Raw genomic sequence first — 56,194 nt, 5'->3', positions numbered from 1 at the left:
GCGCCAGCGCGGCAAGCCGCTCCGCCGCGGCACGAATGATGTTGAAAGCACGCTCGCTGGCAGCCTGGAGCGCCGGATTGGAATCCACCGGCACGCCCGATTCGAACATCGCGTTGTAGAACGCGGGCTCGTCGCGGGCGAAGGCCAGATAGGCCCTGCCGACACGCTCGAACGCCGTGACGGTGTCGGGCCGTCCGTCGTCCCAGGCCGCGGTCAGGCGCGCTTCGAACTGCTCGAAGCCACGCTGCGCGATCGAGGACAGCAGTTCTTCACGGTCGCGAAAATGCCGGTACGGTGCCGCCGCGCTGACGCCGGCCATGCGCGCGGCATCGGCAAAGGTGAAGCCGGCCGCGCCCTTCTCGGCGATCAGCCCGAGGGCGGCCTGCAACAGGGCTTCCTTCAGATTGCCGTGGTGATAGCCGCGCTCGGCGCGGCGCGTCTCCTTGCGCCAGCTCATGTGAACGACCTTTACATGAGCTGGCGGTGAACGTCACTAGCGGCGGCCAGGTTGATCGGCCGTATTCTTCCGGGTCCGGCGCGGCCGAAGTCCTAGCCACCCGGAATTGGCAGAACCGGCATGATCTCGACGCGTTCGCCGGGGAAAATCGCGAAGTGCGGGTGGTTCTCGAACATCTTCGCCGCGGCTTCATGGGATGCCGCGCGCACCACGGTGAAGGCGCCCATCTCGTTGGCGATGTCGGCGATGCCCTTGCCGTCGACCTTCTTGGTCTTGCCGAGCGGTCCGCCCATGGCCTGGATCGCGCCCTGGTGCTTTTCGACCCAGCCCTTCCAGGCCGCCATGCCCTCCCGCTCCTTCGCCTTGCGCTCGGCCTCGGGCATCGCATCCCATGCGGCCCATTTGGAGCTGGTCTTGCTGCCGAGGAAAACGGCGAGATAGGTGTCGGTGCTCATCGGTTCTCTCCCTTGATGATGGATGGACGAAGCTGCGGCTATTTCTTGAGGTCGCCGAAACCGGCGGCGGCCTCCTGCACGTCAGGCGGAAAGTCGCTCATCTCCTGCACCTGACGGATCTCGATGATTTCGTTCGGTGCGGCCGGACACCGCCTGGCCCAGGCGATTGCCTCGGCACGCGAGGCAACCTCGATCATCCAGTAGCCGCCCAGCACCTCCTTGGCCTCGGCGAACGGACCATCGGTCACGATGGGCTCGCCGGCCGCAAACGAGACGCGCGCGCCCATCGAGGGTGGGTGCAGGCCATCGAGCGTGATCAGCACGCCGGCGTCCTTCAGCGCCTCATTGTAGCGCATCATCGCAGCGACCCGCTCGGGATCGAGTTGAACGTCGGGCGCCGCGGTCTCGTAGCCGAGCGGGATCATTAGCATCATGAATCGCATGAGCATTCCTTGCGTGCTTTTGTCGTTCGGGTTGCGCGGCGAGGCGCCACTCCGGATGGACGGGAGCGACGGCCCGGGCCGCCCGCCCTCACCTCCAAGACGAAGGAACCTTGACGAAACCGACAGATGACGAAAATTATTCTGGAGATTATTGGCTGGCGCTAGCGCGCCTGCGGCAGGAACCGCCCGTCCTGCCGGGCAGCGCCGAAATAGACGTCGATGCGGACCTTGCCGCCGGCAAAGGTGAAGAACTCGGTATTGCGAAAGCTCCTGCCATCTGTCGCCAAGCAGAGATAGGTGACGAAGGCCTCGTCGCCTTGGACGAAAATCCGCTCGATGTCGTGCCGCGCAATCCAGCCGGTGTCCCTCCAGCAACGCTCGAAATAGGCCGCCTTGTCGAGGTCATCGTCGAACGGGCTGGTGAAGCGGAAATCGTCGGCCAACGCGTCGGCGACCCGCTGCCGGTCGTTGGCGAGATAGGCAGCGAAAAGGTCTCGAATCCGGCGCTCGTGATCGTTGGACATTCCGGGTCTCCCTGGCAATGATCCCCTGGAAGACGATCCATCGAGGACCGTCCCGACATCGTGCCTTCGAGTTAAGACCTTCCTCGTCGGAACGAAAGCGAAGTAAAAGAGGCTCGCGCTCGCGCGACCAATCTTTCATAAGGACGATCAGCCAATGCCCCCTACCCCGCACCGTGTTGCCCTCGTCACCGGAGCTGCGCGCGGCATCGGGCTTGCGACCGCGAAGAAGTTTTTGGCCGAGGGCTGGCGGGTGGCATTGCTCGACATCGAGGGCGAGCTGCTCGGTCGCGCGGTCGCCGAGATCGGCCGGGACGAGGCCACGCTGGCGTTGACCTGCGACGTCTCGGACGCAGCCGCAGTTGCCGCCGCGATGACGACGGTCGAACAGCGGTTTGGCCGACTCGACGCGCTCGTCAACAATGCCGGCATTGCCGTGTTCGCGCCGCTGATGGAGACGTCGGAGACTGATTGGCGGCGCGTGCTCGAGGTCAACCTCACCGGGCCGTTCCTCTGCACCAAGGCGGCGGTGCCGCTGATGCGCGACGGCAATGGCGGCGCCATCGTCAACATCACCTCGATCTCGGCGGTGCGCGCCTCGACGCTGCGCTCGGCCTACGGCACCAGCAAGGCCGGGCTCGCGCACCTCACCAAGCAGCTCGCGGTCGAGCTCGCGTCCCTCAACATCCGCGTCAACGCGGTCGCGCCGGGGCCGGTCGATACCGCGATGGCGAAGCAGGTGCACACCAGGGAGATCCGCGCCGACTATCACGACGCCATCCCGCTCAACCGCTACGGCCTGGAAGAGGAACTCGCCGAAGCCATCTACTTCCTGTGCTCGGAACGATCGAGCTACATCACCGGCCAAATTTTGGCCGTCGATGGCGGCTTCGATGCGGCGGGCATCGGCCTGCCGACGCTGCGCGGCGAACGGCGGAACGGATAGACACGGCATAGGTTGGATTTGCGAAGCGTCACCTACCTCTTCTCGTCGGCCTATCCTACGGACTCGAATTCGCGGAGGCTTCATGCGACGCGTCACCTTCCTCAGGGCCTTGATGCTCGCATCCGCGCTGCTCGCCGCCACGCCTGCCTCGGCCGAAATCCGCATCATCCAGTCGCCCGGTGGACAGGTCGGGCCGTTCCTCGATTTGTTCGAGAAGGTGCGCGAGAGCGGCGAGCGCGTGGTGATCGACGGTCCCTGCCTGTCCGCCTGCACGCTGGTGCTGAGCATCGTGCCGGGCGAGCGGATTTGTGTGACGAAGCGTGCCGTGCTCGGCTTTCATGCGGCGCGCTCGGTCGATCGGCGCGGACGCTTCTACGCCGAGCCGGAAGCATCCGATGCGGTGCTTGCGGCCTATCCCGGCCCGGTGCGCGACTGGATCAGCCGCCGCGGCGGTCTCTCGTCGCGGTTGCTTCTGCTGAAGGGACGCGACCTCGCCGCGATCTATCCGCGCTGCCGGTAATGATCAGCGGACGCAAGCGCCCGCCAAATCGCGCCGGTCACCTGCTTCGTGAGGCCTAATAAAAACTCTGGATCAGCTGGGTCAATTCCATGCTCGCGCAGATGAGCATACCCCAAAGTGCAAAGTTGATCTGCAGCGCCGCCGCCATCGGTCGCTCCCCTTCCAAGTACGCCCGCCCCAGTTTTTAAAGTTTTATGACGAAATAAATAACGATTCTGTCCCGGAGTTCACAGCCTAATATTGCGCCAGTTGTTGTGCGATGCGGTCCGCATCATTTCACGAAGCGGCCTCACTGCTCTCGCAATGTGGTGCGACAGCAACATCCATATTCGGCCGTGTCGGCCAGGCGTTTCCCTTAGGTTCCATTTGAGCGGTGCGACGCAAGCTTCGGCAAGCGGACTTGGCGCGTCGCATACAACACCCAAGGGTCCGGCATGATGCGACACGGCTTTGTCTTGCTCACTTTTTGCGCAACGCTCATGGGATGCGTGGTCGCGCCTGCGCAGGAACGCCGTCCGATCGCATGGGACGGCCTCGGTCAGGATCCGAACCGTCCCTCCGTCATCAAGCGTCGCGTGGCGACCCAAGCTCCCGCGGCGAGTGATCCGAATCAGGAGCGGGAGAGAGTCCTCGGCACCTTGCGCCCGTACTCCGCGGCGTGGTGGGCAATCCATGACGAAATCGAAGCGGAGAATGACAGGCAGCTCGGGACAAAGCTCGTGATCTGTCCGCGCTGCGTTCCCTCCTCCCAACCACCGAGCAATGACGTGACCGGATCGATCCGCTGAGAGCGGCGCACAGTTGATCGGCACATGACGCAACGTCTCATGCGCACCCCTCTCCGCATCGTCGGGGAGAGGGGATCGCCGCCTGGCGCGTCAAACGATCGCGCCTGTCACATTCCCTCGGCAGGGCAGTTCACCATCCAGGGAATGCCGAACTTGTCGACGCACATGCCAAAACCCTTGGCCCAGAACGTCTTGCTGAAGGGCATGGTGACGGCACCGCCATCGGCGAGCGCGTTGAACTTGCGCTCGCCCTCCGCGGGGTCCGCGACCGTCAGCGAGATCGAGAAGCCCTGCGGCCTCTGAAAATGTTCGCCCGGTACATCGGACCCCATCAGCACGGTGCCGTCGGGCAGCGACATCCGCGCATGCATGATCGTCTTCTCGCGGCCGGGCGCCGCGGCCATGTCCGGCGGTGCGTCCGACGAACGCATCATGGCGTCGATCTTGCCACCGAGCACCTTGGCGTAATAATTGAATGCCGCTTCGCAGGTGTCCTGATAGAACAGATAGGGATTGAGCATCGTTTCTCTCCGTTTGCTTTCGTTCGGGGTGACGGCGCTACTTCTCGGTGAGCTTCTTCAGGCCGGCCAAGCCGGCCTCGAAATCGTTGCCGATCATGGTGTCCATGTTGATGAACACCTGCATGATCTTGGACAGGAACGGGGCCGGACCGGACATCGCCCACGTGACCAGTGTGGCATCGCCTTGCGGCACAAAGGTGAACTCGGCGGTGTTGTGGCCTTCGAAAGGCCGCTCGAAATCGAGCTTGATGCGGAGTTTTGACGGCGCACTCGCCTCGAGGATCTCCATATTGCCGGCGCCGACATTGTTGTTGCCGTCCCAGGCATAGGTCGCGCCCCTTCCTTCCGTAGTTCCGCCGAAGCTGCGCTTCATGGCGGGATCGCGGCCCTCGTAGGGGGACCAGGCCGTCCAGCGATGGAAATCGGCGACGAAGGGATAGACCGCATTGGCCGGCGCTTTGACGGCGACGCTGCGTTCGACGCGGAATGTGTCGGGCTTCGTCAGGGCGAAGACGAGCACCCCCACGATTCCGACTGCGAACAGGAGGGCGATGACGGCAATGGCTCTCAGCATGAATGGCTCCCTGGATACGGTCCTAGGACGAAGGGAGGGGGTCAGGCCCGACAAGGCGAAGCGGAAATTTTTGCGACGCCCGAAGCAGGCGCACCCTACTTCACCTTGCTGCCTTCGACCTTCGCATCTTGCCTGGCGCCGCCATTGGCGCCCTTGGGCTGGCTGTCCCGAATCAGGCGATCGAGATGCATGCGGATGTGGGCGGCTTCTGCGGACGTGTTGGCGAGGGCGATGGCGCGGTCGAAGGCGATGCGGGCTTCGTCGTTGCGGCCGAGCTGCATCAGGAAAGCGCCGCGCACGCCGTAGAAATGGAAGTAGTTGGCAAGCTTTGGCGCCAGCGGCTCGATCAGGTCGAGCGCGGCTTGCGGTCCGCCCACCTTGGACACCGCAACCGCGCGGTTGAGCGTCACCACCGGCGAGGGCTGCACCACCTCCAGCGCGCCATAGAGCAGGTCGATCTGCGCCCAGTCGGTCTCCTCGGGCCTCGACGCGCGGGCATGCAGCGCGGCGATCGCGGCCTGGATCTGGTAGGGCCCGCTGCGGCGATGGCGTATCGCCTTGTCGATCAGCGCGAGGCCTTCCGCGATCATGGTGCCGTTCCACAGCGAACGATCCTGGTCGTCCAGCAGGATCAGCGAGCCATCCGCGGCAAAGCGCGATGCACTGCGCGCATGCTGCAACAAGATAAGCGCCGTGAGCCCCATGATCTCCGGCTCGCTCTGGAACAGCCGCAGCAGCAGCCGCGCCAGCCGGATTGCTTCCTCGCACAGCGGCTTTCTGATTGCGGCGGTGTCGCCGCTCGCCGAATAACCCTCATTGAAGATCAAATAGATCATCGCGGCGACAACGGCGAGCCGCTCCGAGCGCTCGACCGCGCCCGGCGTTTCGAACGGCGTTCCGGCTTCGGCCACCTTGGCCTTGGCACGCGTGATGCGCTGCTCCATCGCCGCATCCGACACCAGGAAGGCGCGCGCGATCTGCTTCACGGTCAGTCCGCAGACGATACGGAGCGCCAGCGCGATCTGCTGCGTCGCCGGCAGGCCTGGATGGCAGCAGATGAACATCAGCCGCAAAATGTCGTCGCGATAGTGCGAGCCGTCGAGCCGCTCGGCGAGCGCGCCCTCGGCGTCGTCGAGATCGGAGATCGCCTGATCGTCCTCCGGCAGCGGCTGCTGCTTGCGGGTGCGGCGCACCTCGTCGATCGCAACGTTGCGACCAACCATGATCAGCCAGGCCGCGGGATCGCGCGGCGGTCCGTTCTGCGGCCAGGTCTTCAGCGCGCGCAAGCAGGCGTTCTGAAAAGCCTCCTCGGCGGTGTCGAGATCGCGGAAATAGCGCAGCAGCGCGCCGACCGCCTGGGGGCGCGCCGAGGTCAGCGCGGTCTCGATCCAGGCGGTATCGGCCTCGCTCACGTCAGATTCCCTCCGGGCCTGAACACGCCCACGGGCCGCACTTCATAGGCGCCGCCGGGATTGGCCGATCCGAGGTCGCGCGCAACGTCGAGCGCCTCGTCGAGGTTCTTGCAATCGACGATATAGAAGCCGAGCAACTGCTCCTTGGTCTCCGCGTAAGGGCCGTCGAGCACCAGCGGCGGGTCCTCCTTGCGCAGCGTCGCTGCCGCAGTGGTCGGCAGCAGCCGCGCCACCGGGCCGAGCCTGCCCTGCTTCGCGAGACCTTCCTGCACCACGGCGAGCTTCTTCATCACGGCCTCGTCCTGGTCCTTGCTCCAGGAGCCGACGAAGTCCTCGTCGTGATAGCAAAGGATCGCATAAAGCATGGGCAGTACCTTCTCTGAGCGCTTGTTTTGAAGACGATCCAGTATGCCTTGCCCCGACATGGCTGCGGAAAAAAATTGCAAGAAAAATCCGGCAGATCGTGCCAAGGAGGGCCTTCAAAAGCGGAACCTCAAGAGGCACTTCGAATGACCGTGGGCACACTGGCCGTCCTGATCAACAGCACGCAGCAGAACTGGCTGCCGGAGCGCTGGAAGGCCCGGTTCGACGCGGTCGGCGGCGGCCGCCGCGTGGTGCTGCTGCCCGATGCCGGGCTCGATCCGGCCGAGGTGCACTATGCCGCGGTGTGGAAGCCGGTGCCGGGCGACCTCGGCTCTTTCCCCAATCTGCGTGCGATCTTCAATCTGGGCGCCGGCGTCGATGCGCTGATGGCGGACAAGAGCCTTCCGAACGTGCCGCTGGTGCGTGTCGCCGTGCCCGATCTGACCGGCCGCATGACCGAATACGTCGTGCAGCACGTGCTGATGCACCACCGCCAGGAGCTTTATCTGCGCCAGTCGCAGCGCGAAAAGCGCTGGGAGCCGACATATCAATGGCCGGCGAGCGCCGTCACGGTCGGTGTCATGGGACTGGGCACGCTCGGCGCTGATGCGGCCGATGTGCTGCGGCGGCTTGGTTTCCGCGTCGCCGGCTGGAGCCGCAGCCCGCGTACCATCGCAGGTGTCGAATGCTTCCACGGCGCCGCGCAGATCGACGCATTCCTGCGCACGACCGATATTCTCGTCAGCCTGTTGCCGCTGACGCCCGATACGCATGGCATCCTCAACCGCGACGTCTTCACCAAGCTCAACCGCAAAAGCCCACTCGGTGCGCCCGTGCTGATCAACGCCGGCCGCGGCGGCCTGCAGAACGAAGCCGACATCCTTTCTTGCCTCGACGACGGCACGCTGGGCGCCGCCTCGCTCGACGTCTTCGTGCAGGAACCGCAGCCGGCGGATAGCCGGTTCTGGACCCATCCCAAGGTGTTGCTGACGCCGCACAACGCCGCCGACACCGACGCCGATGCGATCTCGACCTATGTCGCCGAGCAGATCGCGCGGTTCGAGGCGGGTGGTGTGCTGGAGAACGTGGTGGACCGGACGCGGGGGTATTGAGACCTCACGGGGCACTCGGGCCCGTAAAATCACTGATCGACGGCCGGTATCCCGTTCACCCTCTCTTAGCGAGAAGTTGATAGGCGTTGTTAATCAACGCTCAACGAACGAGTCGGACATGCGCTTCACGCTCGGCCTCAGGATGCGGATCACGGTTGCGCTGGCGGTGACGGCAGCCGCGACCGCGCTGTTTGCGGTGCTCGGGGCGATGTGGATCATCGCGGGGATCATCGACCGCGCCGACCAGCGCGAGCTGCGCAGCCATTACGATGCCCTGCAATCGCGCATCGCCGAGGAGTCCCGCCGCGCCGCCGCCATGAGCGCCGTCGTCGCCGCAATACCAGCGACGCAGGACGCGATGGCCAAACAGGATCGCAACGCCTTGGTTGGCCTGTTCGGGCCGGTGTTTGCCGCGACCAAATCGGAGTACGGCGTCGAACAATTCCAGTTCCACGTGGCACCCGCGACCTCGTTCCTGCGCGTGCACCAGCCTGCTAAATTTGGCGACGACCTCTCGGGCTTCCGCAAAACCGTGATCATCGCCAACCAGGAGCACAAGGTCGTGGTTGGCCTCGAGGGTGGCCTGGCCGGGCTCGGCATCCGCGGCGTCGTGCCGATCGCGCAAGGCGACAAGCATCTCGGCTCAGTCGAGTTTGGCCTGACCTTCGGCCAGTCCTTTCTGGACGACTTCAAGAGCAACCGCCATGTCGACATCGCCTTCCATCTCGCGGACGGCGGCGGCTTCAAGCTGTTCGGCGGCACGCTGAAGGGCAAGAGCTTCTTCGACGCGGCCGATTACGGCCGCGCCGCCGGCGGCGACTTCACGATACGGCAGGCCAAGCTCGACACCACGCCGGTGGCCGCGCTGCTCGGACCGATCAGGGATTTTTCCGGCAAGTCGCTCGGCGCGGTCGAACTGGTGATGGACAATGCCGACTATGTGGCCTCTGCCGACCGTGCCTGGCTGCTGGCATTCGGCATCGCCGCGCTCGGGCTCGTGCTCGCCGCCATCGTCGGCTATCTCATCGCCCGCAGCATCTCGCGTCCGATCATTTCCATCACCACCGTGATGCGCGAGCTGGCCGACGGACACCTTGATGTCACCGTCCCCGTCAGCAAAGCGAACGACGAGGTCGGCGCGATGGTCAAGGCTGTCGCGGTGTTCCGCGACAACGCCCTCAACTTCAACCGGCTCCAGACCGAACAGGCCGACACCAAGGCGCAATCCGAAGCGGAGAAACGGCGCGCGTTCGCCGCGCTCGCCGACAATTTCGAAGCCAGCATCCGCGACGTCGTCACCACGGTCTCCTCGGCCGCGGTCGAGATGGAGAACACGGCGCGCTCGATGTCCGATATCGTCGAGCGATCACGGCAGCAGACCGGCACGGTGTCGTCGGCCTCGGCGCTCGCCTCCGAGAATGTGCAGACGGTTGCTGCCGCCGCGGAAGAGCTGTCGTCGTCGATGACCGAGATCAGCCGGCGCCTTGCGCACGCGACGGCGGTGGTCGGCAAAGCTGCGAGCGACGGACGACGGTCGAATGAGCGCGTGCAGAGTCTGGCCGACGCCGCGCAGAAAATCGGCGACGTCGTCTCCTTCATCAGCGGCATTGCCGAGCAAACCAATCTGCTGGCACTCAATGCGACGATCGAGGCGGCGCGCGCGGGGGAAGCCGGCCGCGGCTTTGCGGTGGTCGCCTCCGAGGTGAAGGCGCTGGCCACCCAGACCGCCAAAGCGACCGAGGAGATCGGCGCGCAGGTGACGGCGGTACAAGGCGAGACTACCGGCGCAGTGGACGGCATCCAGTCGATCTGCGCCACGATCCAGGAAGTCGACGAGATCTCCGCCGCGATTGCCGCCGCCGTCGGCCAGCAGGGCACCGCGACGCAGGAGATTGCGCAGAACGTCCAGCAGGCAGCCGCCCGCACCGGCGAGGTCTCGCAAAACATCGCGGGCGTCACCGCCGGCATCGCCGCGACGGGAACAGCGGCGGAGGAAGTCCTGGGCTCGGCGATCGAGCTGTCGAAACAATCGCAGCGGCTGCGCGACGAGGTGGACCGCTTCCTCGCGCATATTCGCGCGGCGTAGCGGGACTACAAACTCAGTGTCGTCCTGGCGAAAGCCAGGACGACGTTTGGGAGATAGCTCGCGCCACGCAACCGCCTAGCTCTTTCCTCCCACCATCAGGTCGATCGCCCCCTTCACGATCGCCTCGAGCTCCTTCCGCGACACACGCGCGCGGGAGCGGATGGCAATTGAATGCACGGTCGCTGAAGCGAGCTGCGCCAGCACGGCGGGATCGGCGCTCTCGGACAACTCGCCTTTCTCCTTGGCGCGGCGGAAGCAACTTGCAAATGCCTTGTCGAGCTCGTTGAGGCCATCGAGCACCATGGCCCGGATGTCGGGATCGCCGACCGCCTCGGAGGCCGCCGTGACCACGGTGAAGCAGCCGCGCGGGCCGGTCTCGCCGGAGAGATAGATGTTCAGCGCGGAGGCAAAGATGCGTTCCAGCCGCCGGCGCACGGGCATCTCCTGGCGAAAGATCTCCACCATCGATGCGCGCGCTTCCTCGCGGTAGCGCTGATAGCTCTTGATGTAGAGCTCGCGCTTGTCGCCGAAGGCGCCATAGAGGCTGGGGCGATTCATGCCGGTGGCTTCGCTGAGATCGTCGAGCGAGGTCGCCGCGAAACCCTGCGTGCGGAACAGGTCGAGCGCCTTGCCAAGCGCGACATCGGGTTCATAGGCGCGCGGACGGCCGCGGCGCTTGGGCTCACTGGCAGCAGTTGGCGGCTTCGATTTTTGTACCATTTCGCAATTTAATCCTTGACCGCCCCCATAATATGCAAGACAGTACAAAAATCAATCTGGCCGGGTTGAGCGACACTCCAAAAGTCACATCGAAGAATTGCCCAAGGAGGCTCAAGATGGATCTTTATTTCTCGCCCCTCGCCTGTTCGATGGCGAGCCGCGTCGCGCTGTATGAAGCGGGCGCCGAAGTGAATTATCTCGAAGTCGATCCGCCGACCAAGACAGTGCTGAGCGACGGCACTGATTTTCGAACCGTGAATCCGATCGGCCTGGTGCCGACGCTGCGCACCGACGAGGGCGTGGTGCTGACCGAGAACGCCGCGATCCTGCAATATATCGCCGACCGCTTCCCGCAATCGGGCCTCGGCGCCGCAGCGGGCATCGATCGCACGCGGCTGCATCAATGGCTCTGCTTCATCGGCACCGAACTGCACAAGGGCCTGTTCATTCCGGTGCTCGACCGCAAGGCGCCGCAGGAGACGAAAGCCTATGCGTTGGAGAAGAACCTGTCGCGGCTGGACTATCTCGACAATTACCTGAAGGGGCGCGACTTCCTGCTCGACCATTTCAGCGTCGCCGACGCCTATCTCGTCACGGTCATCAACTGGACCATGGCGACGCCGCCGATCGAGCTCGCGAAATGGCCGAGCGTGAAGGCCTATTACGAACGCCTGCGTCAACGGCCGTCGGTCGCACGCGCGATCGCGGAAGAGTTCGAGCTGTACAAGGCCGAGCAGGCGCGGAAGAAGGCCGCGGCGTAAGCGACATTCGAAATAACCCGTCGTTCCGGACAATTCGGCCGGGGCGACGGGTTAAACAGCGCGACCGACCGCGCCCGGAACAAATGGCTATTTCGGCGTCTGCACTACGACCCCGTAGCGGCCGTATATCCGATCGATCGTGCCGTCGTTTCGCAGCCGTTCAACCGCTCCATCGATGCTGTCGCGCAATGCATCATCCGGACGGACCATGCCGACCGCGACATTCCAGTTGAGATCGGCTACGGACTCGTCGCGATCCAGGATACGAAATGCCTTGTCCGGATGCGTCAGATTGAAATAACTCGCCGCAGTGGGTGTGACCGCAGCGGCATCGATCTCATGGTTTGACAAGGCATCGAGGCTGTCGCTCTCGAAGCCGAAAGTCGACGTCGGGACGTGCCGTTGACTGATGATCATGGCAGCGACGGATCCGACCTGCACGCCGACCTTGGTATGCTCGTTGAGGCTCTGGAACGAGGCGAGCGCGCTGGATGAGGGGACGGCGAGCGCGACGCCCGTGCGATAATACGGTTTTGAGATTCTCAAGCGGGTTTCACCCTGTGCTTCGCGGTCGGCGATGACATCCAGAACGATGTCGCATCCGGCGCTCCGCATCTGGTACTGGGTGATGATCCAGTCGAGCCGCAGCGACACCCCGAGCTCGTGTGCCAGCGCCTGGCCCAATTCAATCTGAAAGCCGGGAGGATCGGCGGCCTTGCTTGCGAACGGAAGCGAGTTCGGATGGGCGCATAATCCGAGCACACCGGACGCGCGGATCGCGTCCAGGGTCCGCCCCTGCGCAGGATTCAGCAATCCGATCACGGCGCCGACCACAAGCGGGAGAACTGTCTTCATTCCGCGTTCTCGTATCGACATCGGCTGGTCCATTCAGCCCTCGCGCGGCTTCAGGGCGCGGATGTATTTGACGATCTGGTCGATCTGCGCGTCGGTGAAGGCCCCGCCGAATGCCGGCATCGCACCAGACTTGCCGTTCTTGATACGGCTGTGCAGATAGTCGTCGTCGCGCGGCGAATTCATCAGCTGCGGTCCTTTGCCGGCAGCCCGGCCGCCAGCGGAGTGACAAAAGCCGCAAGTCCCTGCGAATAACTGCTCGACGTCGAACGTCCCGTTGTCGTGTACGGGAGCGGCAGACTGCGCCTGAACCGGTGCGGCATACAGCGACGAGGCGCCCAGCACCGCCGATAGCAGCGCGGTGATCTTCTTCAAATGCAAGTTCAAGGTATCCAGCTCCATATCCTGAAGCACGATGTCCTGAAGCACGCCCGGAAATCCCAATGCACGGGAAGCAAGCTTACGCCTGCTCCCCGGCAATCTGCGATGATCTATTTCAAGCTGAAGACGACGAGCGCCCCGTCATCGCGCGGCATGCTCTTGTAGACGCCGCCGAAGTTTGGCGCGTATTCGTCTGCCAGCATGCCGCCAAAGCCAGCGGCCACGGCAATGTACTGCTTGCCATTGACGGAATAGCTGACGATGCCACCCTGGTGGCCGGTGCCGTTGTTGTGACTCCACAGCTCGGCCCCGGTTTCGGCATCGTAGGCATGAAGGATCCCGCGGGAGTCGGGCACGAATACGAGATTGCCCGCGGTCGACAGCACACTTCCGAGCGGCGGCTCGGGATAGCGAACCTCCCACTTCTTGGCGCCGGTGATGGGGTCGCGCGCGTCGAGATGTCCATAAATCTCTCCGCCCGGAGGGGGTACCATCTTGAAATCGGCGCCGATGTTGAGCTGGACCTGGGGCGCTGTGACCGGCGTCGTCTTCTGGACGTCGAGCGTCATGCACCATTCCTGGCCGATCTTGTAGTACAGGCCGGTCTTCGGGTTGTAGGAACCGGCGTTCCAGCTGACGCCGCCGCCAATGAAGGGGCACAGCGGCGGTTCGGTGACCTTCCCGGCGCTGAAGTCGCGACGGCCGATCAAGGCACCGGTCTTGGGATCGATATCCTTGACGAAATTGATGTTCTCAACGAGCCGCCAGACATTCTTCACGGCGAGATTGCGGTCATAGACGAAGACGAAACCGCCCTTGTTCGGGTGAACCACGAACTTCTGACCGTCGCGTTCGAGCATCACAAATTCGCCGACCGCGCTGTCGAAATCCCAGGCATCGTGCGGCAATTCCTGATGATGGAATTTCAGCCTGCCGGTATCGACGTCGAGACCAATCACCGAACTCGTGTAGAGATTGTCGCCGGGACGCGCGCCTTGCGTCTTGTAATCGGCGCCCGACCAATCGTAGAGCGGCGCCGGGTTTGCGGTGCCCCACAGGATCGTGTTGGTCTCGGAATCGTAAGTGCCCGGCATCCAGCCACCGCCACCGCCCGTGCGCCAGGAATCGTTTCCCCACGTCTTCATGGCCTCGTCGGTGCCGGCGACGGTCAAGAACTCCCACTTCTTCTTCCCGGTGGTGGCATCCAGGCCGAAGATCGGGCCGCGGCCCGGCCATTCACCGCCTTGCGCTCCGATGATCACCGTACCCTTCGCGTAAAGCGGTGCACCGGTGAAACCGACCGTGAGCTTCTGGGAGTCGATCAGCCTGGTTTCCCAGAGGACCTTCCCCGACTTCATATCCAGGCCAAGAACCCTGCCGTCCATGGTGCCGACGAAAACCTTGCCCTCGCCGAGCGCTACGCCGCGATTGTAGGGGGAATGGGTCTGACGGGAGATCAGGGCTTCGTCCAGCTCCGGAAAATGGGACCAGATCACCTCGCCTGTCGCGCCGTTGAGCGCTAAAACCCGGCTGTAAGAACCCGAGTAATAGAGCACGCCATCCGCCGCGAGGGGCATCGATTGCAGGCCGCGGGTCGAGCGTCCTGGAATATGGGTCCAGGCAACGTTCAGATTGCCGATATTATTTGCATTGATCTGCGCCAGCGGGCTGTAGTGATAGGACTTGTATGAACCGTGATAGGTCAGCCAATCGTTCTGACCGCCGTTCTCGATCCGTGCAGTATCCACGGACTGGGCCAAGGCCGACGACACCATCAGCGTCGCGCCGGCAATAAGAGGTAGACCAGACTTACACCAACGCTTCTTCATCCGTTCCTCCCGCTTTATGTTTGTTTAACTTGCGTCTCACAGACGCCGCCGCGAGGGATGTTGCGGTCCACTATCTGTCGGTTCTTCTCCATCGCATACGAGCCGCCAACGGCTCTCGATTTCTCTCGGCGGACATCGCCAAAAGGTGCTACGTCTTTGGACTGGTTGCAGTTGTGCTTATCCTCGCTCCGGCAGCGTACGCCGGATGACGAGGAGCGCAAAGATGGAACACGCGCACGGCGCGAATTTGACGCCCGGCGCGGATCACAAACGTCAGTTGCGCTGTCCGGTTCGTTGGCCTCGCAGTCTCAGACTGCTGCGGGCGGACGCGATAGCGCCAAGGCCGGAGGAAGGATTTACCCGTACAGCACGCGCGGGAGGATCGTGACGATGCCGGGCCAGAGCGTCAGCAGCAGCACGAAGCCGACCATGATGAGGAGATAGGGCATCGTGACGCGCGCGATGTAGCCGAGGCCATCGTCGGTCAAGCCCTGGATCACGAACAGGTTGAAGCCGACCGGCGGCGTGATCTGGGCCATCTCGACCGCGAGCACGAGGAAGATACCGAACCAGATCTCGTCGAAGCCAGCACCCTTCACGATCGGCAGCACGATCGGCAGCGTCATCACGATCATCGAGAAGCCATCGAGGAAGCAGCCGAGGATCAGGTAGAAGATAATCAGCACCACGATCAGCATGAAGGGCGATAGCCCCAAGCCCTTCACGAACGCGGCGACGGCCTGCGGGATGCCCAGGAAGGCCGCGGCGTTGCCGAGGATCGAGGCGCCGAGCACGATCAGCGCGATCATCGAGCAGGTCACGACCGAGCCGATCAGCACGTCGCGCATCACCTGTTGCGACATCGAGCCCTGCGCCCAGGCGACCAGCGCCGCGCCGAACACGCCGACCGCGGCGGCTTCCGACGGCGTCGCCAGCCCGCCATACATCGAGCCGAGCACGCAGGCGATCAGGAACAGCGCCGGCGCGAGGTCCTTCAGCGCCGCAAAACGTTCGCGCCACGGCACCTGCGAGAGCTTTGCCTCGGACTCCGGCACCAGCGTGCGGTTGAACGTCGTGTGCAGCATCACCCATCCCATGAAGGTGGCCGCCAGCAGAAGGCCGGGCAGCACGCCGGCGGTAAAGAGCTTGAGAATAGAGACGTCGCCCAGCACGCCATAGATGATCATGATGTTGGACGGCGGGATCAAAAAGCCGAGCGTGCCTGCGCCGGCGAGCGAGCCGATCGCGATGTCGCGGGAATAGCCGCGGCGCGTGAGCTCGTTGAGCGACATGCGGCCGATCACCTGCGTCGTCGCCGCCGACGAGCCGGAGATCGCCGCGAAGATGGTGCAGCCGATCACGTTCACATGTAGAAGACGACCCGGCAGCAGCCCCGCCCAGGGCGCGAGCCCCTGGAACAGCGAACGTGACAAGCGGGTGCGAAACAGCAGCTCGCCCATCAGGATGAACAGCGGCAACGCCAGCAGCTCCTGCGTCGTCAAGATGTTCCAGGCGTATTGCGGCAGCAGCTTGTCGAGCGGAATCGAGCGGAACATCGCCAGCAGCAGCGTCGCAGTGAGCGCAAGCGTCAGGCCGATCCATACGCCGCACGCCAGAAGCGCAAACAGGATCGCGAAGAGAGCGACGACTTCAATGGTCATGGAATCCGGTGTCCGCTGGCGCGAGGGCGATCATTCGACGGGCGAGGCCTTCATGCGGTGATCCTCCAGCGGCAGGCCGAGCACGGCCTGGATCGCGCGCGCCAGGAACTGCAGCGTCAGCAGCAGCATGCCGAAGGTGACAACGGCCTGCGGAAACCACAGCGGGGTGTCGCTCGAGGTCGAAACCTGGCCGCGCACATAGGCGCCGAAGGCGAACTTCGCCATCGACGATGTCAGGAAGGCCATGAAGGCGAAGCCCGCGGCGGCCGACAGGATTTCGATCGCGCGCTGAAAGGGGGCCGGGACGTTCTTCAGCAGCAGCACGACACGGATATGGCCGCCGACGCGCAGCGTCATGGCAGCCCCGAAGGTGAAGGACGCCGCCATCAGATAAGAGGAATATTCCCACGCGATCGAGATCGTGGGCGGAAAGAACGGCAGGAAGTTCGAGAGGAAGCGCGTTGCGACCTCGCACAGCATCAGCAACGTCAGCATCAAGAGGCAGCCGCCGCCGATCCAACCGTCCAGCCGGCCAAGACGGTCGATGCCGTCGAGCAGGATGCGCAGCGGCGCTGGCGCCGCCGCGTTGAGACTATGCGGAGCTGCGGGCGAAACGCTGGCCACGGCCCGTCCTCAGCGCTTCATTTCGGCGAGATAGGCCCGCACCGGCTTGTCGGCCGCCGGCACGCGCTTGACGAAAGCGTCGAGCTGCGGCGCGGTCTTGGCGCGAATGTCCGTGATCATGGCCTCCGAGACCGGCACCACCTCCATGCCGCCTTCCTTGAGGCGGTTGAGGCTGTCGACGTCCGCCTTGAGCGAGTTCGCCCAGAAGCCCGGCTCCATCTTGGCGGCAATGCCCGCGACGAGCTGTTGCTGATCGGCGCTCAGTGCCTTCCAGGAATCGAGGTTGACGGTGAGCATCTGCGACGACCAGACGTGGTTGGTCGGGTAGATGTATTTCAGGAATTCCCAGAATTTACCGTCGACGCCCGACACCGCCGAGGTGGAGACGCCCGAGACCGCGCCGGAGGCCAGCGCCGGGATGGTCTCGCCCCAGGGAATCATCACCGGCGCCATGCCGACCACGGCCAGCATGTCGACGGCGTTCTTGTCAGGCACGCGGATCTTGATGTTCTTCAAGCCGTCGACATCGGCGACCTTGACCTTGAGGTGCAGATATTGCGTCGGCCAGGGCACGATGTAGAGGATCTTCTGGTTGTTGCGCGCGGCGACCTTCTCGTATTCGGGCCGCACATATTTGTGCAGCACCTTCAATTCGTCCATCGAGCCGCAGAGAAAGGGAATGCTCTCGACGCCCATGAAGGGCTCGTCGCCGACCTGCTGGATGTTGAGGACGTCGGCAAGCGGCACCAGGCCGTCGCGCACGGCGCGCAGATGCTCGGGGCCCTTGAAGCCGAGCTGGCCACCGGCCTTCACGGTGATCGCGACCGAGCCACCCGTCTGCTTCTTCACCTCTTCCGCGAAGGCAAACGCGTTCTGAGTGTGGAAATTGCCGTCGGGCCATACCGTCGACATGTCCCAGCTCACCGTCGCAGCGCGCGCGCGGGTCGAGATGTGGCCGGCTGCGAGCAGTGTCGCTGCGCCCGCTGTAAAATTCCGTCGCGTGATCATTGAGCCCCTCCGTTTGCTACGCGCACGACGCCTGAAGCGTCATCGCGTATGCCCATAAACTGCAACCGCGTTGTCGGCAGACACGAGGCCGCTTTCGATGTCGTCGTTGACGGCTGTCGGCGCGCGCTCCCGGGGATCGCCGATGCCGGCGCCGCCTGGCGTCAGCACCACCAGCCGGTCGTCCGGCGGCACCTGCTGAAAGCCTTTTCCACGCAGCTTCTTGCCGGACTTCAGGCCGACATAGCCGGCCTCGCCGTTCTTGCCGCCATCGCGGCCGCGTGGCGGATGATCGATGCGGTCGAATGCCGCCAGGATGTCGAACGGCGCATCGACGCCGCTGCCGACTTCGATGATCTGGCCGAGACCGCCGCGGGTGCGCCCCGCCCCTCCGGAATCCGGACGCAGCTCCTTGCGCCAGAAGATCAGCGGCGTCTGCGTCTCGGCGATTTCGACCGGCGTGCCGCGCACGCCGCTGGGATAGGCGGTCGCCGACAGTCCGTCCTTGGCGAAGCGCGCGCCGGTGCCGCCATTGGAGGTCACCGCCATCGAGAATCCGTAATTGCCGCCGGCGCCCGAGCGGGTCTGTCCGCGCACGTTGAGATTCCACAGGCACGAGGTGCCTTCCGCGGGCACGCGCTCGGGAATGATCTGGCGCAGGCAGCCGAACACGACATCGGGCAGCATCTGGCCGATGATGTGACGCGAGGCGACCGGCGCCGGCTTCGGCGCATTGAGGATCGCGCCTTTGGGAGCCGACACCGTCAGTGGCGAGAGCGAGCCGGCATTGTTCGGGATCTGCGAGGCGACGACGCAGCCGAGACCGAACACGGTGTAGGCGATGGTGTAGGACAGAGGCACGTTGATGCCGAACCTGGACGCGGCCGAAGTGCCGTCGAAATCGACGTGGATGCCTTCGTCCGAGATCGTCAGCGTCGCCTCGAGCGAGATCGGCGCGTCATAGCCGTCGACCACCATGGTGTTGCGCCAGGTGCCCTTCGGCAGCTTGGCGATCTCGGCCAGCACGGCCTCGCGCGAGCGGTCGCAGATGTAGTCGCCGAGCGCATCGAGCGAGTCGATGCCGAACTCGGTCATCATCTCGACCAGGCGCTCGCAGCCGACGTCGTTGCAGCCGGCGAGCGAGTAGGTGTCGCCCTCGGTGTCAATCGGCAGCCGCGTGTTAGTACGGATCATCGCCATCAGCGTCTCGTTGACGACGCCCTGGTCGATCAGCTTCAGCATGGGAATGTAGAGCCCCTCCATGAACACGTCGGTGGCGTCGGGCCCGAAGCCGATGCCGCCGATGTCCATGAGATGGCTGGTGCAGGAAAACAGCGCGACCGGCTTGCCGTCCTTGAAGCAGGGCGTGGTGACGACGAAATCGTTGAGATGGCCGGTGCCCATCCAGGGATCGTTGGTGATGTAGGCGTCGCCCTCCTTCATCGTGTCGATCGGAAAGTGGGCGATGAAGTGCTTGACCGATTCCGCCATCGAATTGACGTGGCCGGGGGTGCCGGTCACCGCCTGCGCCAGCATCCGTCCCTTGAGGTCGAACACGCCGGCCGAGAGGTCGCCGCATTCGCGCACGATCGGACTGAAGGCAGTGCGGAGCAGCACCTGCGCCTGTTCCTCGACGACGGCGATCAGCCGGTGCCACATGATCTGGAGGTCGATCAGGCTCGCGCCGCTTGCCTTGCTCATGATCAAGCTGCCTTCCGTTCCATGACGATGCTGCCGGCACCGTCGATATGGGCATCAAAACTGTTGGAGACGAAGGTGGACGTTTCGTCCTCCGCGATCACGGCGGGACCTGCAATCGTTGCGCCCGGCGCCATGTCTTCGCGGCGGTAGAGCGGAATCTCGATCACCTCCCCGGCCCGGCCGTCGAAGAACTTGCGGCTGCCGGTCGCCTTCCCGGCCGGCTTGCGCGTAACGGCCGCGACAATAGCCGGATTGCGCGCCTCGGTCGTCGCGAGCACGGACCAGCTCAACACCTCGATTGCCGCACCTGGGATCGATCGTTCGAACATCGCCGCATAATCCGCCTCAAACTTCTGGCGCAGTCCGGCCAGATCGGCCGTCTCCAGCCGCCGGTTCGGCAACTCGATCGAGATCTCATGGCCCTGGCCGACATAGCGCATGAAGGCGGCGCGGCGCTCGCGGACCGGCGCGCCTGCTGCTCCCGTCTCGACCAGCGCACGCGCCTCGGTCACCATCTCCTGGAGCAGGTCGGAAACACCATCGGTGTCGAAATCGTCGAGCCGGACATGACGGCTGCGCACCAGCTCATAGGCGATCGGAGCCGCAAGGAAGCCCACAGCCGAGCCCACCCCGGCATTCGAAGGGACTATCACGCGAGAGACGCCGATCTTCTCGGCGACGCGCGCCGCATGCAGCGGTGCCGCGCCGCCGAAGGCGATCAGCGTGTGCTGACCGACGATCTCGCCGCGCTCGACCGCATGCACGCGCGCCGCACTCGCCATGTTCTCGCACACGACCTCGTGCACGGCATAGGCTGCAGTCTCAGCCGACAGACCCAGCGGCTCGCCCACGGCGCGCAGCAGCGCCTGCTTCGAGAGTTCAGGGTCGAGCTTGATCGTTCCACCCGCGAAATCGTCGGGATCGATCATGCCCAGCGCAACGTCGGCATCCGTCACCGCCGGGCGCAGGCCGCCGCGGCCATAGCAGGCGGGCCCTGGCTCCGACGAGGCACTTTCGGGACCGACCGTGACGCGCTTCATCGCGTCGACATGGGCAATCGAGCCGCCGCCGGCGCCGATCTCGACCATCTCGATCACGGGTATCCGCACCGGCAGACCTGAACCTTTCAGGAAGCGCGCAGCGCGATCGACCTCGAACACGCGCGAGGTCTCGGGCTGGTATTTCTCGATCAGGCAGATCTTTGCCGTGGTGCCGCCCATGTCGAAGGACAGCACCTTGCTCTCGCCGAGACGCGCCGCGATCTGCGCCGCGAAGATGGCGCCGCCGGCAGGACCGGATTCGACGAGGCGCACCGGAAAACGCCGCGCCGTCTCGATCGAGGTGACGCCGCCGCCGGAGGTGACGAGATAGATCGCGCCGCGGTACTGCTCGACCTGCAAGGCATCGGACATGCGAGCGAGATAGCCGTCGATCAGTGGTTGCACATAGGCGTTGGCCACCGCCGTCGATGTGCGCTCATATTCGCGGATCTCCGGGCACACCGCGGAAGATACGGTCACGGAAATGCCGGGCATCTCCTCACTGATGATCGCGGCCGTGCGGCGCTCATGCTCGGGATTGGCGTAGGAGTGCAGGAACGCGACCGCGACGCTCTCGACATTCAGCGCGCGCAATCTTGGCGCGAGCGCGCGCACCGCAGCTTCGTCCAGCGGGAGGCGGACGGCACCGTGGGCGTCGATACGCTCGGGCACGGTGAAGCGCAGGGATCGCGGCGCCAGCGGCTTCGGCTTGTCGATGGAGAGGTCATACTGGTCGTAGCGGCTCTCGGTGCCGATATCGAGCACGTCGCGAAAGCCCTCCGTCGCGATCAGCGCCGTCTTGGCGCCGCGACGCTCGATGATGGCGTTGGTCGCCAGCGTCGTGCCATGAATGAAGACGTCGATGTCGCTGATATGGGCGCGCGCATCGGCGAGAATGAGCCGCATGCCATCGAGCACCGCCTGTTCGGGGCGCTGCGGCGTCGTCAGCAGTTTGCGCGTCTTGCGATCCTGCCCCACGTCCAGCACGATGTCGGTGAACGTGCCACCGATATCGACGGCAAGCCGCACCTCGGCTCCCTCAAGCATTCCAAATTCTCCGTGCTGATCGTCAAGACTGAGGACAAAAGCGCAGCAATTTCCATGCCATGGGTGACAGGAACATGCTGTGTCCAGCTATTCTGCTTGGCACCCATGCAATAGGCAAGGCGTGTTCGCAGCCCGCGCGATCAGAGCAGGAATGCAAGCGCCGCTTCGCAGCGCTCCTCGACCTTCAGCGTAAGGAGATCATCGGCGCGGGTACGTCCGAGATTGACCGCAGCGATCGGGATTTGCCGTTGCGCGGCAGCCTGCACGAAGCGGAAGCCGGAATAGACCATCAGTGACGAGCCGACGATGAGCATGGCGTCGGCCTGCGCCAGATGATCCTGCGCGGTAGCGACCACGTCGCGCGGGACGTTCTCGCCGAAGAACACGACATCGGGCTTGAGGATGCCGCCGCAAGCTTCGCAAGGAGGCACCTTGAACGACGAAAAATCCGCATGCTCCAGGTCCGCATCGCCGTCGGGTGCATCGGCGGCATCGAGCGTCAACCATTCCGCATTGGCGCCGCTGAGCGTCTCCTGGAATTCGCTCCGCGGCGTCTTTTGCCCGCAGCCCATGCAGCGGACCAGATCGAGCCGGCCGTGCAGGTCGATGACCTGGCGGTGCCCGGCGGATTGATGCAGCCGGTCGACGTTCTGGGTCAGCAGCATTCCGCAACGCCCGCTCGCCTCGAGCCGGGCAAGCGCGTGATGCGCATCGTTCGGCTTCGCCTGGCCGAACCGCCGCCAGCCGATCAGGCTGCGCGCCCAATAGCGCCGGCGCGTATGCTCTTCCGACATGAAAGCCTGGAAGTTCACAGGCTGGGTCCGCTTCCAGTTGCCGTGACTGTCGCGATAGTCGGGAATGCCCGAATTGGTGCTGCAGCCGGCACCGGTCAGCACAAACAGATTTTCGTGCCGGCCGACGAAATCCCGGAGCGGATGATTTGCCAGCGGATCATTTGCCAGAGGATTATTTGCCAGAGGACTATTTGCCATGGCGCAGATGTAGTCCGCGCAGGCGGGTTTTGCCAGATCACGACCGTTCGGACCGGTCGAATCCCGCAATCAGCTTCACGAGCTCGCTCTGCCGCGCCGTACCGGTCTTGCGGAAAACGTTGTGGAGGTGTGTCTTGACTGTCGCCTGCGTCAGCCCGAGCAGCTCGGCCAGCGCCTTGACACCGCTCACCTTCATGACGGCGTCGATCAGGCGGACCTCGCTTGCGGTGAGCCTGTAGAGTTTTGCAAGCGCCTCCAGCGGCGGCGGGCTGGCCGGTGAGGCCTTGCGCACGAACACCGCGGCAACCGCGGAATGCAGCGCGCCGGTACGCCGCCGGTCCCCCGAGGTCAACGGCAGCACGTTGGCAAACCAGCGGCCTTGCGAGGTCCCGAGCGGAATCGAACCGCCGCTGTCTGTCGGCGTGTTGCCGTTCTCCGCGGCGACAAGCGCTTCGCGCAACGCGCGCTGCGCGTCGAGGGCAACAGCGAACAACGTTCCGTTTCTTTCCGTGAGCAGCGCGGCCTCGTCCAGCATCGCGCGTCCGGGCGCGTTGGTAAAGGCGAGGCGTCCGTTGGGACCAACCAGAAACACGGCGGCCGTGACGCTGTCGAGCGTCTGGGTCAACACCGCCTGTGTCGCCCTGTTCTGATCGAACAGCCGGCCAATCGAGACCGCGCGCTGGAAGTGCGGCACGATCAGAGCAAACCGGCTGCGGGCGTCGGCGTCGGCGAGACCGTCTTTCTCATGCATCCGGACACTGACGATCGATGAATAGGTTGCGCCCTTCTCCAGATTCGATCCGAGCGCATCGATCATGCCCTGCGGCTTCATCCACTCTTCGTAGAAGCGCGTCGCCACCATCTCCTCGAAGGGGACGAAGTCGGTTGATGCATAGACGAGGCCAGCCTCGCAGAAAGTGGCCGCTGGAAAGCACGGATTCAAGGCGAGATATTTCTCGAGATAGAGCTTTGTGTAGTCCGGCTCCTCATTGAAGAGGTGCAGCACCGCGGTTTGCTCGGTGGCCGCGTCATGCCAGAACAGGGCGCCGGACGACCCGCCAACAAACTGGCAGGCCTGTTCGAGGGCGCGCGACCATAGGGCGGGATCGAGCGCGGCGTCGTAAATCAGGCCGGTCAGGTCTGACAGCAGAGCGGCTTCGGATATCACGGCGGGCTCTCCGACTTGTCGAGCAACAGATTCGGCATCCGCACCTCGTCCCTCATTGAGTCGAGACCGGGGACTGTTTCGCAGGCGCGCCCGGCTTCGGCGGGGCGGATTGCTTCTGTGAGACGACGGCCTTGCCAGGCGCAGCTTCAGGTGCGGCGGGCGCCACCGGTGCGGACTGCCCCACCGACAATGACACGCCGAACACACGCCATTGTCCTTCGACCGGCGCGAACATCAGTTCGAAATTCACCTGAGACGGCACCGACGGAAAAAATCCTGCCATGTGCAGCAGCCCGTTCGGCTCGATCTGCGGCAGCAGCGACAATTGCGGATCGATCACGGCAAGACCGGAGAGATCGAGCTTATCGCCACGCTGCTTGGCAAAGATCTCCGCAAGCTTTGCGGCGGTGTTGACCTGGAAGCCGGGCGCGCCGAGGTCGCGCAGCACGGTGTAGTTCCCGGTCTTGTTGGCGTGGTCGAGCGCGAGCAGCGTCGAGCGGATCAGCATCAGCACACCGTTGCGGTCGATATTGGCGGGCTTGGCCGCCTGCTGCTGCGACGGCGGCGTCTGGTGGGGCTGCGGCGGCGTCTGCTGCGCAGCTGTCGTCACCGCCCCCAGGATCAGAAGACCGGCAATCGGAAGACCAAGGCCCGCGCTCAACCAACGCAGCGTCATGACGAATGGGTTCTTCCTACCACTGGATCGAGACAGCACCACGTCCACCTGCAACGCTGCGCTCGAGCCCGATACCGCCGCCTGCATTGGCGATAATAGCATAGCTCTTGCCGTCATAGAGCAGTGCCGTTGCGCCGACCGCAAACGCGTTGGCGCCCTCGAAATTGCCGTAGCCGGCCGAGAGCGCGAATTTGCGCCCCTGTTGCAGCGCCGGCATCGAGCCGGCCGCGAGCGCGACAGCGGTGCCGCTGCGGGCTTCGAGCCGGTTGTCCATCACCTGCGACTGCAACGAGGTCACCTGCGACTGCAGCGAGGTAATGTTCGCCGGGTTGAAGCTGGACGTTGCCAGATTGCCGGCCGCATCGGTCGTCACGAAGGACACCGGTCCACTCTGTGCCGCAAGGCTCGCCGCCGACGCGACCCCGGCCATGCGATAAGTGTTGCTGGCGGTCCCGATCGCGACCTGGTTGACGGCCGTTGCTGTCGCACCGGAGCCGATGGCGGTAGAGTTCGCAAAGCCTGCCGAGGCGCCGGTGCCGATAGCGACGGCATTCGCGCCGGTGCCGGCGATTGCACCATCGCCGATAGCGATACCACTTGCACCGATGGCGCTGGAACTGTTGCCGGCCGAGAGGGAATTGGTGCCGCTTGCGATGGCCGCGTTGCCCAAGGCAACGGCGTTCGCGGTGCCGGCACTCGCTCCGCTCCCGATAGCCGTCGAAGACACACCCGCGGCAACGCTGCTGATGCCGATCGCGATCGATTTGCTGCCGGTCGAGACGGCACCTACGCCGCCGACGCCATCGCCGCCTCCCATCGCCAGACTATAATTCCCCGTCGAACTGGCAGCAGAAGCTCCCGAAGCACCACCGCCGATCGCAGTGCTGTAGACGCCGCCCGCCGTACTGTTGGCGCCAAAGGCACTCGCGGCCACGCCGGTCGCCTGACTGGTCACGCCGATCGCCGTACTGTTGTCCGCGGTCGCCTGAGCGATTCCGCCGATCGCGATGGCGCTGTGACCGCTCGCATTGCTGAGGACGCCGCTCGCCACGCTGGCGGTGCCGCTCGCCGTGCTTCCGTTACCGATCGCCACGCTGCCACTGCCGCTTGCTGTACTGTTGCCGAACGCGCTGCTGCCACCGCCGCTCGCGTCGCCGCCGCAAGACACGCCGCCCAGCGCTGTGCCAAGAGGGGCGCCTGTCACCGCCTCGCCGCAGACCTGCGCGGCAGCGGGCGCGGAAGCCAACGCCAGCACGAGCATCGAGAGCGCTGCAGATAGAAGGACGCCGACCCCAGGCCTTGGCCGCCTCCGAATTTGAGCGGCAGACGTGCGGGATTTCAGGCGAAACAGCGCCTCAGCAATCACACTAAGCATTTGCGCTCTCAATTCTGAGAAATCGGCCGATCTTGATCGATCGGTTGGCCCATATTTGCGAAGGGACGGATGGGAATGTCCCATCGATCCCGGGTTGGGCGAGGGTGAAGGGAGATGGCGGACCGCACATCAACCGTTCGGTTGAGTTCGTCCGCGCGTGCGGCGCCGACAGCCCGCTTTTTTCCGACTGTTGCTGGATTGCATCGCGAGAAGTCTCGACGATGAGCGTCGGCGCCGCAGGCAGACCGCGAGAACAGCAAGGACGCTCGTGATCTTTGCTAGCTCGCCCAGTTGTCCCGGAACTCGGGAAACAGTGTCAGGCCTCCACAAGCGTAGATGGTTTGCCCGGTGATGTAGCTTGCCTCGTCCGAGGCGAGGAAGGCAAACACGGCGGCGATCTCTTCCGGCGTGCCGACGCGGCCCATGGGAATATGGCTGGTGACCACGCCGCGCTTTTCCGGATCGCCGGTCCAGGCCGCGTTGATCGGGGTGTCGATCGCGCCGGGGCCGACCGCATTGACGCGAATGCCGCGGCCGGCGAATTCCAGCGCCAGCGTACGCGTCAGATTGGCCATGCCGCCTTTGCTGATCGAGTAAGCGAGGTAGCCGGGTTTCGGGATGATCTGGTGCACGCTGGAGCAGTTGATGATGCTGCCGCCTCCGCCGCGCGCGACGAAATGCGCGAGCGCCTTCTGGGCGCAGAACACGGCGCCGTTGAGATTGACGTCGATGATGCGGCGATAGGTGTCGATATCGAGCGCTTCGCTCGGCGATTCCCGCTGGAAGCCGGCATTGTTGACGAGGCAGTCGAGGCGCTTCCAGCGCGCCAGAATCGTCTCGAACATCGCGGCGACCTCTTGCTCATTGCCGACATCGGCCTTGACGATGATGTGATCGAGCCTGCCGTGGCCGCGATCACCCGATGCCGTCCGCGCGAGCGCGAGTGTCTCCTCAGCCCCTTCAGGGTGACCGAAATAGTTGATGGCGACGGTCGCGCCTTCCTGGGCAAGCCGGATGGCGACGGCACGGCCGATGCCTTGGGAGGCGCCGGTCACCAGCGCGTACTGGCCGACAAGACGCGAGTGGAACGAGGTCGAGCGATCGGTTTGTGGCATGGGTTCTCTCCGGGATGCCCTGATCAGCGACGGAACCGGCTTTTTGTTCCATCCCTCAGCGCATCGCTGTGATTCATTCGACGCGGCGCGCGAATGGCGAAGTCAAGATCTGGTACAGGATGATGGCGCCAAAGGTTGCGGTGCCGATCCCGCCGATCGTGAAGGCGCCGAATTTGAGCGTGAGGTCGCCGGCGCCTGCGGTGAGCGCGACCGCCACGGTGATCAGGTTTGCCGGACTTGAGAAGTCGACCTTGTTCTCGACCCAGATCCGGCCGGCCATCGCGGCGATCAATCCGAACAGCACGATCGAGAGCCCACCGATGACAGGACCCGGGATCGACAAGATCAGCGCGCCGAATTTCGGCGAGAAGCCGAGCACGATCGACACCACCGCCGCGAAGGCAAACAGCAAGGTCGAATAGACCTTCGTGGCCGCCATGACGCCGATGTTTTCAGCATAGGTGGTGACGCCGGTGCCGCCGCCGCAGGCGGCCACGATGGTCGCGAGGCTGTCGGCGAGCAAGGCGCGGCCGAGATAGTCATCGAGGCTCCGGCCCGTCATGGCGCCGACGGCCTTGATGTGACCGAGGTTCTCGGCGACGAGAATGATCGCAACCGGCGCGATCAGGACGATCGCATCGGTCTGGAAGGTCGGCGTGGTAAAACTCGGCAGGCCGATCCACGGCGCAGCCGCAAGCGGGGTGAAGTCAATCGGCTTGCCGAAGCCGAGGCCGTTCGCGAACAGCACGTACAAGAGATAACCGCCGATTGCGCCCAGAATGATCGGCAGGCGGCGCCACAAGCCAGGTGCGCCAACGGCAACCACGCCGATGATCAGAACGGTCGCGAGCCCGATTCCCGTGTCGAACGCATTGGCGCTCACGGCCTTGACCGCCACGGGCGCGAGGTTGAGACCGATCGCGGCGACCACGGCGCCGGTGACCGCCGGCGGCAACAGCCTCTCGACCCAGCCAACCCCCGACCACATCACGATCAGCGCGATCACGCCGTAGAGGACGCCGGCCCCGACGATGCCGCCAAGTGCAACCGACAGGTTCGGGTTCGGCCCGTGCCCGGCGTAGCCGGTGGCGGCGATCACGACCGCGATGAACGCGAAGCTCGAGCCGAGATAGCTCGGCACGCGCCCCGCGACGATGACAAAGAAGATCAGCGTGCCGATGCCGGAAAACAGCACCGCAACATTGGGATCGAACCCCATCAGCAACGGCGCGATGATCGTCGAGCCCGACATTGCGACGCAATGCTGGAGACCGGAGACGACGGTCTGGCCGAGCGGCAGCCGCTGCTCCGGCATGATCACGCCGGAGGACTTCAGAGTCCAACGCGGAAAATAGCCTTGCGCTCGCTCATCGGAGCCCGTTGCAATCGGCATGTTCCCCCCAGTTGCGGTGCAGCGACCGATCTTCGTGCGAACAGACAAAAATGTGATTGTCGCTTCTGCGGCGGCCATCACATGATGCAAATCAAACAAGATCAATACGTTCCGGGGCCTATTCTATGACACAGATTGCGATCCAGCCAGCCATCCACCGCCGGCACCAGCCCTGGTACAAGATCCTCTACATTCAGGTGCTGATCGCGATCGCACTCGGGGTGCTCGTCGGCTATTTCTATCCCGATCTCGGCAAGGCCCTGAAGCCGCTCGGTGACGGCTTCATCGCGCTGATCAAGATGATGATCGCGCCGGTGATCTTCTGCACCGTGGTGCACGGCATCTCCTCGATGGGCGACCTCAAGCGCGTCGGCCGGGTCGGGCTGAAGTCGCTGATCTACTTCGAGACGGTCTCGACGGTCGCGCTCGCGGTCGGCCTGCTGGTCGGCGAGGTGCTCCAGCCCGGACACGGCTTCAACATCGATCCCGCCACGATCGACCCGAAATCGGTGGCGACCTACGTCACCAAGGCCAAGGAAGAAGGCATCGTCGCCCATCTGATGGCGATCATCCCCGACAGCTATCTGGGCGCCATCGCACGCGGCGATCTGTTGCAGGTGCTGCTGATCTCGATCCTGTCGGGCTTCGCCATCGCGTTCCTCGGCAAGGCCGGCGAGCCCATTGCGGATGCGATCGACAAGGCCGCAAAGATGTTCTTCGGCATCATCCGCATCATCGTGCGCGTCGCCCCGATCGGGGCGTTCGGCGCGATGGCGTTCACCGTCGGCGCCTATGGCCTCGGTTCGCTGATCAACCTCGCGGCCCTGATCGGCACGTTCTATCTCACCAGCATCCTGTTCGTTGTGGTCGTGCTCGGCGCAATCGCGCGGCTCGCCGGCTTCTCGATCCTGCGCTTCATCGCCTACATCAAGGACGAACTCCTGATCGTGCTCGGCACCTCTTCGTCGGAAACGGTGCTGCCGCAGATGATCCAGAAGATGGAGCATCTCGGCGCCTCGCGATCGGTGGTCGGCCTCGTCATTCCGACCGGTTACAGCTTCAACCTCGACGGCACCAACATCTACATGACGCTGGCGACGCTGTTCCTGGCGCAGGCGACCAATACCCATCTGACCATCTGGCAGGAGCTCGGCATTCTCGGCATCGCCATGATCACCTCGAAGGGCGCCTCGGGGGTGACCGGGGCGGGCTTCATCACGCTCGCGGCAACGCTCTCGATCGTGCCCGACATCCCGATCCAGTCGATCGCGATCCTGGTCGGCATCGACAAGTTCATGAGCGAGTGTCGCGCGCTGACCAATCTGATCGGCAATGGCGTCGCCTGCGTCGTCATCAGCATCTCCGAAGGCGAGCTCGACCGTGATGCGCTGCACGAGACCATGGCCCATCCGCTGGAGATGGGTGAGGCGCTTGAACCGGGCGGCAGCGCCGCATCCTAGGCCGCGCGCAGGTTGGCGGCGTCCGGTTCCAACGCGGTAGTTTCCCGGAGTGGTAAATTGGCGCGGCGCGAGTCACAACAATTGCGTTGGGATCACGGATTGATACTCATGTTTTTCCACCCGACGCGCTGGGGGCAGGGCGTCGGGTTTTTGTTCATCACTGCAAGGGGCGACTCGCCGGGACCGGCGCGCCGTCGACGGCCCGGATTGGCATCATCGTTCCGGCGGCTGGACGCCCCGCTCCAGTCCACATCGGCAGACGCCGCTAGCCCTTGAGCGCGGTGACCACGACCTCGATCAGCGCGCTGCCGCCGAGATCGGCGACACCGACGGTGGCGCGGGTCGGAAGATTGTCGCCGAAGAACTCGGTCCAGACCGCATCCATCTCCTTCTTCTTGGAAAGGTCCGTGACGAAGATCGAGGTGCTCACGACGCGCGACTTGTCGGTGCCCGCTTCCTTCAGATAGCCGGCGATCTTGCCGAGGATGTTGCGGGTCTGCTCGCCCATCGACACGGAGGTGTCGTCGGCGATGGTGCCGCCGATGAAGACGAAGCCGTTGGCTTCGACGGCGCGGTGCATGATGGGCGTGCGGATGCTGCGGGTAATGCTCATGATGTCCTCTTGTTGCTAGAGCGTGGGGGAATAGAAACGGTCGATACCGAGATCGCCGATGCGAGTCTGGGTGCCGCCGTTGACGATCAGCTCCGCCATGACGGCGCCCGCGCCGGGGCCGAGCTGGAAACCGTGCAGCGAGAAGCCGAACTGGTGATAGAGGCCCTTGTGCCGGCTGCTCGGTCCAAACACGGGCAGATCGTCCTTGGTCTTGGCCTCGATGCCGGCCCAGGCCCGCATGATCGTCGCGTCGCGCATAACCGGAAACAGTTCGAACACGGTGCGGGCGCTGGTCGCGAGGCTCTTCCAGTCCAGCACCGTCTCGTTGCGATCCTGATACGGCGTTGCCAGATGGCCGCCGCCGATCAGCACCGTGCCGTTCTTGAATTGCTTGAAGGACAGTTTGCGGCCGCGCAGGATCACGACGGGGTCGATGAAATGCGGCACGCGCGAGGTGATCATCAGCATCGGCGCTACGGTCTCGACCGGAACGGGCTCACCGAGCGCGGCAGCGATGGTCCCGGCCCAGGCGCCGGCGGCATTGACGAGCACCGGCGCGGCAAAGCTCTCGGCGCCGACATCGACGTGCCAGAGACCGTCGGTGTGCCGGATATTCGTGGCGGCAATACCCTCGCGCACGGTCGCGCCGAGTTGTTCGGCCTTGCGCCGGAACGCCGTCGTCGCCTGCGCGGGATTGGCCGCACCGTCGCGGCGCGAGACCACGCCGCCGGGACAGCTCTCGGCGACCGCAGGCACGAGGCGCCGCAGCTCTGCGGCATCGATCAGCTCTTCGTGGGTGAAGCCGAGCGCGTTGAGCTCGGCCACACGTGCGCGGCAGACCGCGAGTTCCTCTTCGTTCTCGGCGACAAGGACCTGGCCATAGCTCTCAAAGCTGCAATCGTCGTCGAGGAGATCGGTGATCTTCTCCCAAATTCCCATCGAGCGGATCGAAAGCGGGATTTCGGGGATGTGCCGCGCAAGCTGGCGCACGCCACCGGCGTTGACGCCGGAGGCGTGGCGGCCAGCATAGTCCTTCTCGATCAGCACCGGTTTCAGGCCGGCGAGACACAGATGCAGCGCAGTCGAGCACCCGTGGATGCCGCCGCCGACGACGATCGCATCCACGTTTTTCGTCATCCGCGCACCACCGCCTTGATGTCGTCTTCGCTCTTCGGAACCGCGGCAAGCTCGGCGAGCGTGATCGGCTTGACCGGCGCGCGCAGCCGGTAATAGCCGATCTCCTGCGGGCTCTTGCCCCGGGCCTGCGCCATCAGCTCGGTGACGGTGAGGCCGCAGAGCCGGCCCTGGCACGGCCCCATGCCGGTGCGGCGATAGGCCTTGAGCTGGTTCGGCCCAGTCGCGCCGATCGCGACGGCGTCGAGAATATCCTTTGCGGTGACCTCCTCACAGCGACAGACGATGGTGTCGCCTGCTGGAATGCGAAACTGCGGCGCCGGACGGAACAGCGTGTCGAGGAAAACGCGACCACGTTCGGCCTTGGCGAGATCGGCGCGGAGGCTCGCCATCGGCGCGAGTTTTGTGGCAGCCGCAGGCGCCAACGCCTCCACGGCCGCGCGCGCCGCGATGCGGCCGCGCACCACGGCTGCGTTCGCGCCGCCGATGCCGGCGCCGTCGCCGGCGATCGCAATGCCGGCGACCGACGAATTGCCGCTGGCATCGAGCACCGGCGACCAGCACAATTGCAGATCATCCCAGCGATGCTCGATTCCGGCCGCCATCGCCAGATTGACGTTGGGCACGACGCCCTGATGCAGCAGCAAGAGATCCGCAAGGACGGTCTCGCGATTGCCGCCGGCGACATAGCTCACGCTCGCGAGCTGGCCGTCGCCGGATGCCGCAAGCTCGCTGACGCCGGAGACGACCTGCACCTTCGCCTTCACCTCGCGCATCATTGACAGGCCCTTGGCGAAATAAGGCGAGGTCAGGAAGGCAAAGGCGTGCGGGAGTGCGGCGAAGTAGTTGCCGCGCGCGGTGGTGTCGAGAATGCGATCGAGGCGGCCGCCGAGACGCAATATCTGCGCGGCGAGCAGCCAGAGCAGCGGCCCCTGCCCCGCGATCACTGTACGGCCATCCGGCACCAGGGCCGATGATTTCAACATCGTCTGCGCCGCGCCCGCGGTCATCACGCCCGGCAGCGTCCAGCCGGGAATCGGAAACGGCCGCTCCAGTGCGCCAGTCGCGAGGATCACGCGCTTGGCCTTGACGAAGGCGGACGCGCCGCCGACCGAGACGGCGATATCGAGGTTGCGGTCGAGGCTCCAGACCGTTGCGCGCTGAATGACCTCGGCGTCGCTCGCGCGCAGCGCCTGCACGAGATCGGCGCCCACCCAATAGTCGGCGCCGAGCTGATCGCGCTCGGTCACCGGCGTCGAGGCGATGGCGCGGAACACCTGGCCGCCCGGGCCGATATTCTCGTCGAGCAGCAGCGTGGACAGACCGGCCTCGGCAGACGTCGCAGCAGCGGCGAGGCCGGCAGGCCCGGCCCCGATCACCACGACGTCATATTCTTCGCGCTTGGGAGCCACAGTCATTTCCCGATCTCCCGCTTGCCCTTCTGAATCTCGACCTGCATGCCTTCAGTGACCGGCACCAGGCAGCCCTGTCGGTTGCCGACACCATCGATGGTGACGAGACAATCGAAGCACACGCCCATCATGCAATAGGGCAAACGCAGCGCCCCGCTGACCGCTGTCGAACGGCGTGCATCGCAGCTCGAGGCCAGCAGCGCCGCGGAGACGGTGTCGCCCTGCCGCGCCGCGACGGCAACGCCGTCGACGAAGATTTGCACCGGCGGCCGTTTGTCCTGCTCGGATCGTTTGAACATCCTGGCTCCTTTAATATCCCTAGTAGCCGCTGTTGTTCGCGGCACCGGCGGCGCCAAAACGGCTGGCCGAGAACGCGCCGACCAGCTCCGGATCGAGCGCGCCCTGCGCGACCATCCGCGCGATCTCGAACGCGTGGTTGGAGGCGAGCGTCACGCCGGAATGACAGCAGGCGACGAAGGCGCCGGGATGCGTCTCCGACTGGTCGTAGATCGGGAAGCCGTCCTGCGGCATGACGCGGATGCCGGCCCAGCTCCTGACCACGTTGAGCCGCGCGAGATGCGGAAACATCCGCTGTGCGCGATCGGTCATCACGGCGCTGATCGAGTGCTTCAGCGCGCGATCGTCGAGCTCGTCTTCCTTGCTGTCGCCGATCATCACCGTGCCCTCGTCGGTCTGGCGGATCGTGGTCAGCGGATGCGGCAGGAACGGCATGGTGCGCTCGGTCACCACGATCTGACCACGGGTCGGGCCCATCGGGGCGTAGAGACCGACCATCGGCGCCAGGGTCTGGTTGGCATTGCCGGCAGCGAGCACGATCTTGGCGGCACGGAGCTCGCCCTGCGGCGTCGTCAGGCGGAATTCGCCGCCGCTCTGGCTGATCGCCGAGACCGGACGCTCCGGAAGATAGTCGATGCCGAATGCCTTGAAGCCGGTGTGGAACGCACGAAACGTGCGCAGCGAATTGACGTGACCGTCGAGTGGACAAAAGCTGCCGCCGGAGACTTCAGGCCCGATCAGCGGCAGCGCCTTCTTCACCTCGGACGCCGGCAGCATCTCCATCTTGTAGTCGGCTGCGCCAGTCTGGTTGTGCATGCGCTTCACCAGCTCGGTGCGCTGGCCGAACTCGTCTTCGCCGAGCGTGAGATGAAAGCCGCCATTCTGCTGAAGAGAGACGTCGAGATCGGTCTGTTGCTTCAATTCCGCAGCGAGCCTGCTCCACGCCTGTGACGCCTGCACCGTCCAGACGGTATAGGCCGGCATGCCGAGGCCCTTGCTCTGGACCCAGACCAGTGCAAAGTTGGCACGCGACGCACGCTTGGTGATATCGCCTTCGTCGAGCACGGCGACGCGCTTGCCAAATCGGCCGAGGCCCCAGGCAATGGCGGAGCCGAGCAATCCGCCGCCGACGACGGCGACGTCGTAATCTGTTCGCATGGATTCTCCTATCGCCCCGGATCGCCCTTGCCGGCGAGCACGCGGTCGAGCCCGTAGAAGCGGTCGAGCAGAATGAGGGCGGTCATGGTGATCGCGATCACGCAGGCCGAGACCGACGTCACCAGCGGATCGATGTTGTCCTGGATGTACAGAAACATGCGCACCGGCAGTGTTTCGGTGCCGGGTGCCGCGAGGAAGACGGTCATGGTGAGATCGTCGAAGGACTGGATGAAGGCGAGCGCCCAGCCGCTGATGACGCCGGGCAGGATCAACGGCAGCGTGATGCGGCGGAACAGCGTCCAGCCGCCGGCGCCAAGCGAGACCGCGGCCATCTCGACCGTGCGATCCATGCCGGTCGCCGCCGCCAGCGTCAGCCGCAGCGCGAACGGAAACACGATGATGACATGCGCGATGATCAGCGCGGCGAAGCTGCCGCCGAGGCCAGCCGACGTGAAGAAGCGCAGGAAGGCGATGCCGAGCACGACATGCGGGATCATCAGCGGCGAGAGAAAGAGGGCCGCGAGCGCATCACGGCCGCGGAAGCGATAGCGCGCGATCGCAAGCGCCGCCGGCACCGCGAACAGAAGCGCCACGAAGGAGGACAATGCGCCAAGGCCAAGACTGACCCAGAAAGCATGGACGAATTCGGGATAGTTGGCGATCGCCCTGAACCAGCGCAACGAAAAGCCGTTTGTCGGCAGCGACAAGAAGCCTTCAGGCGTGAACGCGACGAGGCAGACGACGAGGATCGGCGCCACCATGACGATGACGAAGATGGTGTGGAAGATCAGCGCAAGCGGGCCATTCCGGCTCATCGGAACACCTCCGCGTAGCGACGCTCGATCAGTGTGTTGCTGCCGACGACGATCAAGACCAGCGCGGCCAGCAGCAGCGTGGCGACCGCCGCACCCAGCGGCCAGTTCAGCGTGTTGAGGAACTCGTCATAGGCGAGCGTCGCCGCGACCTTGAGTCGGCGGCCGCCGATGATCGCGGGCGTCGCAAACGCGCTGGCCGAGAGCGAAAACACGATGATCGCCCCCGACAGCACGCCCGGCATGATCTGCGGCATGATGATGCGGCGGATGATGGTCACAGGGCCGGCGCCGAGCGACATCGCGGCATTCTCGATCTGCGGATCGAGCCGCTGCAGCGCTGCCCACACCGACAGCACCATGAACGGCATCATCACATGCGCAAGCGCGACCACCATGCCGGTTTCGGTGAACATGAAGGGGATAGGCGCGCGGATCAGCCCGGCCGACATCATCAGCTTGTTGACGAGGCCATTGTTGCCGCCAAACAGCAGCGCCCAGCCGAGCGTCCGCGCCACCACGGAAATCAATAGCGGCCCCAGGATAACCAGCAGGAAAACGCTCTTCCAGCGTCCGCCCATGCGGTTGAGGATGTAGGCTTCGGGCGCACCGAGAACAGCCGTGAGCAGTGTGGTCAGGATCGCGATGCGAAACGTCCGCCCGAACATTTCGGCATAGTAGGGATCGGTCGCAATCTCTCGCCAGTTCTTGAGGATGAAGACCGGCTCGATGCCCTTGTACTGGCCCCAATCGTGGAACGACAGCATCACGGTCATTGCCAACGGAATCAGGAGCACGCCGACGAACAGCATCAAAGCGGGCGCGGTCAGCGCCCAGGGCATGCGTGCGTTTCGTTCCTCGGCGGAAGCGCTCATGCGACGCCCCTCACGCCCATGTCTTCCGGCCGCCAGGTGAGGTGAACGGCCTCGCCTTCGACCGGCTGCGATCGGCCGTCATTCTGGCGGATCACGGTCGCCGGGCCGCATTCGCTCTCGCACTGGAACAGCCAGTGATTGCCCTGGAAGATGCGCGTGACGATCTTTGCGCCGAGGCCTGCGTCGCCAAAGTCGATCCGCTCGGGGCGAATGCTGACGGTGACGGGACCGCTGCGCCCGGCAGGCGCAGGCGCGCTCCAGGAGCCGGCGATCAGTCGCGCAGGCGCACTGGTCCGATCGATCGTCGCGGCAAAGTCGTTGGTCTTGCCCAAAAACTGCGAGACGAAGGCCGAGGCTGGCTTCTCATAGGTCTCCTGCGGCGTGCCGATCTGCTCGATCCGCCCCTGGCTCATCACCACGATACGGTCGGACAGCGACATCGCCTCGTTCTGGTCATGGGTGACGAGGATCGTGGTGGTGCCGATGGTGCGCTGGATCTGGCGCAGCTCGATCTGCATCTCCTCGCGCAGCTTGGCGTCGAGATTCGACAGCGGCTCGTCGAGCAGCAATACGCTCGGCTTGATCACCAGCGCGCGCGCCAGCGCCACGCGCTGCTGCTGGCCGCCGGACATGCGGCGCGGATGGCGATCCTCGTAGCCGGCAAGCCCGACCATCGCGAGCGCGGCGCGGACGCGCTCGGTCCGTTCGCCGCGCGGCACATTGCGCATCTCGAGGCCGAAGGCGACATTCTCGGCCGCGGTCATGTGCGGAAACAGCGCGTAGCTCTGGAACACGATCCCGAGCCCGCGTTTGGCCGGATGGATCGCGGTCAGGTCCTTGCCCTCCAGCCGGATCGCGCCGCGGCTGGGATCGAGGAAGCCCGCGATCATTTGCAGGGTCGTGGTCTTGCCGCAGCCGGAGGGGCCGAGGAAGGAGATGAACTCCCCCTTCCCCACCGCGAGACTGAAGTCGTCGACGACAGTCTGCGCCCCGAATTGCTTGGCGACCCCTTCGAGCTCGAGATAGGCCATCGCACTGTCTCCGGGATGACCGATCAGCGCTCGACCTCGCGATTCCAGCGTTTGGTCCATTCCTCGCGCTTCTCGTTGATGACGGTCCAGTCCGGATTATAGAGCTTTGCCGCGCGCTCGCCGATCGGCGCCATCTTGCCGAGCTCGGGCGGGATCACCAGCGATTTCAGCACCGGGCCGTAGCCGTAATCCTTCAGCATCACGAGCTGGATCTTGGGTTCGAGCAACATCTTGACGAAGCTGGACGCAAGCGGCGAGGCGTTCGGCTTGGTGATCGGACAGGCGGTGGTCAGCAGCGTCGCGGCGCCTTCCTTCGGGTAGACGAAGTCGACGGGGAAACCGGTATTGGCAAAGCTCTGCACGCGGCCCGTGCCCCACACGGCGATCACGGCCTGGCCGGACTGGAACAGTTCGGTCATCTTGCCCGGCGACGGCTCATAGGCGAGCACGTTCGGATTGATCTGCTCCTTGAAGATCTTGAAGCCGGAATCGACGTTGGTTTCGCCGCCGCCGTTCATCTTCGACAGCATCACCAGCGCTTCGAGGCCATAGGTGTTGTTGATCGGCGGGATCACGAGCTGCTTGGCGTATTTCGTGTCCTTCAAATCGTTCCAGGAGGTCGGCGGCGCCCAGCCCTTCTCCGCAAACACCTTGGTGTTGTACATCAGGCCGGTCGCGACGATGCCGATGGCGACCGCACGATCGTCCTTGAAGCGCGCGGTGTCGTAGAGATCGGTCGGCAGGCCATCGAGCTTGCCGCAGAAGCCGAGTTGGATCGCCTGGTACATCGGGCCGTCGTCAACGATGGCGACGTCGATCTGCTGGTTGCCCTTCTGCGCCTGCAGCTTTGCCAGCGTGTCGGTGGAGTTGCCGGCGACGTACTCGACCTTGACGCCGTTCTGCTTCTCGAAAGCCGGGATCACCTCGTCGCGGATGGTCTTCTCGAACGAGCCGCCATAGCCGGCGACATAGAGCGTTTTCTGCTGGGCCGTGGCGACCGACGGGGCGGCGATGAGTGCCGCGATGCTGACCGCTGTCAGAAGGCGAAGAGTCTTCATGTGGTCCGATCTCCATACCGGAATGAGGTGACGTGCCGACGAGTCTCGTTGGCTGAACCTTCCGCATTTCCTTCCGCGCAAATCCCTCCCCGACAGGGCTCCGGCCCCTGCGCGGCTGGTTTTGGCGCGATCCGGAGGTTCGAACCCCTCCGATCTGCCGAAAAAGCGGGCCGTCTCCAGCTCTGATGAAAAAGATCGCAAACTCCGGCTTCCATCGTCCAATGAATAATGGCAGCTTCTGCATGCCTAAATGTTATGAATGGAATTCGGGATGGCGCGCATCAATTCGCGACAGGTGGAAGCCTTCCGGGCGACGATGCTGACCGGCAGCGTGACCGAGGCGGCGGCGCTGATGAAAGTGACGCAGCCGGCAGTCTCCCGGCTGCTGCGCGACCTCCAGGCGCTGTTGAAGATGGAGCTGTTCGAGCGGCGCGGCACCGGCCTGGTGCCGACCGCCGCGGCCATGGCACTCTACACCGAAGTCGAGCGCTCCTTCGTCGGGCTCGAACGCATCACCGCGGCAGCCGAGGAAATCCGGGGCCGCCGCACCGGCTCACTGCGGATCGCGGCACTTCCAGCATTGTCGAATGGCTATTTGCCGCGGCTCACCGGGCACTTCCTGAAGGAGCGGCCCAACCTCAACCTCGCTTTCTTCGGCGTGATCTCGCCGATCGTGGTCGACTGGGTGCTGAACAACCAATGCGACGTCGGCTTTGCCGAGGTGCCGATCGCGCATTCGGGCTTGCCGAGCCAGAAGCTGCCGGCGCCCGCGCGTGTGGCTGTACTGCCCACCGGTCACCGCCTCGCAGAAAAGGAAGTGCTGGAGCCCCGCGATTTCGAGGGCGAGACGTTCATCTCCCTGTCGGCGGGCTCGTCGAGCCGCCACCTCGTCGACCAGGTCTTCCATCGCCACGACGTCCGCCGCGTGCTCAGGGTCGAGACCACGCTATCGGAGATCATGTGCGGCATGGTGTCGTCGGGGCTCGGGGTCGCGATCTGCGATCCCTTTACCGCGCAGGAATTTTCCACCCGCGGCGTCGTCGTGCGCCGCTTCCTGCCTCGCATCGACTTCGAATTCTCGGCGGTCTTTCCAGCGCAGCGCAGCCCCTCACCGGTGGCGCTAGATCTGGTCGAGACCATGCGCAAGGCGCTGGTGGAGTTCGAGGACTAAATCGAGAGTTTCGATTGCGGAAGTAGCCCCTCACCCCACCCTCTCCCCGTAAGAACGGGGCGAGGGAGCGAGAGACTGGTGCGTCCCTCACTCTAAGAGCCAGCTGAACGGGCGTGGCGTGCCGCGAGTCTTAACCTCTCCCCGCCCTTTTGCGGGGAGAGGTCGGATTGCGAAGCAATCCGGGTGAGGGGCTGGGCACTGCGTTGCCAGGAGCGGACGCCATCCGCCGCGCAAAGCCAACTCCGAAGTCGCCCTCAGCCGTTGAACGCCGCCTGCGCCTCCGGCAGGTCCCAGATCTTGCCGATCGCAGCCGTCCCCGCCGCTGTGATCGCAGCCTCGTCAGCGCCGTGATAACGGCCGGCATCGACCAGCATGCGACCGTCCACCATGACCTGATCGATATTCGCGCGATTGGCGAGTGCGATCAGCGCGCGGCGCGGGTCAAACAGCGGCTGAAGATGCGGATGGGTGAGATCGACGATCGTGAGATCGGCGGTCGCGCCCGGCTCGATGCGGCCGAGGTCAGGCCGCTTGATCACGTCTGCGGCGACCGCCGTGTTGGCCTCGATCAATTCGGGCGAGCTCGCGACATCGGCGCGCGCCGAGGTGATCTTGGAGATCAACGACGCCGCATTGAGCTCGCCGAGCAGGTCCATGTTGTAGCCGTCGGTACCTACCACGGTGCGAACGCCGTGCTCTGCAAACCGGCTGAACGCGGCGGTGACGCCGGCGCGCGCGAACACGCGCGGGCAGTTGAGGACCGTCATGCCGCGCGCGGCCATCAGCTTGAGATCGTCGTCGGTGCTGAACATGCAGTGCGCCGCCATCAGATCGGGCGCCAGCAGGCCCAGCCAGTCGAGATATTGCGCCGGTGTGCGGCCGCCATAGCGCTTGCCGATGGTTTCGACCTCGGCGCGGCTCTGCGCCATATGCGTCGTTATGGGCACGCCAAGCTCGCGCGCCCGCGCGGCACAGGCCTTGAGCAGATCGGGGCCGCAGGTGTCGGTGGCGTGTGGGCTCATCGCAAGGCCGATGCGACCGTCGCCACGATTATTCCATCGCTGGTAGAGCGCATCCCAGGTCGCCATGTCGGCAGTGCCGTCATCGCCGGAGTAGTGAACCACGCCGTCGGGGCCAGCCTTGGCGTCCGACGTCGAGAACAGATAGGGCGCGCCGTAGAAACGGATGCCCATCTCCTCGGCGGCGTCGAACATCTCCGGGATGGAATTGCGGAACGGCTCCATCACCGTGGTGGCGCCGCCCTTCAGGAGTTGGAGGATGCCGAGCCGCGCGACCGCCATGCGCTCTTCCGCCGACAAGATATCTGCACCGCGCTTGGTCAGCGGCAAGAGCACCGTGTAGACGATGCTCTGGTTGTTGCGGCGGCCGTTGCCGTCCTCGGTGTGGCTGCGCGCCACCGCTTCCGAGAAGCAGTGATTATGCAGGTTCAGCAGGCCGGGCAGAACGAAGCGGCCGGGACGGTCATGCACCTCGTCCGCGCGCGGCTTGTCGCGCGTGACCGCGGCGATTGTCTTGCCTTCGACCAGGACCCAATGGTCGCGCAACACATCCTGCGCGCCGTCCTTGCGAGACAGCACATAGCTGCCGAAAATTGCTGAGGTGCTCATGCGGGGCGTACGTTCCAGAAGACGGCGGTGCCGTCGAGAATGCCGGTGATGGCTTTGCGATAGGCGGTCGGCTGCTTGTACAGGCCGATCGGAATATAGGGGATTTCCTGGAAAGCCACCGCCTGGATCTCACGGCAGATGCGCTGCTGCTCCGCGAGCTCGGAGGCCGCGAGCCACTGGCTGCGCAAGGCTCCCATCTTCTCGCTCGCATACCAGCCGGCGACCTTGCCCTCGCCGCGGATATTGGTGTTGCCGGCCGGATTGAGCCAGTCGATGCCCTGCCAGTTGCCGACCGCCGCGCTCCAGCCGCCCTGACCGATCGGATCCTTCTTGAGCTGGCGCTGCAACACTACGGCGAAATCGAGCCCGGCATATTCGACGTCCATGCCGGCTTTGCGCAAGGAGTCGACGGCGATCTCGCCAAGCGGCTTCTGCGCCAGTGAATTGGCAGGGACGAGCACCACGATCTTCTCGCCATTATAGCCGGCGGCCTTGAGGTCGGCCTTCACCTTGGCGTAGTCACGCGGGCCGCGGAACACATCGAGGCCGACCTCGCTCGCCATCGGCGTATTCGGCGCGAAATAGCCGATCGGGGAGACCTGGAAGTTCGGATCGGTCCCGGCCACCGCGGTCATGAAGGCGGATTGATCGATCGCCCCCAACAGCGCGCGGCGGACGGCAGGGTTGTCGAACGGCGGCTGAAGATGATTGAGGCGCAGCATGCAGGCGTAACCGCGGGGATCGAGGATGCGCGTCTCGATGTCGCCGGCCGCCTTGATGATCGGCAGCAGGTCGTGCGGCGTGGTCTCCTGCCAGTCCTGCTCGCCGGTCTGCAGCGCGGCGACGCCGGTACCGGCATCGGGCGTGGTGGTCCAGACCACCCGATCGTAATGCACGATCTTCGGGCCCGCGGTCCAATCCGGCTTGCCGTCGCTACGCGGCTGGTAGCGCTCGAATTTGGCGTAGGCGTTGCGCGCACCCTGCACGCGCTCGTCGGCGAGATAGCGGAACGGACCGCTGCCGATCACTTCGGTCAGCGGCTTGAACGGGTCCTGACTCGCGAGCCGCTCCGGCATCATGAAGCAGGCGTTGATCGCGGCCTTGCCGAGCGCCTGGGGCAGGAGCGGGAATGGACGCTTGAGGCGGAAGCGGATGGTGCGGTCGTCGGCGGCCGACAGCTCGTCCGTCGCCTCCATCAGCTCACCGCCAAAGCCGTCGCGCGCGGCCCAGCGGCGGATGCTCGCGACGCAGTCGCGGGCAAGCACGCGTTCGCCGTCGTGCCAGAACAGGCCGTCGCGCAACGTCAGATCCCACTGGAGCTGGTCACTGGAGATGACGTGGCCCGACAGCATCTGCGGCGAGACTTGCAGGGAGGAGCTCATGCCGTAAAGCGTGTCGTAGACCATGAAGCCATGGTTTCGCGACACCTGCGCCGTGGAATAGATGGGGTCGACGAAGGCGAGGTCGATGACGGGAATGAAGCGCAACGTGGTCTGGGATTCGGCGCGCAGGATGCCCGGGAATGACAGCGCCGGTACAGCGGCTGCGGCCTTGAGGAGCGAACGACGGGAGACGGGCATTGCAAGAGGCTCCTGAAGGATCTTACGTGTTCAGCAAGACCGCGCCGATCGCAACGGCCACCGCCTGCTGCGCCGGCTCGACCACGGGCACACCGATGGCCTCGGCAATCACCGCGCGATGAGACGCCATGCCGGCACAGCCCATCACCACGACGTCGGCGCGACATTGCGTGACCAGCGCGCGGCCGGCTTCGATCAACCGTCCGCGGATGTCCGCGCCTGCCGTTTCGGCCGCGCTCGCGCCGACCGACCAGCTTCCGGCATAGCGGCTGTCGACGCCCATCACCCGCGCCATCCGCTGCTGGCGGCGAATGCTCGACGGAGACAGCGCGATGATTCCGAAACGTTCACCCAGCATCATTGCGCGAAAGATGCCGCACTCCGCGATGCCCATCACCGGGCGCGCGCCGGCCGCCTCGCGCACCGCATGCAGGCCGGGATCACTGAAGCAGGCGAGCACGAAGGCATCCGCATCGTCGCGCGACACACGGTTGACCAGCGGCATCACAACGCTGTCGGCGTCGCGCTGCGAGCTGATGCCCGGCGGCCCCTCGGCAAGGCCGACGACCTCGATCTCGGGTCCGCCGGCGATGCGCAGGGACGCGACGGCGTCATCGATCGCCGCCGTCACCGACGCGGAGGAGTTGGGGTTGATGACGAGGATGCGGGTCATGGCGTGGCTCAACTTTTGCCGGCCTCGTGGCGCAGGAAGTTGGCCGCGATCTTCTCGCCGGTCGTGATCCAGACATCCGGGCACGACTTTGCGTAAGTCAGGAACTCACGCAGCAGGCGCAGCCGCATCGGACGGCCGCTGCATTGCGGATGCAGCACCGTCGTCACCATCGCGCCCCAGTCTCTGGTTTCGTCGAGCTCGTCTTTCCAGATCGAAAGCACATGCTCCTTGGGGAAAATCGAGCGCGGACTGAAGCGCGCGGACAGGCCGTGCATCCAGTCGTCATAGCTTGCAGTCACCGGCAGCTCGATCGTGCCGGGCTTGCCGTCGGCGAGACGATGGCGATAGGGCCGAACGTCGTCGCGGAACGATGAGGTGTAGACGATGCCGTGACGCACCAGCGCCACCCGCAGCTCCTCGGTGAACTCGCCGTAAGGAGCGCGGTAGCCGGTCGGCCTGACGCCAAGCCGGCGCTTGAGCGCCTCAAAACCGCGCTCGAGCTCCTCCTCGATCCAGGGATCGCCAGGATCGGGAAGGAGATGATGATAACCGTGGTGGCCGATCTCATGGCCCGCTTTGAGGATGGACTCGGCCATCGCCGGATGCGCGTCGACCGACCATCCCGTGACGAAGAAGGTGGCCTTGAGATCGAGCTGGTCGAGCAGCTCCAGGAGTTTCGGCGTGCCGACGCGCGCCTCATAGCCGCCATAGCTCATGGTGATGAGCCGCTGCGCGTGCAACGCGTCCTTGCTGGTCCAGGCGCTCTCCGCGTCCACGTCGAACGACAGGAACATCGCCGAATTGTACGGCTTCGGCCAGGTGTATTCCGGCGCGGGATCCGCGGTGTTGGCTGGGGTGAGCGGGATGCTCTGGAGTGCCTTACTGTCCAGCATTGAGGGTCGCCTTTTCGAGTGCGTTGTCGGTCAGTTTCCACTTGGCGAGCAGCGTGCGGTAGGTGCCGTCCGCGATCAGCGCATCGACCGCCTCTAGCATGGCTTGCTGCAGCGCCTTTTCCTTGACCGGCAGAGCAATGCCGGTGAATTGCTGCGCGATGGGCTCGCCCACAGTCGCATAGGTGCCGGGCTCGAGGTCTATGATGTAGGGCAGCGTCTCGTTGCCCTGTGCGGCGGCATCGATGCGGCCCTGCCTGAGCTGGGTGCGGGCGTCGGCCGAGCCGTCGGTCCCGACGAACTGGATCGGGTTGGTCCCGCAATTCTTCTCGCTCCAGGCCGCGATCTGCGCCGGGAACATCGTGCGGCGGCTGGCGCCGACCTTCTTGCCACAGAGCGCGGCTGCGTCCTTGAACTCCGCCTTGCGCGACTGCTGCACGAAGAACTGCGGACCACTGCGCAGATAATCGACGAAGGACGCGATCTCGTGCCGGCTCGCATAGTCCGTGAAGCCGGACAGGATGGCGTCCACCCGCCCTGTCGAGATCGACGGCATGAACTCGGCAAAGCTGGTCTCCTGCCATTCGATCTTGACGCCGAGCTTGCGGCCGATGGCCTCGCCGAGATCGATGTCGAAGCCGGACAACGCGTTGGTGGCGGGATCGCGGAACTCCATCGGCGGATAGTTCGGCACCAGCGCGACCTTGATGCTGCCGCGCTTGGCGATCTCCGCCGGCAGCTCGACCGCCATGACCGGCGCGCACATGGCGCCAACGAGTGCCGCCGTAACCAGAAGTCTCTTCATCGATACGCCCCCATTCAGATCACTGCCGAAAGAAATGCCTTGGTGCGCTCCTCGCGCGGCGTGCCTAAGACGTCCGAGGCGCTGCCCTGCTCGATGATCGCGCCCTGGTCCATGTAGACGACGCGGTCGGCGACCTCGCGCGCGAAGCCGAGTTCGTGCGTCACGACCATCATGGTCATGCCGCTCCGCGCCAGCTCCTTCATGACGGCCAAAACCTCGCCGACGAGCTCGGGATCGAGTGCGCTGGTCGGCTCGTCGAACAGCATCAGCATCGGCTTCATGGCAAGCGCGCGGGCGATCGCGACGCGCTGCTGCTGGCCACCGGAGAGCTGGGCGGGATACGAGTCGGCTTTGGCCGACAATCCGACGCGCCGCAGCAGCTCGATCGCCTCCGCACGCACCTCGTCGGATTTTCGGCCCTGAACCTGGAGCGGACCTTCGGTGATGTTTTCGAGCGCGGTTTTGTGCGGAAACAGGTTGAAGCGCTGGAACACCATGCCGGTCTTCAGCCGCTGCCGCCCGATTTCGCGCTCGCTGAGCCGATGCAGCCGGCCGCCCTGCTCGCGCACGCCCAGGAGCTCGCCGTCGAGCCAGATGCCGCCGCTGTCGATCGCGGCGAGCTGGTTGATGCAGCGGAGCAGCGTGGTCTTGCCGGAGCCGGAGGCGCCGATCAGGCACATCACCTCGCCGGGCCGGATGTCGAGCGAGACATTTTTGAGAGCTTGAAACTCGCCAAAACTCTTGCTGACGGAGCGGATCGCGACGAGGGGTTTTGTCATCGCGCGAGCCGCAATGTGCCGCGTGCAAAACGGCGTTCGAGCAGCATCTGGAGCGGTGTCAGGACCGAGACGACGAGCAGGTACCAGAGCCCGGCGACGATCAGGAGCTCGATCACGCGCGAATTGGCGTAGTAGATGTTCTCGGCGTTGTGCAGCAACTCCGGATATTGGATGACGCTGGCGAGCGAGGTCGCCTTCACCATGCCGATGAACTCGTTGCCAAGCGGCGGGATCACCACTCGCATCGCCTGCGGCAGCACGATCCGGCGCAGCGCACGCAAGCGTCCCATGCCGATCGCCTGCGCCGCCTCATATTGCCCGATATCGACCGACAGCATGCCGGCGCGCATCACTTCCGACGTATAGGCGCCCTGGTTGATGCCGAGCCCGAGCAGCGCGGCGAGGAACGGCGTCATGACGTCGACGGCGCGCGCGCTCCACAGCCCGGGAATGCCGATGGTCGGAAACACCAGCGCGAGATTGAACCACAGCAGCAGTTGCAGGATCAGCGGCGTGCCGCGGAACAACCAGGTGTAGCCGGCGGCAACGGTCTTCAGCACCGGGTTGGGCGACAGCCGCATGATCGCGATGACGACGCCGAGGAAGATGCCAAGCGCCATCGCCAGCACCGCCATCACCATGGTGTTGACGATGCCTTCGAGAATGACCTTTGCGGTCAGGAAGCGGCTGACATAGGACCATTCGATCTGGCCAGCCGCAAACGCGCGCACGATCAATGCAAGCACAAGAACGATCAGCGCGGCGCTGAGCCAGCGAAACCAATGCGGCTCGCGCGCGATCCGCATCCCCGACAGGTCGGGAAAACCCTCCGCGAGTGCCGGTGCCGTCTTCATTGCGACGCCGCGTTCAGCATGGGCTTCTCGACTGCGTTGGCGCCGAGACCCCATTTGTCGAGGACAGCCTTGTAGGAACCGTCTGCGATCATCGCGGTGAGCTTCTCGGTCACCACCTCACGAAGCGCCGCATCGTCCTTGCGGAACATGATGCCCTGATATCCTTTGGCAAAGGGGTCGCCGATCACGCGGTATTTGCCGGGTTCCTGCGTCTGCGCATAAGGCAGCGTCTCGCTGCCCTGCACGGCGGCGTCGATGCGGCCCTGCTTGAGCTGATTGCGGACGTCGATCGAGTTCTCGCCCGGCACGTACTGGATCGCCGGCTTGCCGGCCGCCTCGCAATTCTGCTTGCTCCACTTCTCGATCTCGACCGGGAAGCTCGTGCTGCGGGTGGTCCCGACCTTCTTGCCGCAGAGATCGGTCGCAGCCTTGGCTTCGTTCTCGGCCATCACGAAGAACTGCGGGCCGGTTCCCAGATAATCGACGAAATCCGCGGTCTCACGCCGCGAGGCGCGATCGGAGATGCCGGAGATGATGAAATCGGCGCGCTTGGTCTGGAGCGACGGGATCAATTCGGCGAACGGCGTCTCGCTCCAGACGATCTTCACGCCGAGGCGCTTGGCGAGCTCGTTCGCCAGATCGACGTCGAGACCGACGAGCTCATTGGTCGCGGGATCGCGGTATTCCATCGGCGCGTAAGTGGAGTTGACGGTGAGCTTCAACGCGCCCGCCTGCTTGATCTCAGCCGGAAGCTCTGCCGCCTGCGCGGACGTCGCGGCCGCCAGCGCTGCGATGCCGAGGAAATACGAGAGGCGCGTCATATCGGCTCCTTTGCCAACGTTGTTGGAACGTCCTGTCAGTCCGCGTCGAGAACCGCGGGTTCGATCACGCCGGCGCGTTCGGTGATCACCCTGTATTGCTCCGGCCGCCGGTGTGCGGCGAAGTTGAACATCTTGTCCTTGCCCTGGCGGCAGAGGTCGAGATCGATGTCGGCGACGATCACCTCGTCGGTGAGCGTTGCGGCCTGCGCGACGATGCGGCCGTTGGGATCGACGATGCAGGAGCCGCCGATCAGCCCGGAGCCGTCCTCCTCGCCTGCCTTCGCCACCGAGATCGCCCAGGTCGCGTTCATGTAGGCGTTGGCCTGCGTCACCAGCGTAGAGTGGAAGGTGCGCAAGGAGGCGTCTTCCGTGCTGCCGCCATTGGGATCATAGGCCGCCGAATTGTAGCCGATGCAGACAAGCTCGACGCCCTGCAGGCCAAGCACGCGCCAGGATTCCGGCCAGCGGCGATCGTTGCAGATCATCATGCCCATGATGGCATGGGCCCAGGCCGAGCCGGAGCGGAAGGCCGGAAAGCCGAGATCGCCGTATTCAAAATAGCGCTTCTCGAGCTGCTGGTAGCGCGCACCTTGTCGCGGCTCGACCGAGCCCGGCAGGTGCACCTTGCGATAACGGCCGAGCAGCTCGCCGTCGCGATCGACCAGGACGGCGCAATTGTAGCGGCGTCCATCCGGCGTCAGCTCGGCATAGCCGACATAGAAGCCGACGCGCAGCTCACGCGCACGGTCGAACAAGGCGGCGACGTTCGGGTTCGGCATGCCGCGTTCGAAATAATGGTCGAGCGCCTCGCCTTCGAGCAGCCAACGCGGAAAGAACGTGGTGAAGGCGAGCTCGGGAAACACCACGAGGCTGGCGCCGCGGCCGGCCGCCTCCTCCAGCAGCGCAAGCATCCGCGACAGCGTATGCTCGCGCGTATCGGCTTTTTGCGTCGGCCCCATCTGTGCGGCGGCGGCGCGAAGGACACGAACCAAGATTGCCTCCAATCTGTGCGCAGTGGCGCCTCAATGGGCGGATGAACCCTTTGATGCCACGTGCAAATCCGCTGCCATTACGCGGAAGCGGGGCTGCAAAATCAATTCATTCTGCTATGATGTTTTGGCCCAGAGTATAATCGGCAGTGATATGAACCTGCGCCAGCTCGAGATTCTCCGTGCCGTCATCCGCCACCGCACCACGGTTGCGGCCGCCGACGAACTGGCGTTATCGCAGCCTGCCGTCAGCAACGCGCTGAAGACGATGGAGGCGCAGGCGGGTTTTGCGCTGTTCGAACGCGTCAACAACCGGCTGTTTCCGACCACGGAAGCGATGGCGCTCTACAAGGAGAGCGAGGCGATCTTCGCGCTGCACGCAAAGCTCGAGAACCGCGTGCGCGATCTGCGCGAGAACCGCTCCGGGCATCTCGCGCTGGTCGCGACGCCGCCGCTCGCCTACAGCATCATCCCCTCGGCCCTGTCAGCCTTCCTGCGCCGCCGCCCGGAGACGCGGGTGTTCTTCGACGTGCGGCGCTATGAGGGTATCATCGAAGGCGTGCTCAACCGCGTCGCCGAGCTCGGCTTCGCGCTCGGGCTGACACATCATCCAGGCATCGCCCATGAGGTGGTGCACACCGGCGAGATGGTGTGCGTGCTGCCGCCGCAGCACCCGCTCGTCGATCGGCCGGTGATCTCGGCAGCCGACCTGTCCGGCCTGCCCTTCATCGGGCTTGAGCGCGGCACGCGCCTCGGTGAAGCTGTGCGTGACAGTTTTGCCCGCGCCGGCGCGCCGTTCCAACCGACCGTCGAGGTGCGCTACTGCAACACGGCCTGCGTGCTCGCCGCCGCCGGCGTCGGCGCCGCCGTGGTCGATCCCTTCTCGCCGCGGCAGAACGGCGGGACCGGCCTCGTCGTGCGGCCGTTCGCGCCGACGACGCACGCGGTGGCCTATATGCTATGGTCGGAAGCAGAGCCGCTGTCGCGCCTCGCCAAGGCGTTTCTCAACGAGGTCCGGAAAGAGAGTGCGCTGCTGGAGCGCACAGCGCCACACCAGCAACATGGGGCAGGAAGCGACTGAGCTTGACCTTTACCGGAGGGCACATGGCACGCATCACCATCATCGAGACCGGGCAGGTCCCACAAAAATATCGCGAGCGCCACGGTTCGTTCCCGGACATGTTCGAGCGCATGGTCCGCGCCGAGGATCCGACAGCCACGGTCGACATCGTCAGCATCCCGAACGGCGATGCGCTGCCCGATCCGTGCAGTTTGGAGGCGGTGCTGATCACCGGCGCGGCCGCCGGCGTCTATGACGGGCTCGACTGGATCGCGCCGCTGGAAGATTTCGTGCGCACGGCCTACGCCAACAGGACGCCGATGGTCGGCATCTGCTTCGGTCATCAGTTGATCGCGCAGGCGCTCGGCGGCACCGTGCGCAAATCGGAGAAGGGCTGGGGCATCGGCCGGCACGTCTATCAAGTGCTGCCGGACAACGGCGTCGTCGACGGCGGAGCGGTCGCCATTGCCTGCTCGCATCAGGACCAGGTGATCGAGCCGCCGAACGATGCGCTGACGATCCTCTCCTCGGACTTCACCCCGCATGCCGGCCTGCTCTACGCCAACGGCGCGACGCTGTCGGTGCAACCCCATCCGGAATTCGACGTGGAGTTTGCGCAGGTGTGCTGTGAGCTGCGCGACGGCAAAGCGCCGGACGATGTCGTTGCCACGGCGAGGAAGTCACTGGCGGAGCCGATGGACCACGCCAGGCTCGGTGGGGCGATTACGAGATTTTTGGCAAGGCGTGCGTCACTGTAATCCGCGGCACTCGCGGCGCAGATTCTTCCCTTCTCCCCTTGCGGGAGAAGGTGGCGCGAAGCGCCGGATGAGGGGTTGCCTCAGCGGATACTAACGCAAGAGAGCCGCGTGCGGAGAGCGACCCCTCACCCGTCTCGCCGCTGCTCGGCGAGCCACCCTCTCCCGCAAGGGGAGAGGGTGAAGCAGCGTTGCTTGTAGGAAATCAGAACGGATCCGTCCCCAACCCCGCCACGTCCGCAGGCCTTGGCCCTGGCGCCGGCCAGTGAAACCGCCGGTCCTTCTCCGCAATCGCGACGTCGTTGATCGAGGCCTCGCGCCGCCGCATCAGGCCGTGCTCGTCGAACTCCCACTGCTCGTTGCCGTAGGAGCGATACCACTGGCCGCTCGCATCGTGCCATTCGTACTGGAAGCGCACGGCGATGCGGTTTTCGTCGAACGCCCAGAGATCCTTGATGAGGCGGTAGTCGTGCTCCTTCTCCCATTTGCGGGTGAGGAACGCGACGATGGCGTCGCGCCCCTGAAAAACCTCGGAGCGATTGCGCCAGCGGCTGTCCTCGGTATAGGCGAGCGAGACGCGCACCGGGTCGCGCGAATTCCAGGCATCCTCGGCCATGCGGGCCTTTTGCGCGGCGGTCTCACGGGTAAAGGGCGGAAGCGGCGGGCGCGACATGGGGGCCTCATCGGTTGGCGGGAGTGCAATCTATCGCCGCCCACGGGGGAGTCGAGACGCCGTCCGCTATCGCCCGATCACGAAATCAGATCAGCCTTCATCAAGGCGCGGATCGATTTCGGGATCGGCTGGGCGCGGCCGCCGCTGATGAAAGCGACGCGCACCTCGGCTTTCACCAGCACGTCCTCGGCCCGCCGCACCTCCTGCGCCAGCATGATGGAGGCGCCCTTCACAGCGACCGGCCAGGTCACGACGTCGAGCACGTCGTCCATCCGGGCAGGCTTGAGGAAATCGAGGTGCATCGAGCGCACCACGAAGGCGAAGCTTGCGTCTTCCGTCTCGGTTTGCTCGAACAGCGCCTGCTGCTCGGCACCCATCAGCCGCAGATGATTGGTCCGCCCGCGCTCCATGAAGCGCAAATAGTTGGCGTGATAGACGATGCCGGAAAACTCTGGTTTGACGATATCGCAACAGAATACCAACTTCTTGATTTCGTTGGGGCGCTGGAGGGCGATAGCGTGAACAAGCGCAGATTTTTCTACGTCCCTTTCATGGCGAGCCGCAGCGCCTTCGGGATCAGCTTCAGTGTTCACCTAGCTCGCCTCGAGAGAAATGTCAGCCCGGCCGCGAGCATAGCGGCCCGAAGGGGCATGCGGGACGAGTGCAGCGACAACACCGGTGTTTGAGCGGTACGCGGGAACGGGGCCGTGATAACGCTCGCCACAGGCGAGCCCGTTTTCCGAGTGCCCCCGGCGAGGAGCACTTTATGGCTTGCGCGAGGCATCGTGATCCGAAGGGCCGAGACAGCATGGCTCGGCAAGCTGGCTCATAGAGCCCCGTCCGCGGAGCGGACGCGCCCACAACCTAATTAGACCCGTACTTGTGCCATGGGCGAAACCGCGGCACTTATGAGCCTGATTTCGGGAGATCCTATCGCGGACCTCACACCACTGACCCACATTAAGAACGTGTGCGGTTATTTGCGTGAGAGTTTCCGGGTTCGTTGCTCCGTCGGCGCCGCCCCTGACCGAAAGCCCAACCGATCGCTCCTGCATTGACGGTTTCGTCCGCGGAGCCGGAGCAGGACTGGCGTGTATCGTACTCCGTCAACCCAGCTCCATGGCCTGGCCGGAATAGTCGACGAACAGCTTCTCGCCGGCGACATGGACCTGGGGACAGGATGGGCTTGAGGGGGCCGGCCCATTGTAGCGTTCGCATAGCTGAAGCAGTCGGAGTTAGGCAAAAGACCAAGGTAGCTGGGTTGCAGACTGTCAGCGGTGCGCGCCTCCTGGTTACCCCCGATCGCAATCGCTGAAATAGCGATCACGATCGGCTGGAAACGGTGATCACGATGCTCTGGAATGGGCGATCACGATGGCTTGGCCTTCGTGATCACGAACGGCTGGAACACGCACTTACCGGGCGCCCCGTCGACCTACCACGCTACTACGTCGCGACGTGGAGCGATGCCGTCAGGCTGCGGGTGCGCAAGAGGCAGGACACCGCGCTGATCTACGCTCGCAAGCGAAGGGGCATGTCAAGGAGTTGGAGATATCTGCAACGCCGCAACCTGACGCGGCGTTTGATTCACGCATTTCTTCCAGCGCCAATGTTGCGATGCAGTTACAGCAATTTGCGTGCACGTTGTTAAGACGCAGCCGGCTCGGGGGCACTCAAGACATGGGAATAGAAATGAAGAACTTGTTGCTTATGACAGTCAGTACGGTGGCGCTTGCTGCGGTGGCCCCCGCATTCAGTGCTGATCTGCCTGCGCAACCCATCAGGCCTCTCTACACCACCGCTCCAGGACCTGTCGCGGCTGCAATCTACGATTGGAGTGCTTACTATTTCGGCGTGAACGGTGGTCTGAGCTCAGGCGAGAGTTGTTGGGAGTACCTTGGCAGCACGCCCGAGGGCTGTCATCATCCGACAGGCGGTAGCGTGGGCCTCCAGATCGGCTATCGATGGCAGATGGGCCAGATCGTGCTGGGTGTTGAGGGCCAGGGCAACTGGGCTGATTTGACCGGGTCCAATCACAGCATCGCGTTTTCCGATACTACCAACCAGACTAAGATTGACGCGTTCGGTCTCATGACGGGGCAGATTGGTTATGCCTTCGGGAACAACGTACTTTACGGCAAAGGCGGCGCCGCAGTCACGAGCAACATCCATCAGATCAGCTCGACCGTGGCAGGAGCCAGTAGGAAAAGTGACGTTCTTTGGGGCGGTGTGTTGGGGGTCGGATTCGAGCACGGCCTCGCACCGAACTGGACGGTGGGCTTCGAGTACGACCACCTGTTCTTCCAGCCCCGCACGGCGAAATTCAGCGGGAACATCGGTGGGGCCGATCGCATCCGCGAGGGTCTCGACCTTATCACGGTACGGGTCAACTATAAGTTTGGCGGTCCGATTCTCCTGAAATATTGATCCGTACTTGTGTCGATGGCCCCGGCCTAGCCGGGGCCATTTGAAGGAAAGCATGGCCCGCTCAGAGCCCGGCCATTCAGGCAATTCCGACGTGAGATTCAAGCGCGCGATCCCGGCCCTTCGCCTTTCGCTGGCCTGCGATCCCTCCTTCTCCGGACGGCAAGCTCGGCAGCACTTGGCGGGGAACCGCCGGCTCAGCGCTGGAGCACATTCGACACCGAAAGTCGGCCGTAATCGTGGACAGGGTAGTCGCAAGGGCGACGAGCTCGGAACCTGCGTCGATCCCGCGGGAATGATACTGCTTAGCTTGCGGCTGCCGCCTTGCCAGGGTAGGCGGCGCATCGCCGTCGCAATCGAGGCAGACGAGATCGTCGAACACAGCTGCCTCCGCTGAGGCGGCCACGGCAAGATCCGCCTGCAAGCGTTGAGGACATAATAGATCGGCTCATCCGCGTCTGTCGCGAACCCGGACGATAGGCAGCTCGGCTTTCCAGCATCTCAACGGCCCGTCCGATCTTTCGGATCACTCGGCCTCGCCTGCTTCGGCTACGAGCGGCAACCGAGCAGGCGAGCACCTGCCCTCCGACATCGCCGACATCGCGCGCCAAGCGCCGATGCGGACCGAGGAGAAATCATCGGTGCCGCGGGCGGGGCGCAATGACGTCAGTGAAAGCCGCGGACACGGGCGACTCCATGATGAAGCAAGGCGGCATCCACAGCAGGACTGACCCGAGTTTCTCCGGCCAGGACGCCATAACCCTCGCGCTCAGATGGCATCGCTGCCGGGCGCAAGCTCCATGGCCGGGCAGAACTCTAGTCTCGCGTCGCCTTGCAACCCGCCGAAACCCAGTCGGTCAGCCACGCCGGAGCGCGGGGAATAGGTTTGGAGTTCATTCTCGGTCCTTCACACCTCGAAGGGGGTTCTGCAGTTCGCACCCGTAGCAACCACAACAGGATTCCTGCAGACTCCGTAGCGCGAGACGCGTCAAGACAGTTGGATCCAAGTGGCCTTTTGCGGCCAGAGCTAATACCTTTTCGGCGAGGCACGCCTTCAACGAAGACGTCCGGTTTGCTTCGGGCACCATCCCGATCGCATCGTCCAGAACACCTCGCAACAAAGCGCATAGTTTGGTTTTCGGTGTCATGGCGCCAATCCAAAAACAACGGAGATCTGGCCGACCTCGGCTCCGGCCCGCCTGGCCGGTGGCCCCCGGAAAGCCGTGCGGAATAAACCTTCTTCGCTCCAGGGAGCGGGAGGAGTAAGGGAGACGGCCGAGCCTACAAGTACAAGAGCTAGGTTTCGGTAATGTGACAGTTCGTGCTCCGCTCATTCTGGATGCATGACGGCTTAAGAAAGCATCCTGCGGATAAGTCCTTTGGTTTTCAAGTCGACGCTTGCTGACGCTATCAACAAAAGTTCGTAAAGCATTTGGTGAGGATCGCCGAGCCGTGAATTGGGCAGCCTTAGTGGATTGCTTGTTTCGATCGCGCCAATTCCAGCTTAGGAGCTCGTCGCGCCTTTTGAGCCGGATGTGCGGCGCGGTTGCTATAGTCGGCGAGCCACGCTTGTGAAATCCACGCTGCTCAATCTGGCGGTCATGTTCACGGCCAGAGCTCCGGCTCGGCGGAAACGGATTGGTCCGCAGGCTCAGAGTTGTCAAATCCCGGTTCTGGTAGTTGAAACACGACGCAACATCATCTTGAACTCTTCTGGCACGGTTCACAGTTGAGCTTACGGTGATAAGAATTTCTCTTCGAGATAATTTCGGCGTGCTCCGGCCAGCCCAGCTTGTCGCCGTCCAGGATCGCTGGTTCGAGTGGCTCGATATTCGCACCGAAACTTTCGCCCAGCTGCGCGATCCAGTGACGCTAGAACGAGCTTGGGTGCCACTGGGCTCGATTACCGTTCCGCCAGAACCAGAATGGACACCAACACATCCGGCGGTCACAAGGGCTCGCCGCCCCACGTAATGCCTACCCCTGTTTAGCACCGTATTCCATGGAGGCGGATCAAGTTTGAAACATCCCGCATGGTCGTTCTGGCCAGTCAGTCAGTGTCCGGTGCCATGTGTGACACAATTATGATTGCTCGCGGGACAACACCGTTGAGGCGTGTCTGACTCACACTGTCGAACTTACGACACGCTGGTACTTATTTGTAGAGCTAGGCGGTGTGGACTCTGAGAACCCATTTCCAGGAGCAAATCAGATTCATGGCTGTTTTCTCGGAGCAAGTCTTCGGTGTCATGAACCCGCTGGCTTGACTGCAGGTCGAACGCGACGCGGCTGCTTTGTAGCTTACCCGCCGCGGCTGCAATGGCCCCTACAGCCATCCGCCGCCCCTTTGCCTCAGTCCGCGCGCTGCAACAGCGCGCTAGCCGTCATCCACAACAACACGTCACGGGGGTTCCGATATGCAGTTGCTAAGTTTCTCCACGCCGAGCGCCATTCTCTCGAGTGCCCCTTCTCACAACTTAAGCAATTCAGCAGCGTTGCGACCGATTGACGCGGAACGGAAGGTCAGGTGTCCGTCAACTCCCTACAGCTATAGGAATCATGTGGCTGGCTTCCTTATCTCGATCGACGGCAGTGGCCCACCGTGGATCTTTGCCTCAAAGCTCCGCAGCCGCTGATAGATCGAGATCAGTTCGACGATCGTGCTCCAGGAGTTGACGAGATACTGAAACGAGGTTCGTACTTG

Annotated in this window: 55 protein-coding genes (1 of these 55 cut by a window edge); 11 read left to right on the top strand and 44 right to left on the bottom strand. The window is 64.3% G+C overall.

The genetic code is table 11. The features are described 5' to 3' along the window. The 4 genes from AC0L3J_RS15185 to AC0L3J_RS15170 all read right to left on the bottom strand — a co-directional run. Positions 1 to 457: the 5' portion of a TetR/AcrR family transcriptional regulator gene (locus AC0L3J_RS15185; RefSeq protein WP_473347525.1), read on the bottom strand. 284 nt of this gene lie to the left of the window's left edge; only the first 457 of its 741 coding nucleotides appear in the window; its start codon is at positions 455 to 457; its stop codon lies beyond the left edge, outside the window. A 92-nt stretch (positions 458 to 549) separates the two neighbouring features. Beyond that, positions 550 to 912, bottom strand: a complete 363-nt coding sequence (locus tag AC0L3J_RS15180) for a hypothetical protein (protein ID WP_473347524.1) — start codon at positions 910 to 912, stop codon at positions 550 to 552. A 38-nt stretch (positions 913 to 950) separates the two neighbouring features. Next, positions 951 to 1,355, bottom strand: coding sequence for a YciI family protein (locus AC0L3J_RS15175; protein ID WP_473347523.1), 405 nt, complete (start codon positions 1,353 to 1,355; stop codon positions 951 to 953). A gap of 161 nt (positions 1,356 to 1,516) precedes the next feature. Further along, positions 1,517 to 1,879, bottom strand: a complete 363-nt coding sequence (locus AC0L3J_RS15170; RefSeq protein WP_473347522.1) for a nuclear transport factor 2 family protein — start codon at positions 1,877 to 1,879, stop codon at positions 1,517 to 1,519. A 154-nt stretch (positions 1,880 to 2,033) separates the two neighbouring features. Here AC0L3J_RS15170 and AC0L3J_RS15165 point away from each other — a divergent pair, with 154 nt between their 5' ends. The 3 genes from AC0L3J_RS15165 (at position 2,034) to AC0L3J_RS15155 (ending at position 4,130) form a co-directional block, all read left to right on the top strand. After that, positions 2,034 to 2,822, top strand: a complete 789-nt coding sequence (locus AC0L3J_RS15165) for an SDR family NAD(P)-dependent oxidoreductase (protein ID WP_473347521.1) — start codon at positions 2,034 to 2,036, stop codon at positions 2,820 to 2,822. Between the two features lie 82 nt (positions 2,823 to 2,904). Continuing rightward, entirely contained in the window at positions 2,905 to 3,342 is a 438-nt protein-coding gene (locus AC0L3J_RS15160; protein WP_473347520.1) for a hypothetical protein, read from the top strand. A 434-nt stretch (positions 3,343 to 3,776) separates the two neighbouring features. Then, complete coding sequence (locus AC0L3J_RS15155; RefSeq protein WP_354168040.1) at positions 3,777 to 4,130, top strand: hypothetical protein; 354 nt, start codon at positions 3,777 to 3,779, stop codon at positions 4,128 to 4,130. Between the two features lie 107 nt (positions 4,131 to 4,237). Here the strand turns inward: AC0L3J_RS15155 and AC0L3J_RS15150 are convergent, their stop codons facing one another. From AC0L3J_RS15150 to AC0L3J_RS15135, 4 genes are all read right to left on the bottom strand, one after another. Further along, entirely contained in the window at positions 4,238 to 4,651 is a 414-nt protein-coding gene (locus AC0L3J_RS15150) for a VOC family protein (RefSeq protein WP_473347519.1), read from the bottom strand. 37 nt (positions 4,652 to 4,688) lie between these two features. Beyond that, on the bottom strand, positions 4,689 to 5,225 hold the full coding sequence (locus AC0L3J_RS15145; protein ID WP_473347518.1) for an SRPBCC family protein: 537 nt from the start codon (positions 5,223 to 5,225) through the stop codon (positions 4,689 to 4,691). A 95-nt stretch (positions 5,226 to 5,320) separates the two neighbouring features. Next, complete coding sequence (locus tag AC0L3J_RS15140) at positions 5,321 to 6,637, bottom strand: RNA polymerase sigma factor (protein ID WP_473347517.1); 1,317 nt, start codon at positions 6,635 to 6,637, stop codon at positions 5,321 to 5,323. Then, a complete protein-coding gene (locus AC0L3J_RS15135; protein ID WP_027570323.1) occupies positions 6,634 to 7,002 on the bottom strand; it encodes a YciI family protein in 369 nt (122 codons plus the stop codon). Before AC0L3J_RS15135 ends, AC0L3J_RS15140 begins: the two co-directional genes overlap by 4 nt. Positions 7,003 to 7,146: 144 nt before the next feature. Between AC0L3J_RS15135 and AC0L3J_RS15130 the strand changes: the two genes are divergently transcribed. After that, positions 7,147 to 8,112, top strand: a complete 966-nt coding sequence (locus tag AC0L3J_RS15130; RefSeq protein WP_473347516.1) for a 2-hydroxyacid dehydrogenase — start codon at positions 7,147 to 7,149, stop codon at positions 8,110 to 8,112. 118 nt (positions 8,113 to 8,230) lie between these two features. After that, a complete protein-coding gene (locus AC0L3J_RS15125; RefSeq protein ID WP_473347515.1) occupies positions 8,231 to 10,198 on the top strand; it encodes a methyl-accepting chemotaxis protein in 1,968 nt (655 codons plus the stop codon). A 75-nt stretch (positions 10,199 to 10,273) separates the two neighbouring features. Here AC0L3J_RS15125 and AC0L3J_RS15120 read toward each other — a convergent pair whose 3' ends face one another. Next, a complete protein-coding gene (locus AC0L3J_RS15120) occupies positions 10,274 to 10,918 on the bottom strand; it encodes a TetR/AcrR family transcriptional regulator (protein WP_456768007.1) in 645 nt (214 codons plus the stop codon). Positions 10,919 to 11,034: 116 nt separating this feature from the next. On the opposite strand from AC0L3J_RS15120, the gene AC0L3J_RS15115 reads away from it, so the two are divergent. Continuing rightward, positions 11,035 to 11,679, top strand: coding sequence for a glutathione binding-like protein (locus AC0L3J_RS15115; protein WP_473347514.1), 645 nt, complete (start codon positions 11,035 to 11,037; stop codon positions 11,677 to 11,679). 87 nt (positions 11,680 to 11,766) lie between these two features. On the opposite strand, the gene AC0L3J_RS15110 is transcribed toward AC0L3J_RS15115, so the two are convergent. From AC0L3J_RS15110 to AC0L3J_RS15045, 14 genes are all read right to left on the bottom strand, one after another. Further along, positions 11,767 to 12,534: a substrate-binding periplasmic protein gene (locus AC0L3J_RS15110; protein ID WP_473347650.1), complete on the bottom strand. Its 768-nt coding sequence runs from the start codon at positions 12,532 to 12,534 to the stop codon at positions 11,767 to 11,769. A gap of 33 nt (positions 12,535 to 12,567) precedes the next feature. Continuing rightward, complete coding sequence (locus tag AC0L3J_RS15105) at positions 12,568 to 12,960, bottom strand: c-type cytochrome (RefSeq protein ID WP_473347513.1); 393 nt, start codon at positions 12,958 to 12,960, stop codon at positions 12,568 to 12,570. Positions 12,961 to 13,022: 62 nt separating this feature from the next. Beyond that, positions 13,023 to 14,741: an outer membrane protein assembly factor BamB family protein gene (locus AC0L3J_RS15100; protein WP_473347512.1), complete on the bottom strand. Its 1,719-nt coding sequence runs from the start codon at positions 14,739 to 14,741 to the stop codon at positions 13,023 to 13,025. A 356-nt stretch (positions 14,742 to 15,097) separates the two neighbouring features. Further along, positions 15,098 to 16,402: a TRAP transporter large permease gene (locus tag AC0L3J_RS15095; protein ID WP_473293823.1), complete on the bottom strand. Its 1,305-nt coding sequence runs from the start codon at positions 16,400 to 16,402 to the stop codon at positions 15,098 to 15,100. 30 nt (positions 16,403 to 16,432) lie between these two features. Next, positions 16,433 to 17,026: a TRAP transporter small permease subunit gene (locus tag AC0L3J_RS15090; protein WP_473347511.1), complete on the bottom strand. Its 594-nt coding sequence runs from the start codon at positions 17,024 to 17,026 to the stop codon at positions 16,433 to 16,435. Between the two features lie 9 nt (positions 17,027 to 17,035). After that, a complete protein-coding gene (locus tag AC0L3J_RS15085; RefSeq protein WP_473347510.1) occupies positions 17,036 to 18,034 on the bottom strand; it encodes a TRAP transporter substrate-binding protein in 999 nt (332 codons plus the stop codon). Positions 18,035 to 18,073: 39 nt separating this feature from the next. Further along, positions 18,074 to 19,732: a hydantoinase B/oxoprolinase family protein gene (locus tag AC0L3J_RS15080; protein WP_473347509.1), complete on the bottom strand. Its 1,659-nt coding sequence runs from the start codon at positions 19,730 to 19,732 to the stop codon at positions 18,074 to 18,076. Positions 19,733 to 19,734: 2 nt separating this feature from the next. Then, the gene (locus tag AC0L3J_RS15075; protein ID WP_473347508.1) at positions 19,735 to 21,819 is read right to left on the bottom strand and encodes a hydantoinase/oxoprolinase family protein; all 2,085 of its coding nucleotides are present in this window, start codon (positions 21,817 to 21,819) and stop codon (positions 19,735 to 19,737) included. Positions 21,820 to 21,959: 140 nt separating this feature from the next. Continuing rightward, a complete protein-coding gene (locus AC0L3J_RS15070) occupies positions 21,960 to 22,811 on the bottom strand; it encodes an NAD-dependent protein deacetylase (RefSeq protein ID WP_473347507.1) in 852 nt (283 codons plus the stop codon). A 37-nt stretch (positions 22,812 to 22,848) separates the two neighbouring features. Beyond that, positions 22,849 to 23,979 carry a helix-turn-helix transcriptional regulator gene (locus AC0L3J_RS15065; protein ID WP_473347506.1) on the bottom strand — a complete coding sequence of 377 codons (1,131 nt, stop codon included), beginning with the start codon at positions 23,977 to 23,979 and terminating at the stop codon, positions 22,849 to 22,851. Between the two features lie 52 nt (positions 23,980 to 24,031). After that, positions 24,032 to 24,655, bottom strand: coding sequence for a hypothetical protein (locus tag AC0L3J_RS15060; RefSeq protein WP_456767997.1), 624 nt, complete (start codon positions 24,653 to 24,655; stop codon positions 24,032 to 24,034). Between the two features lie 16 nt (positions 24,656 to 24,671). Further along, positions 24,672 to 25,916: a hypothetical protein gene (locus AC0L3J_RS15055; protein WP_473347505.1), complete on the bottom strand. Its 1,245-nt coding sequence runs from the start codon at positions 25,914 to 25,916 to the stop codon at positions 24,672 to 24,674. Positions 25,917 to 26,308: 392 nt separating this feature from the next. Further along, positions 26,309 to 27,145 (bottom strand): SDR family oxidoreductase, encoded by an 837-nt coding sequence (locus AC0L3J_RS15050; RefSeq protein WP_473347504.1) that lies wholly within the window; start codon positions 27,143 to 27,145, stop codon positions 26,309 to 26,311. 73 nt (positions 27,146 to 27,218) lie between these two features. Further along, entirely contained in the window at positions 27,219 to 28,538 is a 1,320-nt protein-coding gene (locus AC0L3J_RS15045; protein WP_473347503.1) for a solute carrier family 23 protein, read from the bottom strand. 125 nt (positions 28,539 to 28,663) lie between these two features. On the opposite strand from AC0L3J_RS15045, the gene AC0L3J_RS15040 reads away from it, so the two are divergent. After that, on the top strand, positions 28,664 to 29,998 hold the full coding sequence (locus tag AC0L3J_RS15040; protein ID WP_473347502.1) for a dicarboxylate/amino acid:cation symporter: 1,335 nt from the start codon (positions 28,664 to 28,666) through the stop codon (positions 29,996 to 29,998). 265 nt (positions 29,999 to 30,263) lie between these two features. On the opposite strand, the gene AC0L3J_RS15035 is transcribed toward AC0L3J_RS15040, so the two are convergent. Genes AC0L3J_RS15035 through AC0L3J_RS14995 form a run of 9 tightly spaced genes read right to left on the bottom strand, consistent with a single transcriptional unit; the run spans position 30,264 to position 38,388 of the window. Then, the gene (locus AC0L3J_RS15035) at positions 30,264 to 30,611 is read right to left on the bottom strand and encodes a RidA family protein (protein WP_007596366.1); all 348 of its coding nucleotides are present in this window, start codon (positions 30,609 to 30,611) and stop codon (positions 30,264 to 30,266) included. Between the two features lie 15 nt (positions 30,612 to 30,626). Next, positions 30,627 to 31,748, bottom strand: a complete 1,122-nt coding sequence (locus AC0L3J_RS15030; RefSeq protein ID WP_473293810.1) for an NAD(P)/FAD-dependent oxidoreductase — start codon at positions 31,746 to 31,748, stop codon at positions 30,627 to 30,629. Then, positions 31,745 to 33,163 carry an FAD/NAD(P)-dependent oxidoreductase gene (locus AC0L3J_RS15025; RefSeq protein WP_473347501.1) on the bottom strand — a complete coding sequence of 473 codons (1,419 nt, stop codon included), beginning with the start codon at positions 33,161 to 33,163 and terminating at the stop codon, positions 31,745 to 31,747. Before AC0L3J_RS15025 ends, AC0L3J_RS15030 begins: the two co-directional genes overlap by 4 nt. Next, on the bottom strand, positions 33,160 to 33,456 hold the full coding sequence (locus AC0L3J_RS15020; protein ID WP_473347500.1) for a (2Fe-2S)-binding protein: 297 nt from the start codon (positions 33,454 to 33,456) through the stop codon (positions 33,160 to 33,162). Before AC0L3J_RS15020 ends, AC0L3J_RS15025 begins: the two co-directional genes overlap by 4 nt. 19 nt (positions 33,457 to 33,475) lie before the next feature. Further along, a complete protein-coding gene (locus AC0L3J_RS15015) occupies positions 33,476 to 34,612 on the bottom strand; it encodes an NAD(P)/FAD-dependent oxidoreductase (protein ID WP_473347499.1) in 1,137 nt (378 codons plus the stop codon). A gap of 8 nt (positions 34,613 to 34,620) precedes the next feature. After that, entirely contained in the window at positions 34,621 to 35,427 is an 807-nt protein-coding gene (locus tag AC0L3J_RS15010; RefSeq protein ID WP_473347498.1) for an ABC transporter permease, read from the bottom strand. Further along, positions 35,424 to 36,299: an ABC transporter permease gene (locus AC0L3J_RS15005; protein ID WP_473347497.1), complete on the bottom strand. Its 876-nt coding sequence runs from the start codon at positions 36,297 to 36,299 to the stop codon at positions 35,424 to 35,426. Before AC0L3J_RS15005 ends, AC0L3J_RS15010 begins: the two co-directional genes overlap by 4 nt. Further along, on the bottom strand, positions 36,296 to 37,330 hold the full coding sequence (locus AC0L3J_RS15000; protein WP_473347496.1) for an ABC transporter ATP-binding protein: 1,035 nt from the start codon (positions 37,328 to 37,330) through the stop codon (positions 36,296 to 36,298). Before AC0L3J_RS15000 ends, AC0L3J_RS15005 begins: the two co-directional genes overlap by 4 nt. Positions 37,331 to 37,353: 23 nt before the next feature. Continuing rightward, positions 37,354 to 38,388: an ABC transporter substrate-binding protein gene (locus tag AC0L3J_RS14995; RefSeq protein ID WP_473347495.1), complete on the bottom strand. Its 1,035-nt coding sequence runs from the start codon at positions 38,386 to 38,388 to the stop codon at positions 37,354 to 37,356. 271 nt (positions 38,389 to 38,659) lie between these two features. Here AC0L3J_RS14995 and AC0L3J_RS14990 point away from each other — a divergent pair, with 271 nt between their 5' ends. Then, the gene (locus tag AC0L3J_RS14990; RefSeq protein WP_473347494.1) at positions 38,660 to 39,559 is read left to right on the top strand and encodes a LysR substrate-binding domain-containing protein; all 900 of its coding nucleotides are present in this window, start codon (positions 38,660 to 38,662) and stop codon (positions 39,557 to 39,559) included. A 254-nt stretch (positions 39,560 to 39,813) separates the two neighbouring features. Here AC0L3J_RS14990 and AC0L3J_RS14985 read toward each other — a convergent pair whose 3' ends face one another. The 9 genes from AC0L3J_RS14985 to AC0L3J_RS14945 are packed head-to-tail and all read right to left on the bottom strand — an operon-like array spanning position 39,814 to position 48,581. Continuing rightward, complete coding sequence (locus AC0L3J_RS14985) at positions 39,814 to 41,187, bottom strand: amidohydrolase family protein (RefSeq protein WP_473347493.1); 1,374 nt, start codon at positions 41,185 to 41,187, stop codon at positions 39,814 to 39,816. After that, positions 41,184 to 42,767 (bottom strand): ABC transporter substrate-binding protein, encoded by a 1,584-nt coding sequence (locus AC0L3J_RS14980; protein ID WP_473347492.1) that lies wholly within the window; start codon positions 42,765 to 42,767, stop codon positions 41,184 to 41,186. Before AC0L3J_RS14980 ends, AC0L3J_RS14985 begins: the two co-directional genes overlap by 4 nt. Positions 42,768 to 42,789: 22 nt before the next feature. Beyond that, positions 42,790 to 43,440 (bottom strand): aspartate/glutamate racemase family protein, encoded by a 651-nt coding sequence (locus AC0L3J_RS14975; protein WP_473347491.1) that lies wholly within the window; start codon positions 43,438 to 43,440, stop codon positions 42,790 to 42,792. Positions 43,441 to 43,448: 8 nt separating this feature from the next. After that, on the bottom strand, positions 43,449 to 44,333 hold the full coding sequence (locus AC0L3J_RS14970; protein WP_473347490.1) for a polysaccharide deacetylase family protein: 885 nt from the start codon (positions 44,331 to 44,333) through the stop codon (positions 43,449 to 43,451). After that, positions 44,320 to 45,135, bottom strand: coding sequence for an ABC transporter substrate-binding protein (locus AC0L3J_RS14965; RefSeq protein ID WP_473347489.1), 816 nt, complete (start codon positions 45,133 to 45,135; stop codon positions 44,320 to 44,322). Before AC0L3J_RS14965 ends, AC0L3J_RS14970 begins: the two co-directional genes overlap by 14 nt. Positions 45,136 to 45,149: 14 nt before the next feature. Continuing rightward, on the bottom strand, positions 45,150 to 45,914 hold the full coding sequence (locus tag AC0L3J_RS14960) for an amino acid ABC transporter ATP-binding protein (RefSeq protein WP_473347488.1): 765 nt from the start codon (positions 45,912 to 45,914) through the stop codon (positions 45,150 to 45,152). After that, positions 45,911 to 46,768, bottom strand: coding sequence for an amino acid ABC transporter permease (locus AC0L3J_RS14955; protein ID WP_027570289.1), 858 nt, complete (start codon positions 46,766 to 46,768; stop codon positions 45,911 to 45,913). The genes AC0L3J_RS14960 and AC0L3J_RS14955 overlap by 4 nt, the downstream gene beginning before the upstream one ends. Then, a complete protein-coding gene (locus tag AC0L3J_RS14950) occupies positions 46,765 to 47,589 on the bottom strand; it encodes an ABC transporter substrate-binding protein (protein WP_473347487.1) in 825 nt (274 codons plus the stop codon). The genes AC0L3J_RS14955 and AC0L3J_RS14950 overlap by 4 nt, the downstream gene beginning before the upstream one ends. 35 nt (positions 47,590 to 47,624) lie before the next feature. Then, positions 47,625 to 48,581: an N-carbamoyl-D-amino-acid hydrolase gene (locus AC0L3J_RS14945; protein WP_473347486.1), complete on the bottom strand. Its 957-nt coding sequence runs from the start codon at positions 48,579 to 48,581 to the stop codon at positions 47,625 to 47,627. 151 nt (positions 48,582 to 48,732) lie between these two features. Here AC0L3J_RS14945 and AC0L3J_RS14940 point away from each other — a divergent pair, with 151 nt between their 5' ends. Beyond that, positions 48,733 to 49,659, top strand: coding sequence for a LysR family transcriptional regulator (locus tag AC0L3J_RS14940; protein WP_473347485.1), 927 nt, complete (start codon positions 48,733 to 48,735; stop codon positions 49,657 to 49,659). 23 nt (positions 49,660 to 49,682) lie between these two features. Then, entirely contained in the window at positions 49,683 to 50,396 is a 714-nt protein-coding gene (locus tag AC0L3J_RS14935) for a type 1 glutamine amidotransferase (protein ID WP_473347484.1), read from the top strand. Between the two features lie 202 nt (positions 50,397 to 50,598). On the opposite strand, the gene AC0L3J_RS14930 is transcribed toward AC0L3J_RS14935, so the two are convergent. Together AC0L3J_RS14930 and AC0L3J_RS14925 are read right to left on the bottom strand one after the other, a co-directional pair. Continuing rightward, complete coding sequence (locus AC0L3J_RS14930; protein ID WP_473347483.1) at positions 50,599 to 51,066, bottom strand: nuclear transport factor 2 family protein; 468 nt, start codon at positions 51,064 to 51,066, stop codon at positions 50,599 to 50,601. A 77-nt stretch (positions 51,067 to 51,143) separates the two neighbouring features. After that, positions 51,144 to 51,548, bottom strand: coding sequence for a YbgC/FadM family acyl-CoA thioesterase (locus AC0L3J_RS14925; RefSeq protein ID WP_473347482.1), 405 nt, complete (start codon positions 51,546 to 51,548; stop codon positions 51,144 to 51,146). 1,210 nt (positions 51,549 to 52,758) lie between these two features. Between AC0L3J_RS14925 and AC0L3J_RS14920 the strand changes: the two genes are divergently transcribed. Continuing rightward, the gene (locus AC0L3J_RS14920) at positions 52,759 to 53,493 is read left to right on the top strand and encodes an outer membrane protein (protein WP_007614406.1); all 735 of its coding nucleotides are present in this window, start codon (positions 52,759 to 52,761) and stop codon (positions 53,491 to 53,493) included. A gap of 2,554 nt (positions 53,494 to 56,047) precedes the next feature. On the opposite strand, the gene AC0L3J_RS14915 is transcribed toward AC0L3J_RS14920, so the two are convergent. Further along, positions 56,048 to 56,194, bottom strand: a 147-nt coding sequence (locus AC0L3J_RS14915) for an SbmA/BacA-like family transporter (protein WP_283806991.1), incomplete at its 5' end; no start/stop codon positions are given.

The organism is Bradyrhizobium sp. Kon37 (assembly GCF_055807535.1).
This window is presented reverse-complemented; position numbering and strand designations above follow the sequence as displayed.

Bases quoted from the DNA above. Each gene is read 5' to 3' on its own strand.
- AC0L3J_RS15085 (WP_473347510.1), bottom strand. From the start codon at position 18,034: ATGATCACGCGACGGAATTTTACAGCGGGCGCAGCGACACTGCTCGCA.
- AC0L3J_RS15155 (WP_354168040.1), top strand. From the start codon at position 3,777: ATGATGCGACACGGCTTTGTCTTGCTCACTTTTTGCGCAACGCTCATG.
- AC0L3J_RS15100 (WP_473347512.1), bottom strand. From the start codon at position 14,741: ATGAAGAAGCGTTGGTGTAAGTCTGGTCTACCTCTTATTGCCGGCGCG.
- AC0L3J_RS14920 (WP_007614406.1), top strand. From the start codon at position 52,759: ATGAAGAACTTGTTGCTTATGACAGTCAGTACGGTGGCGCTTGCTGCG.
- AC0L3J_RS15010 (WP_473347498.1), bottom strand. From the start codon at position 35,427: ATGAGCCGGAATGGCCCGCTTGCGCTGATCTTCCACACCATCTTCGTC.
- AC0L3J_RS15145 (WP_473347518.1), bottom strand. From the start codon at position 5,225: ATGCTGAGAGCCATTGCCGTCATCGCCCTCCTGTTCGCAGTCGGAATC.
- AC0L3J_RS15045 (WP_473347503.1), bottom strand. From the start codon at position 28,538: ATGCCGATTGCAACGGGCTCCGATGAGCGAGCGCAAGGCTATTTTCCG.
- AC0L3J_RS15060 (WP_456767997.1), bottom strand. From the start codon at position 24,655: ATGACGCTGCGTTGGTTGAGCGCGGGCCTTGGTCTTCCGATTGCCGGT.
- AC0L3J_RS14930 (WP_473347483.1), bottom strand. From the start codon at position 51,066: ATGTCGCGCCCGCCGCTTCCGCCCTTTACCCGTGAGACCGCCGCGCAA.
- AC0L3J_RS14975 (WP_473347491.1), bottom strand. From the start codon at position 43,440: ATGACCCGCATCCTCGTCATCAACCCCAACTCCTCCGCGTCGGTGACG.
- AC0L3J_RS15075 (WP_473347508.1), bottom strand. From the start codon at position 21,819: ATGCTTGAGGGAGCCGAGGTGCGGCTTGCCGTCGATATCGGTGGCACG.
- AC0L3J_RS14940 (WP_473347485.1), top strand. From the start codon at position 48,733: ATGAACCTGCGCCAGCTCGAGATTCTCCGTGCCGTCATCCGCCACCGC.
- AC0L3J_RS14995 (WP_473347495.1), bottom strand. From the start codon at position 38,388: ATGAAGACTCTTCGCCTTCTGACAGCGGTCAGCATCGCGGCACTCATC.
- AC0L3J_RS14990 (WP_473347494.1), top strand. From the start codon at position 38,660: ATGGCGCGCATCAATTCGCGACAGGTGGAAGCCTTCCGGGCGACGATG.
- AC0L3J_RS15110 (WP_473347650.1), bottom strand. From the start codon at position 12,534: ATGAAGACAGTTCTCCCGCTTGTGGTCGGCGCCGTGATCGGATTGCTG.
- AC0L3J_RS15160 (WP_473347520.1), top strand. From the start codon at position 2,905: ATGCGACGCGTCACCTTCCTCAGGGCCTTGATGCTCGCATCCGCGCTG.
- AC0L3J_RS15080 (WP_473347509.1), bottom strand. From the start codon at position 19,732: ATGAGCAAGGCAAGCGGCGCGAGCCTGATCGACCTCCAGATCATGTGG.
- AC0L3J_RS15180 (WP_473347524.1), bottom strand. From the start codon at position 912: ATGAGCACCGACACCTATCTCGCCGTTTTCCTCGGCAGCAAGACCAGC.
- AC0L3J_RS15050 (WP_473347504.1), bottom strand. From the start codon at position 27,145: ATGCCACAAACCGATCGCTCGACCTCGTTCCACTCGCGTCTTGTCGGC.
- AC0L3J_RS15015 (WP_473347499.1), bottom strand. From the start codon at position 34,612: ATGCGAACAGATTACGACGTCGCCGTCGTCGGCGGCGGATTGCTCGGC.
- AC0L3J_RS15175 (WP_473347523.1), bottom strand. From the start codon at position 1,355: ATGCGATTCATGATGCTAATGATCCCGCTCGGCTACGAGACCGCGGCG.
- AC0L3J_RS15150 (WP_473347519.1), bottom strand. From the start codon at position 4,651: ATGCTCAATCCCTATCTGTTCTATCAGGACACCTGCGAAGCGGCATTC.
- AC0L3J_RS15125 (WP_473347515.1), top strand. From the start codon at position 8,231: ATGCGCTTCACGCTCGGCCTCAGGATGCGGATCACGGTTGCGCTGGCG.
- AC0L3J_RS15040 (WP_473347502.1), top strand. From the start codon at position 28,664: ATGACACAGATTGCGATCCAGCCAGCCATCCACCGCCGGCACCAGCCC.
- AC0L3J_RS15070 (WP_473347507.1), bottom strand. From the start codon at position 22,811: ATGGCAAATAGTCCTCTGGCAAATAATCCTCTGGCAAATGATCCGCTG.
- AC0L3J_RS15165 (WP_473347521.1), top strand. From the start codon at position 2,034: ATGCCCCCTACCCCGCACCGTGTTGCCCTCGTCACCGGAGCTGCGCGC.
- AC0L3J_RS15115 (WP_473347514.1), top strand. From the start codon at position 11,035: ATGGATCTTTATTTCTCGCCCCTCGCCTGTTCGATGGCGAGCCGCGTC.
- AC0L3J_RS14985 (WP_473347493.1), bottom strand. From the start codon at position 41,187: ATGAGCACCTCAGCAATTTTCGGCAGCTATGTGCTGTCTCGCAAGGAC.
- AC0L3J_RS15095 (WP_473293823.1), bottom strand. From the start codon at position 16,402: ATGACCATTGAAGTCGTCGCTCTCTTCGCGATCCTGTTTGCGCTTCTG.
- AC0L3J_RS15035 (WP_007596366.1), bottom strand. From the start codon at position 30,611: ATGAGCATTACCCGCAGCATCCGCACGCCCATCATGCACCGCGCCGTC.
- AC0L3J_RS14960 (WP_473347488.1), bottom strand. From the start codon at position 45,914: ATGACAAAACCCCTCGTCGCGATCCGCTCCGTCAGCAAGAGTTTTGGC.
- AC0L3J_RS14970 (WP_473347490.1), bottom strand. From the start codon at position 44,333: ATGCTGGACAGTAAGGCACTCCAGAGCATCCCGCTCACCCCAGCCAAC.
- AC0L3J_RS14935 (WP_473347484.1), top strand. From the start codon at position 49,683: ATGGCACGCATCACCATCATCGAGACCGGGCAGGTCCCACAAAAATAT.
- AC0L3J_RS15130 (WP_473347516.1), top strand. From the start codon at position 7,147: ATGACCGTGGGCACACTGGCCGTCCTGATCAACAGCACGCAGCAGAAC.
- AC0L3J_RS14950 (WP_473347487.1), bottom strand. From the start codon at position 47,589: ATGACGCGCCTCTCGTATTTCCTCGGCATCGCAGCGCTGGCGGCCGCG.
- AC0L3J_RS15055 (WP_473347505.1), bottom strand. From the start codon at position 25,916: ATGCTCGTGCTGGCGTTGGCTTCCGCGCCCGCTGCCGCGCAGGTCTGC.
- AC0L3J_RS15120 (WP_456768007.1), bottom strand. From the start codon at position 10,918: ATGGTACAAAAATCGAAGCCGCCAACTGCTGCCAGTGAGCCCAAGCGC.
- AC0L3J_RS15170 (WP_473347522.1), bottom strand. From the start codon at position 1,879: ATGTCCAACGATCACGAGCGCCGGATTCGAGACCTTTTCGCTGCCTAT.
- AC0L3J_RS15025 (WP_473347501.1), bottom strand. From the start codon at position 33,163: ATGACTGTGGCTCCCAAGCGCGAAGAATATGACGTCGTGGTGATCGGG.
- AC0L3J_RS15020 (WP_473347500.1), bottom strand. From the start codon at position 33,456: ATGTTCAAACGATCCGAGCAGGACAAACGGCCGCCGGTGCAAATCTTC.
- AC0L3J_RS15000 (WP_473347496.1), bottom strand. From the start codon at position 37,330: ATGGCCTATCTCGAGCTCGAAGGGGTCGCCAAGCAATTCGGGGCGCAG.
- AC0L3J_RS14965 (WP_473347489.1), bottom strand. From the start codon at position 45,135: ATGAAGAGACTTCTGGTTACGGCGGCACTCGTTGGCGCCATGTGCGCG.
- AC0L3J_RS15005 (WP_473347497.1), bottom strand. From the start codon at position 36,299: ATGAGCGCTTCCGCCGAGGAACGAAACGCACGCATGCCCTGGGCGCTG.
- AC0L3J_RS15135 (WP_027570323.1), bottom strand. From the start codon at position 7,002: ATGCTTTATGCGATCCTTTGCTATCACGACGAGGACTTCGTCGGCTCC.
- AC0L3J_RS14980 (WP_473347492.1), bottom strand. From the start codon at position 42,767: ATGCCCGTCTCCCGTCGTTCGCTCCTCAAGGCCGCAGCCGCTGTACCG.
- AC0L3J_RS14955 (WP_027570289.1), bottom strand. From the start codon at position 46,768: ATGAAGACGGCACCGGCACTCGCGGAGGGTTTTCCCGACCTGTCGGGG.
- AC0L3J_RS15030 (WP_473293810.1), bottom strand. From the start codon at position 31,748: ATGACGAAAAACGTGGATGCGATCGTCGTCGGCGGCGGCATCCACGGG.